Here is a 55719-nt window from a genome sequence, read left to right on the forward strand (position 1 = left end):
GGAGGCCGGTGACGACAAGCTCGCCGCCGCCGTCGCCGCCAACTCGTCGAACAAGGGCAAGGAGAGCGCCGTCGGCTCGCTCCTCAACGCGAGCGGCGCGTCCAACCAGGACGGCGCCTCGGCGACCGCCACCGCCACGCAGGTGCGCAACATCGTCTTCGCCTGCGACGCCGGGATGGGATCGTCCGCCATGGGCGCCTCCGTCCTGCGCAACAAGATGAAGAAGGCGGGCTTCGAGGACGTCACGGTCACCAACAAGGCGATCGCGGCTCTCGAGGACGACGTCGACCTGGTCATCACCCAGGCCGAGCTGACCGAGCGGGCGCGTCAGCGCACGCCGGGCGCGATCCACGTCTCCGTCGACAACTTCATGAACAGCCCCAAGTACGACGAGGTCGTCTCGCTCGTCGCGGAGCAGCACGGCAAGTAGTCGGGAACACCCCTGAGGGAGCCCGTAGGGTGCGACGTGGCGGAGACGCTCCGCTCGCCCCTGCGGGTTCCCTCATTCGTTCACCACCCACGGAAAGGACGCACGCCATGAGCGATGTGCTCACCATCGGACAGATCAACGCCTCCGGCACCGCCACGTCGAAGGAGACCGCCATCAAGGAGGCCGCCGACATGCTGGTCGGCGTCGGCGCCGTCACGCCCGCCTACCACGAGGCGATGCTCGCCCGCGAGGCGACCGTCTCCACCTACATGGGCAACCTGCTCGCCATCCCGCACGGCACGAACGACGCGAAGGACGAGATCCGCTCCTCGGCGCTGTCCTTCGTCCGCTACGCGCAGCCGATCGACTGGGACGGCAACGAGGTCCGCTTCGTCGTCGGCATCGCCGGCGTCAACAACGAGCACCTCGAGATCCTCTCGAAGATCGCGATCATCTTCTCCGAGGAGGACGAGGTGCAGAAGCTCCTCGACGCCCCGGACGCGCAGTCGCTCTACGCGCTGCTGGGCGAGGTCAACTCCTGATGCCCACCGCCGTCCACTTCGGCGCCGGCAACATCGGCCGCGGCTTCGTCGGGCTGATCCTGCACGGTGCCGGCTACGAGCTCGTCTTCGCCGACGTCAACGCGGCACTGATCGATCAGCTCGCCGCCGCCGACAGCTACGAGGTGCACGAGGTGGGGGAGTCGTCCGCGACGCACGTCGTCGACGGCTTCCGCGCGATCAACTCGGCGAGCGACGAGGAGGCCCTCGTCCGCGAGATCGCCGCCGCCGACCTCGTCACCACCGCGGTGGGTCCGAACATCCTGCGCTTCGTCGCCCCGGTGATCGCGAAGGGCCTCGCCGCCCGCGCGGACTCCGCGCCCCGCCTCGCCGTGATGGCCTGCGAGAACGCGATCAACGCGACCCGGCTGCTGCAGACCGAGGTCGCCGCGAGCCTCGGTGCGGACGAGTGGGAGCGCCTGCGCTCCCGCGCGGTCTTCGCGGACACCGCGGTCGACCGCATCGTGCCGAACCAGGCGGCCGGCCAGGGTCTCGACGTCACGGTCGAGAGCTTCTTCGAGTGGGTCGTCGACCGCACGCCGTTCGAGGGCTCCGAGCCCGAGATCCCCGGCGCCACCTGGGTGGACGATCTCGAGCCGTTCATCGAGCGCAAGCTCTTCACGGTGAACACCGGGCACGCCACCGCGGCGTACGTCGGCTTCGCGGCCGGCGCGCACAAGCTGTCGGACGCGCTCGCGCTGCCCGAGGTGCACGACGCGGTGAAGGCCGCGCTCGAGGACACCAAGACGCTGATCGTCGAGAAGCACGGCTTCAGCGACGAGGAGCAGGAGGCCTACCTCCAGAAGACGCTGAAGCGCTTCGCGAACCCGGGTCTCACCGACACGGTGGACCGGGTCGGGCGCCAGCCGCTGCGCAAGCTCTCGCGGCACGAGCGCTTCATCGGCCCGGCGGCCGAGCTCGCCGAGCGCGGGCACGTGCCGACCGGACTGCTGACGGCGATCGGCGCGGCCCTCCGCTTCGACGTGCCGGAGGACCCGCAGAGCGTCGAGCTGAAGGAGAAGCTGGCGGCGCTGTCGCCGGAGGAGTTCGTCGCCGAGGTGACCGGCCTCGGCGCGGACCACCCGCTGTTCGCGCGGGTCGTCGCGGTCGTCCGCGGCTGATCTCGCGAGGCGGCGTCCGGAGGGGCGGGATCGGGTGCTCCGGCATCCGGCCCCGCCCCTTCGCGGTTCCGGGGGCGACCCGGGCTAGAAGAGGCGCCAGCGGGTCAGCGGCCAGGCCACGGCGAAGACGCGCCCGACCACGCGCTCGATCGGCACCGTCTTCACGCAGGAGTCGATCGGGCCCGGCGCCCCGCGGCAGTCGCCGAGCGAGTCGTTGGAGTTCGAGCGGTGGTCACCGAGGACGAAGAGCGTGTCCTCCGGCACCGTGTACTCCTGGAAGCAGCGGGTGGAGGCGGGCTGCGAGTCGCAGTCCTGGGTGCCGGGGGTGAACGGGAAGTCCTCGAAGACGTAGTCGCCCGCGAGCGGCTGCCCGTCCACGAGCACGTGCCCCTCGGCGTCGCAGCAGGAGACCGTCTGGCCGGCGGTCGCGATCACGCGCTTCACGAGGAACTCCTCGTGCGACGGGCCGATGCTCGTGACGTCGCCGAAGTACTTGACCGCCTCGGAGAGCGGGTTCCCGACCGCGTCGGTCGCACCCCAGCGCGCGTCGCGCGAGAAGACGACGATCTGCTCCGACTCCGGCTCGCCGTGGAGCGCCGCGGTGCGGTCGACCAGGATGCGGTCGCCGAAGAAGCCGCCGCCCTGCAGCGTGTTCTCCATCGAGCCGGTCGGCACGGTGTACACCTTCACGAAGAACGTCTGCACGAGGGCGATGACGACGATCGCGACGAGCACGGTCACCAGGGGGTGCGAGTACCAGCTCCGCCGGCTCCTCGCCGTGCCGTCCGTCGTCTTCTCCGTGCGCGCCATCCGCGGTCCCTTCGACGAGGGAGAGCCTAGGCGGCGGCCGTCGTGCTCGCGCTCCGCGGCGCGCACACCGCCGTCCGCGGTGAGTGCCCGCCCCCGCCCTGAGGCGACACGCCCGGGCTGGCGGAGAAGCGGGGATTCGCGTAGTATCGACCCTTGGTGTTTGCGCGTGCTCCGGCACGCCCGCGCACCGCTTCCCGGGCTCCGCCCGGGGGGAGGATCGTCGCGGAAGCATTCGCACGACCAGTACACACACTACTTCCGAACGACAGTGAGGCTATGGCCAAAAAAGACGGTGTCATCGAAATCGAAGGTGCGGTTGTCGAGGCGCTCCCCAACGCGATGTTCCGCGTGGAGCTCACCAACGGACACAAGGTTCTCGCCCACATCTCGGGCAAGATGCGTCAGCACTACATCCGCATCCTCCCCGAGGACCGCGTGATCGTGGAGCTCAGCCCCTACGACCTGACCCGCGGCCGGATCGTCTACCGCTACAAGTAGACGTTCGCTCCGCTCAGTTCGCGACGTGCGTGTCCTGTAAGGAACGGCCCCGGCATCCGCCGGGAGCACGACGCCAGCGAAAACAAGGAACAGAACAATGAAGGTCAACCCCAGCGTCAAGCGCATCTGCGACCACTGCAAGATCATCCGCCGCCACGGCAACGTGATGGTCATCTGCAGCAGCAACCCCCGCCACAAGCAGCGCCAGGGCTAGTCCTCCGGGACTCCCGGCGCTCCTGCGAGGAGCGCGGGCGGGAAACCGCCCAGCAGCACGGCAACACACCACCCCGCAACGTCAGAAATCGCGCAGCACCCCGGGTCTCCCGGAGTGAACGGCGAGGACACCTTCGGTCGGAGGCCGAGGCACCGACGTTGCTTCACACCTCCACTCACTCACAGGAGAAGCCACCATGGCACGTCTGGCAGGAGTAGACATCCCGCGCGAGAAGCGCGTGGAGGTCGCACTGACCTACATCTACGGAGTCGGCCGCACGAGCGCGCTGAAGACGCTGAGCGACACGGGGATCGACGGCAACATCCGCGTCAAGGACCTCACCGACGACCAGCTCGTCGCGCTCCGCGACTACATCGAGGGCAACTACAAGGTGGAGGGAGACCTCCGCCGCGAGGTCGCCGCCGACATCCGCCGCAAGGTCGAGATCGGGTCCTACGAGGGCATCCGCCACCGTCGCGGCCTCCCGGTCCGTGGACAGCGCACCAAGACGAACGCTCGCACCCGCAAGGGCCCGAAGCGCACCGTCGCCGGCAAGAAGAAGGCCGGCCGCAAGTAACGCGGGCGACACGGACCTAGAGGAGATAACAAGTGGCTACCCCCAAGTCGGCCGCGCGCAAGCCGCGCCGCAAGGAGAAGAAGAACATCGCTGTGGGCCAGGCCCACATCAAGTCGACGTTCAACAACACCATCGTGTCGATCACCGACCCCGCCGGGGCCGTCATCAGCTGGGCCTCGTCCGGTGGAGTCGGCTTCAAGGGCTCGCGCAAGTCGACGCCGTTCGCCGCCCAGCTCGCTGCCGAGTCGGCCGCGCGTCAGGCGCAGGAGCACGGCATGAAGAAGGTCGACGTCTTCGTGAAGGGCCCGGGCTCGGGTCGCGAGACCGCGATCCGCTCGCTCCAGGCCGCAGGCCTCGAGGTCGGCTCGATCAACGACGTCACCCCGCAGGCGCACAACGGCTGCCGCCCGCCGAAGCGCCGTCGCGTCTAACGCAGCACTCGCAGCCGTCGGCCGGCCGAACGAAGCGCTCTCCAGCGCGACGTGAGGCCGGCCGGCGGATCGCGCATTTCTTTCACAACTTCAGACTCGCAAACGCACGTGTCATATAGCGGACACGTGATCGAAAGGAATCAACAGTGCTTATCGCACAGCGTCCGACGCTCACCGAGGAGAACATCTCGGAGTTCCGTTCCCGCTTCGTCATCGAGCCCCTCGAGCCCGGCTTCGGCTACACGCTCGGCAACTCGCTGCGTCGCACCCTGCTGTCCTCCATCCCCGGCGCCGCTGTCACCAGCATCCGGATCGACGGAGTCCTGCACGAGTTCACGACCGTCCCGGGCGTCCGCGAGGACGTCACCGAGATCATCCTGAACATCAAGGGACTCGTCGTCTCCTCCGAGCACGACGAGCCGATCACCGCCTACCTGCGCAAGCAGGGCGCCGGCCAGGTCACCGCCGCCGACATCTCGGCTCCGGCCGGTGTCGAGATCCACAACCCGGACCTCGTCATCGCGACCCTGAACGACAAGGCGAAGTTCGAGCTCGAGCTCACCATCGAGCGCGGCCGCGGCTACGTGTCGGCGACCCAGAACCGCAGCGAGTTCTCCGAGGCCGGCCAGATCCCGGTCGACTCGATCTACTCGCCCGTGCTCAAGGTCACCTACCGCGTCGAGGCCACCCGTGCCGGCGAGCGCACCGACTTCGACCGCCTCGTCGTCGACGTCGAGTCGAAGCCGGCGATCACGCCGCGCGACGCCATCGCGTCGGCCGGTCGCACGCTGACCGAGCTGTTCGGACTCGCCCGCGAGCTGAACAACGCGGCCGAGGGCATCGAGATCGGCCCCGCGCCGGTCGACGCCGTCCTCTCGACCGAGCTGTCCATGCCCATCGAGGACCTCGACCTCTCGGTGCGCAGCTACAACTGCCTCAAGCGCGAGGGCATCAACAACGTCAATGAGCTCGTCGCCCTCTCGGAGACGCAGCTCATGAACATCCGCAACTTCGGTCAGAAGTCGGTGGATGAGGTCAAGGAGAAGCTGACTGAGCTGGGCCTGTCGCTGAAGGACTCGGTCCCCGGGTTCGACGGCGCCCACTTCTACAGCTACGACGACGAGAGCATCTAGGTCTCCGCTCCGGCGTTCGACCTTCTGACACCCCTTTAGTACTGGAGTAAAGCCATGCCCAAGCCCACGAAGGGCCCCCGCCTCGGAGGCGGTCCCGCACACGAGCGTCTGCTGCTCGCGAACCTGGCCGCGGCCCTGTTCACGCACAAGAGCATCAAGACGACCGAGACCAAGGCCAAGCGCCTGCGTCCCCTCGCCGAGCGTCTGGTGACGTTCGCGAAGCGCGGCGACCTGCACGCCCGCCGCCGCGTCCTCGCGACCATCGGCGACAAGAGCGTCGTGCACGAGCTCTTCACCGAGATCGCGCCGCTCGTCGCCGAGCGTGAGGGCGGCTACACCCGCATCACGAAGATCGGTCCCCGCAAGGGCGACAACGCCCCGATGGCGGTCATCGAGCTCGTCCTCGAGCCCGTGACGCCGAAGGTCAAGAAGTCGCGCACCGGCGCCGCTCCCGTCTCGGCTCCGGTCGAGGACGAGACCGTCGTCGCGGACGCCCCCGCCGAGGACGCCACTGTCGAGGAGGCGCCCGTCGCCGACGCGACCGAGGCCGACGCGACCGTCCAGGACGCGCCCGTCGAGGACGCCCCGGTCGAGACGACCGCCGAGACCAAGTAGTCCCGAGCACGTCTCGAGAGCCCTCCGCCCCCTCGGGGACGGGGGGCTCTCGTCGTTCCCGGCCGTGGCACTCCTGAGTGCTCGGTGGCGCGGAACGTCGCTTACGATGGCGGGATCGTCCCGACAGAGGGTCGGGATGCGTCCGGTACCCGGACCCCCGTCCTCGTCGGCCAGCAGGAGGAGTTCCGTGCGCGCGCACCATGCGGTCCTGCTCCTCGCCGCTACGGCCCTGCTGGCGGGCTGCTCCTCCACCGGGGTCGTCGACGTGCCGGAGTCGGCGCGCACGACGGCGCCGAGCGCGATCGCCGCCCCCGAGTCCGTGCCCAGCGCGACCGCTGCGACCGTCGCGCCGTCGGCTCCCGCCCTCGACTGCTCCGCGGCACTGCCCGCCTCGGCGGTCGAGACGGCGGTCGGACTGCCCGCCGGAACGGCCGTGCTCGTCCAGGCGGAGGACTCCTGCTCCTACGGCATCGCCGGAAATCCGTCCGCGGTCCTCGTCAGCGTCGGGTCCGCGCGGCTCGCGGAGACGTTCGCCGGTGCGGGGGAGGCCGTCGGCGCCGTGCCGGCTCCGCTGGGGGAGGCGGCCTACCGGCTCGAGGGCTCGGCGGCGACGCCGTCCCAGCTGGCCGTCCTGGCGGGCGGCTACGAGCTGCACGTCGAGTCCTTCGTCGGGGACCAGGACGTCCTCGCCGACTGGGCGGTGGCCGTCTTCGACTCGCTCGGCGTCCGGCTCTCGGCCGGCTGATCCGGCGACCCGGAACGGCCCGGCGGACGACCTAGACTCGTCGGGTGCTCCACCGCGTCCGCCTCGATCTGGCCTACGACGGCACCCACTTCGCGGGCTGGGCGCTCCAGCCCGGCCTCCGCACGGTGCAGGGCGTCCTCGAGGACGCGCTCGGCGTGCTGCTGCGCTCGGAGGAGCGGACGGTGGTCACCGTCGCGGGCCGCACCGACGCCGGCGTGCACGCGAGCGCGCAGGTGGCGCACCTGGACCTCACGCCCCAGCAGTGGTCGCGCCTGAACGGCAGCCCGCGGGCCGGCACCGAGAAGGTCGCGCCCGAGGTCGTGCTCCAGCGCAAGCTCCAGGGCATCCTCGGTCAGTACTCGGACCTGTCCGTGCACCGGGTGACCCGGGCGCCCGAGGGCTTCGACGCGCGCTTCTCCGCGCGCTGGCGGCGCTACGAGTACCGGCTCGCCGATCGCACCTCGCTGCGGCGGCCGCTCGAGCGCGGCTTCACGACCTGGATCAACGAGGCGGTCGACGAGGGCGTGATGGCGCAGGCGGCCGAGTCGCTGCTCGGCCTGCACGACTACGCCTCGTTCTGCCGCGCGCGCGTCGGAGCCACCACCATCCGCAGCCTCCTCGACTTCACCTGGGAGCGGGACGAGGACGGCGTGCTGCACGCCCACCTGCGCGCCGACGCCTTCTGCCACAGCATGGTGCGCGCCCTCGTCGGCTCCTGCGTGGCCGTGGGGATCGGCAAGCTGGAGGCGGGCGAGCTCCCGCTGCTGCGCGACGCCGCCCGCCGCACGAACGCCTTCGCGGTCATGCCGGCGCGCGGCCTCATCCTGCGCGAGGTCGATTACCCTGAGGACTCGGAACTGGCCGAGCGGGCGGTGCTCACCCGGGTGAAGCGCACCCTGCCCGGCGGGGACGCCCAGGGGGAGGACGACGAGTGATCCGCAGGAACCACCGCGGGAGCGCGCTCGTCGCCGCGCTCGTCCTGCCGGCGGCGCTGCTGCTGGCCGGCTGCTCGTCGTCGGCGATCGACGTGCCGGACCGGGCGCCCGCCGCCGCGGTGGACACCACCGCGCCGACCGCCGTGCCCACCGCGGTGCCGACCACTCCCGCGGCCGAGCCGACCGCCGGTGCGACGGTCGAGGTCCTCGACTGCGCCGCGGTGCTGCCGGTGACGGCGATCGAGGCGGCCCTCGAGCTGCCCGAGGGCTTCGTCACCGCCTCGGACCAGGGCTCGGGCTGCGCCTGGGCGATGGCAGGCAACCCCGCCGCGCTCGTCCTGCAGACGGCCACCGGCGCCACCACGGCCGACGTCACCGCGCAGGAGTCCGAGGCCCCCGTCGAGCCGAGCGGGCTGGGCGACGCCGCCTTCTTCCGCGCCGGCGACCCGGCGGTCGACCCGGCCGCCACGGTCGTCGTGCTGGCCGGGGACCGGCTGCTCTCGCTCCGCTCCTACGTCGGCGGCCAGGCCCCGCTCGAGGAGCTGGCGACCGAGGTCCTGGCCGCGCTGGGACAGGACGACTCCTGACCCGGACCGCGCGGGGGAGCGCGGCGGCGAGCCCGTGAGCTTCCGCTCCGATGCGGATTGCTGTACTGTCGACCCTTGGTGTTCTCGGCCGCGTGCCGGCACCCGAAGTTGAGCCCTCCACCGGATCGGTTCGGCCCCCTCGCGGGTCGAACGGCCACGGAGCGGGATTCACGAACTCCTCACTCCGATCAGAAAGCAGCACTCACGTGACTCGCACTTTTTCTCCGAAGCCGGCTGACGTCCAGCACGACTGGATCGTCATCGACGCGTCCGACGTCGTGCTCGGCCGTCTGGCCACCCACGCCGCTGCGCTCCTGCGCGGCAAGCACAAGCCGACGTTCGCGCCGCACATGGACATGGGCGACTTCGTCATCATCGTCAACGCCGAGAAGGTGGCCCTCACCGGCCAGAAGCTCCTCCAGAAGAAGGCGTACCGCCACTCCGGCTACCCGGGCGGCCTCACGGCCACCACGTACGCCGAGCTCCTCGAGAAGAACCCGATCCACGCCGTCGAGAAGGCCATCCGCGGAATGCTCCCCAAGAACTCCCTCGGTCGTGCGCAGCTGCGCAAGCTGAAGGTCTACACGGGCACCGAGCACCCTCACGCGGCTCAGCAGCCCAAGGCGTACGCCTTCACCCAGGTCGCCCAGTAGGCTCCGGCCCTCCCCGACACCCCAGACTTCGAAGACAAAGGATCACCTACACCGTGGCGAAGATCGCAGACCAGATCGACGTGGCTCCCGAGAGCTACTCCACCGAAAGCCCGGCCACCGAGGCGTCCTCGACGCCCCGCGCCGTCCTCAACGTCTCCGGCGCAGCCGTGGGCCGTCGCAAGCAGGCCATCGCCCGCGTGCGCCTGGTCCCGGGCTCCGGCAGCCTGACCGTGAACGCCCGCGAGTTCGCGGAGTACTTCCCCAACAAGCTGCACCAGCAGCTGATCAACGACCCGTTCAAGGTCCTCGACCTCCTCGGCTCGTACGACGTGGTCGCGAAGATCACCGGCGGCGGCCCCTCCGGCCAGGCCGGCGCGCTCCGCCTCGCGATCGCGCGTGCGCTGAACGAGATCGACCGCGAGAACAACCGCGCCATTCTGAAGAAGGCCGGCTTCCTCACCCGCGACGCTCGCGTCATCGAGCGCAAGAAGGCCGGTCTCAAGAAGGCCCGCAAGGCGTCCCAGTTCTCGAAGCGCTAGTCGCTGCGGCCCCCGTGGCCGCCGATCAGCAGCTTCAGAAGGGGACTGGCATCATGCCGCGCCTGTTCGGAACAGATGGCGTCCGTGGCCTCGCGAATCGCGACGTCACGGCCGACCTGGCCCTCGGCCTCGCCCAGGCGGCCGCCCGTGTACTCGGTGCGGCCGCCCGGGCGGAGGGCCGTCGGCCCCTCGCCGTCCTGGCCCGCGATCCTCGGATCTCGGGCCAGTTCATCGGTGCCGCCGTCGCGGCCGGCCTCGCGAGCGCCGGCGTCGACGTGCTGGACGCGGGAGTGATCCCCACGCCCGCCGCCGCCTACCTCATCGCCGACGAGAGCGCCGACTTCGGCGTGATGATCTCGGCGTCGCACAACCCCGCCGCCGACAACGGCATCAAGTTCTTCGCGGCCGGCGGCCGCAAGCTCCCGGACGAGCTCGAGAACCGCATCGAGGCGGCTCTCGGCGTCCCGCCGCTCACGCCGCTCGGCCCCGACGTGGGCCGCATCCGCCGCTTCGCCGACGCCGAGGACCGCTACGTCCTCCACCTGCTCGGCTCGCTCGGCAGCACCCGCCTGGACGGACTGCACGTGGTCATCGACTGCGCGCACGGCGCCGCCGCGGGCATCTCGCCGGAGGTCTTCACCGACGCCGGCGCGACCGTCACCGTGATCGGCAACGATCCGGACGGCATCAACATCAACGACGGGGTGGGCTCGACCCACCTCGACCACGTCGCCGAGGCGGTCCGCGAGGCGGGCGCCGATCTCGGCATCGCGCACGACGGCGATGCGGACCGCTGCCTCGCGGTCGACGCCGAGGGGCGCGTCGTCGACGGCGACCAGATCATGGCGATCCTCGCGACCTCGATGGCCCGTCGCGGCGTCCTCCGCGACAACGTGCTCGTCGCCACGGTGATGAGCAATCTCGGCCTCAAGACCGCGATGGCCGACGCCGGCATCCGCGTGATCGAGACCGGCGTGGGCGACCGCTACGTGCTCGAGGCGATGAACGACGGCGGCTACTCGCTCGGTGGCGAGCAGTCCGGTCACGTCATCATGAGCCGCTTCGCGACGACCGGCGACGGCGTCCTCACCGGGCTGCAGATCGCGGCCGAGGTGGCGCGGACCGGCAAGTCGCTCGCCGAGCTCGCCTCGGTGATGCGGGTGTTCCCGCAGACGCTCGTCAACGTCCGCGGCGTCGACCGCGAGGGCGTGCACGACGACGCCGTCATCGCGGCCGCCATCGCCGAGGCGGAGCGCGAGCTCGGCACCGGCGGGCGCGTGCTGCTCCGACCCTCGGGCACCGAGCCGATGGTGCGGGTCATGGTCGAGGCCTCCACCAAGGAGACCGCCGACCGGCTGGCCGAGTCCCTCGCGGCCGTCGTGCTCGAGCAGCTGCGCGTCGCGGTCTAGCGTCCTCGCCCGCCGCTGGCCCGGGGATCTCGAGACGCCCCTGCGGGGCTGCTCGATCAGCATGATTCCGCCTGCTCGCCGGGCGAGGCACGGCATGACTCGGCCTGCTCGCCGCGTGCTGGTCGAGCAGCGCCGGAGGCGCGCATCGAGACCTGCCGCCTCCCATGCTGGTCGAGTAGCGCCGGAGGCGCGTATCGAGACCTGCCGTCGTCGGCGCGTCAGCGGCCGGGACTCCGCGTCAGATCTTGCGGAGGAGCACCGAGGAGACGGTGTGGTCGGCCTGCTTGCGCAGGACGAGGCTCGCGCGCGAGCGCGTGGGCCGCACGTTCTGCAGCAGGTTCGGCTCGTTGATCGAGGACCAGATACTGCGGGCCCGCTCGCGCGCCTCGTCGGGCGTCAGCGAGGCGTAGCGGTGGAAGTAGGAGTTCGGGCTCGCGAAGGCGCCCTGCTGCAGCGCGAGGAACCGCTCCTCGTACCAGCGCGCGATGTCGCTCGTCCGCGCGTCGACGTAGACCGTGAAGTCGAAGAGATCGCTGACCGCGAGGCCGTGCCCGGGCGCGGGCGGCTGCAGGACGTTCAGTCCCTCGACGATCAGCACGTCGGGCCGCCGCACCACGATCTCGGCGTCGCGGACGATGTCGTAGGAGAGGTGCGAGTAGAACGGAGCGCGCACCTCGGCCGCCCCGCCCTTCACCTCCGAGACGAAGCGCAGTAGCGCGCGGCGGTCGTACGACTCCGGGAAGCCCTTGCGGCTCATCAGCCCGCGCCGCTCCAGCTCGCTGTTGGGCAGGAGGAAGCCGTCGGTCGTCACGAGCTCGACGCGCGGGGTGTCGTCCCAGCGGGCGAGCAGCTCGCGGAGCAGGCGGGCGATGGTCGACTTGCCGACCGCGACCGAGCCGGCCACGCCGATCACGAACGGGGTGGGCTGCGCGCGCTCGCCGAGGAAGGTGCTCGTCGCCCGGTGCAGCTGGCGCGCGCCGCCGGCGTAGAGGGTGAGCAGCCGGGACAGCGGGAGGTACACCTCGGCGACCTCGGTGAGGCTCAGCCGGTCGCCCAGCCCGCGCAGCTGCACGACCTCGGTCTCGCTCAGCGGCAGCTCGGTGCTGCGGGCGAGCTCGGCCCAGTCGGAGCGGACGATCTCGACGAACGGGGAGGGGTGCGCCTCGCGCCCGGGTTCGCGAGCTGACGAGGACATCTGCACGATCCTAGCGGCCGTCGCGGCTCGGCCCCGTCGCCGCAGGAGCGCCCCCGCGCGCGATTAGGATCGAGCGCATGTGTGGAATCGTTGGATACGTCGGCGCGCGCGACAGCCTGGCCGTGCTGCTCGGGGGACTGAAGCGACTGGAGTACCGCGGGTACGACTCCGCCGGTGTGGCCGTGATCGACGCCGACGGCCGGATCGACAGCCGCAAGCGCTCCGGCAAGCTCAGCGTCCTCGTCGACGACCTCGAGGCGCACCCGATCGCGCAGGGCACCACCGGCATCGGGCACACCCGCTGGGCGACCCACGGCGGCCCGACCGACCGCAACGCGCACCCGCACCTCGCGGACGACGGGCGCCTCGCGGTCATCCACAACGGCATCATCGAGAACTTCCAGCCCCTCAAGGAGGAGTTGCTCGCCGAGGGCGCGGTCTTCGAGAGCGAGACCGACACCGAGGTCGCCGCGCACCTGATCGCCCGCGAGCACCGCCGCACCGGCGATCTCGTGCTCGCGTTCCAGGCCGTCGTCGCGCGCCTCGAGGGCGCCTTCACGCTGCTCGCGCTGCACCAGGACCAGCCCGGCGTCGTCGTCGGCGCGCGCCGCAACTCGCCGCTCGTGATCGGCCTCGGCGACGGCGAGAACTTCCTCGGCTCCGACGTCGCCGCGTTCGTCGAGTTCACCCGCCGCGCGGTCGCGATCGGGCAGGACCAGATCGTCACCATCACGCCGGACGAGGTGACCGTCACCGACTTCTTCGGAAACCCCGTCGAGACCGAGCCGTTCGAGATCGCCTGGGACGCCTCCGCCTCCGAGAAGGGCGGCTGGTCGAGCTTCATGGCCAAGGAGATCAGCGAGGGCCCGGAGGCCGTCGCCAAGACGCTGCTCGGCCGCATCCAGGACGGCGCGATCGTGCTGCCGGAGCTCGCGTCGCTCGACGCGACCCTCACCGACATCGACCGCATCACCGTGATCGCCTGCGGCACCGCCGCCTACTCCGGCATGGTCGCCAAGTACGCGATCGAGAAGTGGGCGCGCGTGCCCGTCGAGGTCGAGCTGAGCCACGAGTTCCGCTACCGCGACCCGGTGCTGACCCCGCGCACCCTGGTCGTCTCGATCAGCCAGTCCGGCGAGACCATGGACACGCTGATGGCCGTCAAGTACGCCCGCGAGAAGGGCGCGAAGACGCTCTCCGTCTGCAACACGCAGGGGGCGACGATCCCGCGCGAGTCCGACGCCGTGCTCTACACCCACGCCGGCCCGGAGGTCGCGGTCGCCTCGACCAAGGCGTTCGTCGCGCAGATCGCGGCGCTCTACCTCTTCGGCCTGCACCTGGCCGCGGTGCGCGGGGCGGCCACGCCCGAGCTGATCGCCTCGCAGGCCGCGCAGCTCGCCGCGATCCCGGAGAAGCTCTCGCGGGTGCTCGACGCCTCCGAGGCGATCGCGCAGCTCGCGGGCTGGATGGCGGACACCCGCGCGGTGCTCTTCCTCGGCCGCCACGTCGGCTACCCGGTGGCGCTCGAGGGCGCGCTCAAGCTCAAGGAGCTCGCCTACATCCACGCCGAGGGCTTCGCTGCGGGCGAGCTCAAGCACGGGCCGATCGCGCTGATCGAGCCGGGTCAGGTCGTCTTCGTGATCGTGCCGAGCCCGAGCGAGTCCTACGAGCTGCAGCGCAAGGTGATCTCGAACATCCAGGAGATCAAGGCGCGCGGGGCACGGGTGATCGCGATCGCCGAGCAGGGCGACGCGGCCGCGATCCAGATCGCCGACGAGGTCGTGCCGATCCCGCTGGCCGACCCGCTGTTCGAGCCGCTGCTCGCCGTGACGCCGCTGCAGATGTTCGCGATGGAGCTCGCCTCGGCCAAGGGCCTCGACGTCGACCAGCCGCGCAACCTCGCCAAGTCGGTCACGGTCGAGTGACCCTGCCGTGATCGTCGGGATCGGCGTGGACGTGGTGGATCTCGCGCGCTTCGAGCGGGCGATCTCCCGCACGCCCCGGCTCCGCGAGCGGCTGTTCGCCGAGAGCGAACGCGACCTGCCGACGCCCTCGCTGGCGGGACGGTTCGCGGCGAAGGAGGCGCTGATCAAGGCGCTGGGCGACTCCGCCGGCGCGCGCTGGCACGACATGGTGGTCGAGCGGGACGAGCACGGGAATCCGTCCTTCGTCCTGCACGGCGCGGCGCGCGCGGCGGCGGAGTCGCGCGGGATCGCGCGGGTGCACCTCTCGATGAGCCACGACGCCGGGGTCGCCTGCGCGTTCGTGGTGGCCGAGTCGTGATCGCGCCGCTGGCCTTCCGCGAGGCGCTGATCGATCTGGACGCCGTCGCGGCGAACACGGCGCGGCTCCGGGAGCTGACGTCCGCGCCCCGGCTGATGGCGGTCGTCAAGGCGAACGCCTACGGGCACGGCGCGCTCGCCGTCGCGCAGGCGGCGCTCGCCGGCGGCGCGGACGCGCTCGGCACGGCCGATCTCGACGAGGCGGTCGCGCTCCGCGAGGCCGGGATCCTGGCGCCGGTGCTCTGCTGGCTGCACGACCCCGAGCAGGACTTCGACACCGCCCTCGAGCACGGGATCGAGGTCGCCGTCTCCTCGGTCGGTCAGCTCGACCGGCTCGCGCAGGCCGCCGAGGACCGCGGCGTGCGCGGGGCGGTGCAGCTCAAGGTCGACACCGGACTCAGCCGCAACGGGGCGGCGGAGGCGGAGTGGGTGCCGCTCGCGCAGTCCCTCGTGCAGCACGCGGCGCGCGGCTCGCTGCAGCTCACCGGGCTGTTCTCGCACCTCTCCAACACCTCGCGCGAGGAGGACCTCGCGCAGCTCGCGCTGCTGCGCCGCGCGGAGGAGGTGCTGCGCGCGCACGGCACGCCGGCGCCGCTGGTGCACCTGGCCGCGACGGCCGCGGCGCTCCGCCTGCCGGAGGCGCGGCTCGACCAGGTGCGCACCGGGATCGGCGTGTACGGGCTCTCGCCGTTCGACGACGAGACGTCCCTCGGGCTCGGCCTGGTGCCGGCGATGACCCTGCAGGGGCGGGTGGCCGGAGTGCGGCGAGTGCCCGCGGGGACGGGCGTCAGCTACGACTACGCCTACCGCGCGTCCGGCGAGACGACGCTCGCGCTGGTGCCGTTCGGCTACGCCGACGGGATCCCGCGCGCCGCCTCCGGTGTCGCCGAGGTGTCGATCGGTGGGCGCCGGCACCGCATCGCCGGGCGGGTGGCGATGGACCAGTTCGTCGTCGACGTCGGGGATGCTCCCGTCGTGGTCGGCGACCCGGTGACGCTCTGGGGCGACCCGACCACCGGGGTCCCGTCGGTCGACGAGTGGGCGCGCTGGTGCGGCACCATCAACTACGAGCTCGTCACCCGGGTCGGGCACCGCGTTCCACGGAGGACGGTCGGCGGCTCTGCGGGAGGCGTCCGTGCCTGAGCGGGACTGGTTCGCCGACCGCACCGTCGAGATCGCGGATCCGGAGGCGATGGAGGAGCTCGGCCGCTCCCTCGGCCGGGTGCTGCGCGCCGGCGACCTGCTGGTGCTGACCGGGCCGCTCGGGGCGGGCAAGACGACCTTCACCCGCGGGCTCGGCGAGGGGCTCGGGGTGCGCGGGCCGGTGACCAGCCCGACCTTCGTGATCGCGCGGACGCACCCGCCGCTGCACGGCGGCCCGCCGCTCGTGCACGTGGACGCCTACCGCGTCGGCTCCGCGGTGGAGCTGGACGACCTCGACCTCGACCTCGAGCACTCGGTCGTCGTGGTCGAGTGGGGCGCCGGTCTGCTCGACGGCGTGGCGGACTCGTGGCTCGACGTCGTCCTGGAGCGCCCGACCGGCGGCTCCGACGCGGAGGACGGCGAGGAGCCGATCGAGCCGCGCACGGTGCGCTTCCGCGGCACCGGCTGGCGCTGACCGCTCTGCTGACGGCGGGTCTCGAGACGCCGCTGCGCGGCTGCTCGACCAGCATGGTCCGCCTGCTGACCGGACAGCCGTCGGAGAGGTCCGCCGGCCGTGCTGATCGAGCAGCCCTCGGAGAGGGCGTATCGAGATCCACCGAGCAGCTGCGGAGCGCCGCGGGCTCCTCGGCCGGTGCCCCGTCGCCCGCGGGTACCCTGTCAGGGTGCTGCTCGCGATCGACACCTCCTCCGGAACCTCCGTCGCCGTCGTCGGCGCCGACGGGGCGGTCCGGGCCGAGCGCACCGAGACCGACACCATGCGGCACGCCGAGGTCGTCGGCCGGCTGATCGAGGAGGCCCTCGAGGCGGCCGGCATCGGCCCGGACGCGATCGAGGCCGTCGCCGTCGGCATGGGCCCCGGCCCCTTCACCGGACTCCGGGTCGGCATCGCCGCCGCCCGCGCCTTCGCGTTCGGCCGCGGCGTGCCCACCCTCCCGGTCGTCTCGCACGACGCGGTCGCACTCGGCGCGCTGCGCCACGGCCGTGCGGACGGTTTCCTCGTCGTCACCGACGCGCGCCGCCGCGAGCTCTACTGGAGCGCCTACGCCGGCCTCGACGAGCAGGGCCTGCCCGTCCGCACCGCCGGACCCGGCCTCGACAAGCCGCCCGCGCTGCCCTTCCCCGAGCTGCCCCGCCTCGAGGCGGAGACGGTGTCCGCCGCCGAGCTGGGCGTGGTGGCCGCGCTCACCCGCGCGGCCGGTCGCGCCCCCGCGGCGGACGAGCCGCTCTACCTCCGCTCGCCCGACGTCACGCTCTCCGCCGGTCCCAAGCGGGTCACCGCGTGAGCGCGGAGCTGCGCGACGCCACCGTCCACGACCTCGACGCGATCATGGCGATCGAGGAGTCCGAGTTCACCAGCGACGCCTGGTCCCGCACCATGATGCGCGAGGAGATCCGCAGCCGGCACACCCGCTACCTGGTCGCCGAGGACGCGGGCGAGCTGGTCGGCTACGCCGGGCTGCTCTGCCCGGTCGGCGCGCACGAGGGCGACGTGCAGACCATCGCGGTGCTCGCCTCCGCGCGCCGCACCGGACTCGGCAGGCGCCTCCTGCGCGCCCTCGTCGCCATCGCCGCCGAGCGCGGTGCCCGCGAGGTCTTCCTCGAGGTCCGTGCCGACAACCCGGCCGCCCAGTCGCTCTACCGCTCGGAGGGCTTCGAGGAGATCGGGGTCCGCCCCGCCTACTACCAGCCCGACAACGTCGACGCGCTCGTGATGCGCGCGCCGATCGCCGCCCCTCGACAGGAGTCGCCATGACCGCCGGTCCGATCGTCCTCGGCATCGAGACCAGCTGCGACGAGACCGGGATCGGCATCGTCCGCGGCACGACGCTCCTCGCCAACACCATCGCCTCGTCGATGGAGGAGCACGCCCGCTACGGCGGCGTCGTGCCCGAGGTCGCCGCCCGCGCGCACCTCGAGGCGCTCGAGCCGACGCTGCGGACGGCGCTCGCCGAGGCCGGCGTCACGCTGCAGGAGCTGGACGCGATCGCGGTCACCAGCGGCCCCGGGCTCTCCGGGGCGCTGATGGTCGGCGTCGGCGCGGCCAAGGCGCTGGCGGTCTCGCTCGGGAAGCCGCTCTACGCGGTCAACCACCTCGTCGGGCACGTCGGCGCCGACGTCCTGCGCGCCGACGGCGGCGAGGGCGGCCCGGTCGAGGTGCCGACCATCGCGCTGCTCGTCTCGGGCGGGCACACCTCGCTCCTGCACGTGCGCGATCTCGTCTCCGACGTCGAGCTGCTCGGCGAGACGATCGACGACGCGGCCGGTGAGGCGTTCGACAAGGTCGCCCGCGTGCTCGGCCTGCCCTACCCCGGCGGCCCGCAGATCGACCGCGTCGCCGCCGACGGCGATCCGCGGGCCATCCGCTTCCCCCGCGGCCTCACCCTCCCGAAGGACAGGGAGAAGCACCGCTACGACTTCTCCTTCTCGGGGCTGAAGACCGCCGTCGCGCGCTGGGTGGAGAAGCGCCAGGACGCGGGCGAGGAGGTGCCGGTCGCCGACGTCGCCGCGAGCTTCCGCGAGGCGGTCGCGGACGTGCTGCTGACCAAGGCGATCGCGGCCTGCGTCGACCGGGAGGTGCCCCGGCTGCTGCTGGGCGGGGGAGTGGTCGCCAACGCGCGGGTCCGCGAGCTCGCCGAGGAGCGCTGCGCGGCGGCGGGCATCGCGCTGCGGATCCCCCCGCTCTCGCTCTGCACCGACAACGGCGCGATGATCGCGGCGCTCGGCGCGCAGCTGATCGAGGCGGGGCACGCGCCCTCGAGCCTCTCCTTCGGCGCCGATTCCACGCTGCCCGTCACCGAGATCCAGGTGCGCTAGGCGCTCTACCGCAGTGCCGTCTCGCGTCACAAGCGCCGTCCAGGGTTTTGACAGCCCTCCGGGGACGCTGCCACTCTGAGCGCATCCACTCGTTCCTGATCAAGGGGGATCTTCCATGACCGCTCCGTACACGCCCGCGTCCGACCGCTACAACATCCTGGCGATCATCGGCTTCATCGCCTCGTTCTTCATCGCGATCGTGGGAATCGTCCTGGGCTTCATCGCTCTCTCGCAGATCAAGCGGACCGGAGAGAAGGGCCGCGGACTCGCGATCGCCGCCGTCGTGATCGGCTTCGTCGCGATCATCGTCTACATCGTCCTGTTCGTCACCCTGTTCTCCCTCGCAGGCATCGCGGGCACGACGAACTACTGATCCACTCCGCCCCGCCCTGCACGGCGGGGACGGCGGAGCGCTCGAGGAGGGCGACGTGAACGACGAGTCCACCGGCGATCCGGCACCGGGGTCGGTGCCGCCCCCGCCGCCGCGGTACGCGCCGCCCTCCGGAGCACCGTCCCCCGCCTCCGCTCCGCCGCCGGCGGCCGGCGGTGCCGCGTCCGGCTGGACCGGGGAGGCCGTTCCCTCCGGAGCCCCTGGCGGCCCGGAGGCCTTCGACGGCGCCGCGCATCCCGGCGCTCCCGCACCGCGCCCGCCGCTGAACGGCCTCGCCGTCGCCGCCCTGATCTGCGGCATCCTCGGGCTCGCGCCCGCCGCGATCGTCCTCGGGCACGTCGGCTTCGCGCAGGCGCGCCGCTCGGGGCAGCGCGGCCGCGGACTCGCGATCGCCGGCTTCCTCCTCGGCTACCTCGCGCTCGTGCTGCTGCTGGTCGGCGCTCTCGCCTACTCGGCCTTCGTCGGCGGACTCCGGACGGACGGCTACCTCCCGGCCTGAGCCGGTCGGCGGCCTCGTTCTAGACTTCGAGGCATGAGCGACAGCAGCCGGCCCGGGTCCGACGACCGACAGGGCCCTCCCGTCCCCCCTGCTCCCCCCGTGCCGCCGGCGCCCCCGGCCCCGCCCGTGCACTCCGGTGGCACTCCGGCGCCCCCGGCCCCGCCCGCGTACTCGGGCGGCACCCCGACGGCACCGGGACAGGGTGCCCAGGACACCCCGCCGCCCGCGTACGGGACGCCGCTCCCGCCGGCCCCGAGCGCCGCGCCGCCGCAGTACGCCTACGTCCCGGCACCCACGACGGTGCCCAAGACCCTGAGCCTCACCGGCATGATCCTCGGCATCGTCGGCCTGGTCATCTCGATCTTCGGCTGGGGCTTCGGCTTCATCCTGTCCGCGCCCGCGATCGTGCTCGGCTTCCTCGGCCGCCGTCGCGAGCCGGGAGCACGCGGCTTCGCGCTGACCGCGATCATCACCGGCATCGCCGGCGTCGTGGTCTCGCTGATCTACCTCGCCGTCACGATCGTGATCTTCGTGGTCGCCCTCGACGCTGCGACCTCCTCCTCCGGCTACTGAGCGCCGGCGCCCGGTCTCAGGAGACGCGCTCGGCGAGCAGGGCGCGGTGGCGCCCCTGGATCCTGGTGAGGATCAGGACGGCGCTGCCCCGCCCGGCCAGGCCGAGCTTCCTGCGGAAGCGCGCGGGGTCGACGTCGACGCCGCGCTTCTTGATCTCCAGGACGCCGATGCCGCGGGCGCGCAGCTCGCGCGCGAGGGTGCGCTCGTCCAGGGGCAGCTCCGCGAGCACGCGGAAGCTCCGCAGGAACGGCGACGCGGACGGCTCGTCGCCCGTGAGGTAGGCGATGCCGGGCGAGAGCATCCGCGAGCCGCTGGTGCGGGCCAGCTCGCCGAGCAGGCGCGCGCGGATGGCGGACCCGTCCGGCTCGTGCACGAACGCGCCGAGGTCGCCCACCTCCTCGTCGTCGCTGTCGGCCGGTGCGGTGAGCTCCACGGCGCCGGTCGCCGAGAGCAGGAGCGCGGACCGGCGGACGCCCGGCCGCGCCAGCGGACCGAACCACAGGCCCGTCTCGACGAGCTCGCCGTCCACCGACACCCACTGCGCCTCCGCGTCAGCGGGGATCCGCTCGCGGTCGAAGCCCGGCCCGAGCTTCACGCCCACGGGCCGCGCCTCGGCGAGGCCGAAGGCGAAGTCGAGCGAGGGGGAGTAGTCGTCCGGATCGTCGAGGCGCCGGGTCTCGCGGTGGCCGGCGGTGCGGCGGGCCGGATCGAGGTAGACGGCGTCGAAGCCGTCCAGGTCGAACGCCTCGGCGTCGGCGTGCACGGCCTGTGCGGAGGGGAACGGGGCGAGGTTGAAGCTGGCCAGGGTCGCGGTGATCTCGTCCGCGTCCACCGCGGTCACCTCGAGGTCGATGGCCGCCATCGCGAGGGCGTCGCCGCCGATGCCGCTGCCGAGGTCGGCGATGCGGGTGAGCCCGGCGGAGGAGAAGCGGCCGGCGTGCAGCGCGGCGACCCGGAGGCGGGTCGCCTGCTCGAGTCCGGCGTCCGTGAAGAGCATCGACCGGGCGAACTCGCCGAACTTCCCGGTCGCCTTCGCCCGCAGCCGCGCCTGGGTCAGCACGGCCGACACCAGGCCGGGGGAGTGGCCGGCGGAGCGGAGCGCCGCGACGGCGCGCACCAGGTCGTCCGCGCGGTAGCCGTCGAGCGAGTCGAGGAGCCGGAGGCCCTCGGGGGAGAGGAGCTCGACCAGCTCGGCGCGTTGCATCCGGCCATGCTAGGCCACGCCCTCCGCCCGACGCGGCGCGCCTGCCTGGCACTCTGATTGCACGAGTGCCAGCGGAGCCTCTACAGTGGAGCTAGCACTCTCGGAGCGTGTCTGCCAACGGCGGCGCTCCGCCCCCGTCGTCGTCAAGAAAGAGGTCAACCGTGTCGGTGTCCATCAAGCCGCTCGAAGATCGCATCGTCATCAAGCAGGTCGAGGCCGAGCAGGTCACTGCTTCCGGTCTCGTCATCCCCGACACCGCCAAGGAGAAGCCCCAGGAGGGCGAAGTCGTCGCCGTCGGCCCCGGCCGCATCGACGACAACGGCAACCGCGTCCCGCTCGACGTGGCCGTCGGTGACAAGGTCATCTACTCCAAGTACGGCGGAACCGAGGTCAAGTTCGGTGGGGACGACCTGCTGGTCCTCTCCGCCCGCGACGTCCTCGCGGTCGTGGTCCGCTAGAGACGGATCCCCGAAGGGCCCGGCGACGACAGTCGCCGGGCCCTTCGTCTTTCAGCGCAGTGGGCCCGGCGACGCGAGTCGCCGGGCCCTTCGTCGTGCGCCCGGTCCTCTTCGCGACCGGTGGCCTGATCCTGACGTCCGGTGACCGTTCCGGGCGGTCCGCGGGCGCCGGCCCTGCGTAGCATCGGACGGGTGCCCGCCTCCCGCCTCCCCGCCGAACCCGCCTCGCCGACGACGGGCGACGCCGCGGCCGGCGAGGGCGTCGAGGCCCTGCCCGTGAAGGGCGCCGGCGGCGCGCTGTCGTCGACCGGCCTCTGGTTCGGCTTCGCCGCCTACCTGCTCTGGGGCGCGATGCCGCTCTACTTCATCGCGATGGCCCCCGCCTCGCCGTTCGAGATCGTCGCGCTGCGCGTGCTCTTCTCGCTGGTCTTCTGCCTGCTCCTGCTGACGGTGACGCGCAGCTGGCGCGGCTTCGCGGCGCTCTTCCGCGAGCCGCGGCTGCTCGGCGTGATGGCGATCGCCGGCGTGCTGATCTACATCAACTGGCAGGTCTACGTCATCGCGACGACCACCGGCCACGTGATCGAGGCGGCGCTCGGCTACTTCATGAACCCGCTCGTCACGGTGCTGCTCGGCGTGATCGTGCTGCGCGAGCGGCTGCGGCGGGCGCAGTGGATCGCGATGGCGATCAGCGCCGTCGCCGTCCTCGTGATCGCCGTCGGCTACGGCTCCTTCCCCTGGGTCTCGCTGGCGCTCGCCTTCTCCTTCGGCCTCTACGGCCTGGTGAAGAGCCGGGTCGGCGGCCGGATGGACGCGGTCAGCGGTCTCACGCTCGAGACGCTCTGGCTCACGCCGCTCGCGATCGTGCAGCTGCTGGTCGTCGGCTCGACCGTCGGGCTGACGCTGGCGACGGAGGGCACGGGGCACGCGCTCATCCTCGCCTCGGCCGGCATCGTCACCGCGGTGCCGCTGCTGCTCTTCGCGGGCGCCGCCCGGCGGCTGCCGCTCTCGATCGTCGGCTTCATCCAGTACCTGACGCCGGTGCTGCAGTTCGTCGTCGGCGCCTTCCTCCTGCACGAGGAGATGCCGCCGGAGCGCTGGATCGGCTTCGCGCTCGTCTGGGCGGCCCTGGCGATCTTCTCAGTGGACCTCGTCTCGGCCGAGCGCCGGAGGCGACGCGTGACGGCCGGACCTGCGGATCGCGTCGCGGGAGAGCGCTCCGACGACGAAAAGTAACGATCAGGTCGCGAAACGCATCTGAAACACCCCCGTATTGTTCACGGCTTCTCCGAAGGTTAGGTTGGCCGAGCGGTTGCCTCCGGCACCGCTCCCACGACAGAACCTCTCAAGGAGAAACATGCGCGTTCACGCGAAGGCCGGGACGGCCCGTACGCGATCCCTCCGGGCGACCCTGAGCGGGGTCGCCTTCCTGGGCGCCAGCGCTCTCGTCCTCGCCGGTTGCGCCAGCGGCGGCGGCGGAGACGCGGGCACCGACGGCGGCGAGTCCGGCGACCTGTCCCTGAAGATCGGCACGATCCTCCCGCAGACCGGCACCCTGGCCGTCCTCGGCCCGCCCGAGATCGCGGGCGTCGACCTCGCCGTCAAGGACATCAACGACGCCGCTGCCGGCCTCACCATCGATGTCGAGCAGAAGGACTCCGGCGACACCACGACGGACATCGCGACGCAGTCCGCGACCTCGCTGATCGCCGACGGCGCGAGCGTCATCATCGGTGCGGCCTCCTCGGGCGTCTCGAAGACGTTCATCGACCAGGTGACCCAGGCGGGCGTCGTCCAGATCTCGCCGGCCAACACCTCGCCGGACTTCACCACCTACGACGACGACGGCTACTACTGGCGCACCGCCCCCTCGGACGTGCTCCAGGGCCGCATCCTCGGCAACAAGATCCTCGGCGACGGCAAGACCAACGTCTCGATCCTGTACCTGAACGACGCGTACGGCACCGGCCTCGAGTCGAACATCAAGGAGACCCTCGAGGCGGGCGGCGCGACCGTCGCGGCCGAGGAGATCTTCGAGCCGGCCTCGACCGACTTCAACTCGGCGCTGACCTCGCTGCTCGCCCCGAACCCGGACGCGCTCGTCGTCATCTCGTTCGACGAGATCACCACGATCGCCGAGCAGCTCGCGGCCAAGGGCTTCGACTTCGCGAACCTCTACGGCACGGACGGCAACTACGGCGTCATCACCGATGCGGACACCAACGTCGACATCGACGGCGCCCAGTTCACCAACCCCGGTGTGCAGGCGTCCGACGAGTTCCAGTCGAACCTCCAGGCTCTCGTCGAGGAGCAGGGGAACGACGCGCTGACGGTGTTCAGCTACGCCCCCGAGTCGTACGACGCCACGGTGCTCGCCGCGCTCGCCGCGCTCAAGGGCGGCGCGACCGACGGAGCGACGATCCGCGACAACCTGCAGGACGTCTCGACCGAGGGCACGAAGTGCACCACGTTCGCCGACTGCGCCGCGCTGCTCGCCGACGGTGAGGACATCGACTACGACGGCCTCTCCGGCCCGATCTCGTGGGACGAGAACGGCGACCCGACCGAGGCGTCCGTCTCGATCTACAAGTACGGCCCCGGCAACGTCACCTCGTTCGAGGAGACCGTCGACGGCTCGCTGAACTAGCACCCCGCCTGCGGCTCCGGCCGCGACGCGCGAAGGGGCCCGGTCATCCGACCGGGCCCCTTCGTCGTCCCCGGGAGTCGTTGCTCGGCTGCTGACCGGCAGGGACGCGGCGCTCGGTGCTGGGGGACCGGTGGGCGGGTCTCGATACGCCGCTGCGCGGCTGCTCGACCAGCATGGTCTCGCTGCGCGGCTACTCGACCAGCATGGCCGGAGGGGCGTCGATCGCCGGCGGGCTGGCCGCACAACGCGTCGAGCGCGCGCCCCCGGGGGGACGCGCGCTCGACGGCGAGGCGGTGCGGCCTCAGGAGGCGCGGAGGAGCTCCGCCTCCTGAGCCAGGCGGTAGGTCACGAACGAGCGGCTGTAGTTGCGGCGCTTGCCGCCGGTGGTCTCGGCGATGACGACCTGAGCGTAGACGCCGACGACGGACCAGCGCTCGTAGTCGCCGATCGCACCGGTGCCGAAGGTCGCGCCGAGGGCGACGGGTGCGGGGGTGTAGCTCTTCATGGGTCGGCTCCTTCGAAGACGGGGACCGCGGCGCCGGGAGGGGACGCGGAAGGGGAAGGAATCGGTGCCGGGGAGAGCGGGAATCCGGCCCTGATCAGGGGGAGAGGAGTCCGGTCGAGGTGTCGGCGCCGATGTTTCTTGTCCCCAAAATTACGGCACGGCGGCCGCTGTCCTGGCCCTCGGGCGGGGGGTGCCAGCGCAGAGAGAGACTCGATGTCCGTGGTGCGCCGGCGCTCACTGCCAGCGGCAGGAGTCCTCGGCGATGAAGCGGTAGAGCGCCCCGCGCACGGCGTCGGAGACACCGACGGCGACGACGCCCGAGGTGCCGTCGTCGAGCGTGACGGCGACCGGGAAGAACGTGCCGCGCTTGTCCTCGGAGACGGTGTGCGTGTTGCAGTTGTTCGGCACGATCGCGAGGTCGACGCGGGTCGTGGCGGCGCCGGCGTCCATCGGCACCCCGACGGGCCAGCTGTCCTGTCCCGAGGCGGGTCGGAGCAGGATCGTGCGTCCGACCGAGGCGATCGAGACGCCCCCGTCGGCCCCCGTCGGCGTCAGGGTGAGCGGCAGGTGCGCGACGGGCTGTCCGCCCTCCTGCGCCACCGTGACGGCGTCTCCGGGCACGATCGACACCACCTCCGCCACGCGCTGTGCGAGGCAGTCCTCGCCGTGGATGCGCGGCAGGCTGCCGAGCGGATCGTCCGGCGCGACCACGGCCGTCCCCGAGACCCCGCCCTGCGTGAAGGCGAGCCTCACACGGGCGTCCGCGCCGGGGTCCGCGCAGTCCGGGGGAGCGAGCTGCAGCCGGAGCGCGGTCGTCGTCCCCGGGCGCACCGTGGTCGGGCCGTCGGTGGCGGCCGGGTCGGTGAAGGCGGGGGAGTCGAGCCGCGCCTCCCAGACGTCCAGGGGCTCGTCGGCGGTGTTGGTCACCAGGACCTCGAGCCGGCGGGGACCGTAGTCGTCGCGGTTCTGCTGCACGCCGACGGAGACGCCCGCCGGCAGGTCCGAGACCGGCCCGGGTGCGCAGCCGGAGAGGAGCCCTGCCGCGAGCGCGACGACGACCAGAGCGGCGCTGCGGCGCATCCGGTCCTCCTCCTCGACGACGACGGGCCCGCCCCCGCCTCTCGGCGGGTGACGGGCCCGGGGGTGCGGCGGCCTCAGCCGCCGACGGTGGGCGTGCTCGTGGTGACCTCGTTGGTCGTCGCGAGCGTGCCGAGGTAGAGCTCGATCACCTTCGGATCGTTCATCAGCTCGCGGCCGGGACCCTCGTAGGCGTCGCGGCCCTGGTCGAGCACGTAGCCGCGGTCGCAGATCTGCAGCGCGCGGCGGGCGTTCTGCTCGACGATCATGATCGAGACGCCGGCGCGGTTGATCCGCTGGACGTTGACGAAGGTCTCGTCCTGGCGCATCGGCGAGAGACCGGCGCTCGGCTCGTCGAGCAGCAGCATCGACGGGTCCATCATCAGGGCCCGCGACATCGCGACCATCTGGCGCTCGCCGCCCGAGAGCGAGCCGGAGCGCTGCTTGAGGCGCTTGGTCAGCTCGGGGAAGAGCTCCGTCACGAACTCGAGGCGGTCCTTGAACATCTTCGGCTTCTGGTACATGCCCATCTCGAGGTTCTCCTCGATGGTGAGCGACGGGAAGACGTTGTTGTTCTGCGGCACGAAGCCGACGCCCTTGGAGACCAGCTTGTCGGCCTTGAAGCCGGTGATGTCCTCGCCGTTGAGCAGGACCGTGCCCTGGCGGATGTTCACCAGCCCGAACATCGCCTTGAGCAGCGTCGACTTGCCGGCTCCGTTGGGGCCGATGATGCCGACGAGCTCGCCCTTCTTCACGTAGACGTTCGACCCGTTCAGGATGTTGACTCCCGGCACGTACCCCGCGTGGAGGTCGTGCGTCTCGAGCGTGTTCTGGGTCACTTCTCGTCCTTTCCGAAGTCGACGGCGGGCGCGTCGGTGGTCGGCGCGATGCTCGTCGGTGCGCCGTCCGCGGGGACGGCCGTCGCGGGGGCGGCGTCCACGGCGTGCGCGACGGCGGGGGACGGCGCAGCGGTGGCCGCGTCGTCGCGGTGCGGGTGCACGTCGACGCCGGCCGCCTCGGCCCGCTTCTCGACGTCCTCGCGGACGAGGTCCGAGTCCATCTCCTCCGCCACCTCGAGCTGGCCCTCGATCGTGCCGAGGTCGGTGTCGTGGTGCGCGCCGAGATAGGCGTCGATGACCGCGGGGTCGTTCATCACCGTCGAGGGCGGTCCCTCGGCGACGACCTTGCCCTCGGCCATCACGATCACCCAGTCGGCGATCGTGTTGACCATGTGCATGTCGTGCTCGACGAAGAGCACGGTCATGCCCTCGTCCTTGAGGTTCACGATGTGGCCCAGCAGCGACTGCGTCAGCGCCGGGTTCACGCCGGCCATCGGCTCGTCGAGCATGACCAGCTCGGGCTCCGACATCAGGGCGCGCGCCATCTCCAGCAGCTTCTTCTGGCCGCCCGAGAGGCTGGACGCGTAGTCGTCCTTCTTTGTGTCGAGCTTGAACTTCTCCAGCAGCCGGATCGCGCGGTTCTCGATCGACTCCTCCTCCTTCGACCACAGCGGCCGGATGAGCGAGGTGAGGATGTTCTCGCCCTTCTGCCCCTTGGCGCCGAGGAGCATGTTCTCGAGCACCGTCATGCCGCCGAGGGCCTTGGTGAGCTGGAAGGTGCGCACCATGCCCATCCGGGACACCTTGTAGGCGGGGACGTTCGCGAGGTTCTTGCCCTTGAAGTTCCAGCGCCCGGTGTTGGGCTTGTCGAAGCCCGTCAGCAGGTTGAAGAACGTGGTCTTGCCGGCGCCGTTCGGGCCGATCAGCGCGGTGATCGAGCCGCGCGGGATCTCGACGTGGGCGACGTCGACCGCGGTGAGGCCGCCGAAGCGGCGGCTGACGCCGTCGGCGACGAGGATGGGGTCCTTCTTGACGACCCCGGGGACGATTTCCTGCTCGGTGATGTCCGAGACCGGCGTTTTAGGCAAAGTGCAGATCCTTCTTCTTGCCGAAGATGCCCTGGGGTCTGAAGATCACCAGGAGCATGAGGGCCACACCCACCACGATGAACCGGATCGGTCCGGTCTGCACGGTGGTGAGCTTGATGAGGTCGTTGTTGAGGACCCCGGTGTCGATCCCGAGCGTGAGCAGTCCGTCGGTCAGACCGAGGACGACCCAGAAGATGATCGAGCCGACGACCGGCCCGAAGACCGTCGCGGCACCGCCCAGCAGCATGATCGTGTAGAGGAAGAACGTCAGCTGGGTGCCGTAGTTGTCGGGCTGCAGGGAGCGCGGCAGGATGAACAGCGCTCCGGCCAGGCCGCCCAGCACGCCGCCGAGGATCAGCGCCTGGATCTTGTAGGAGAAGACGTTCTTGCCGAGCGAGCGCACGGCGTCCTCGTCCTCGCGGATGCCCTTGATGACGCGGCCCCAGGGGCTGCGCATCAGGAGGAAGACCAGCAGGCAGGCCAGGAGCACGAGGCCCCAGCCGACGATGCGGACCCACCACTGGTCCTGGTTGTAGGTGAGGATCCCGATCCCGAAGCGCCCCTCCGGCAGCGGGTTGAGGTCGTTGAACGCCTTCGCCGCGCCGTTGATGCCCTCCGAGCCGCCGGTCACCGCCGAGAACTCGGGTGTCTTGACCGAGAGCCGGACGATCTCGGCCGCCGCGATCGTGACGATCGAGAGGTAGTCCGCCCGCAGTCTCAGCGTCGGGATGCCGAGGATGAGGGCGAAGAGGGTCGCCGCGACGATCGTCGCGAGCAGGGAGCCCCAGACGGGCCATTCGAACTTGACCGAGGTGATGGCGAAGGCGTAGCCGCCCACCGCCATGAAGCCGGCCTGGCCGAAGTTGAGGAGGCCGGTGAATCCGAAGTGGATGACCAGGCCGATGGTCGCGAGCGCGTAGGCGGCGACGGTGGGATCGACGATCTGCCCGATCGCCAGCCAGATGAAGTTGAGGTTCATGGTGTCAGCCGATCCGTTCCTTGCGACCGAGGATGCCCTGCGGTCTGACCAGCAGGATGATGATCATGAGGACGAGCGGAGCCACGTACTTGAGGTTCTCCGGGATCCAGATCGTCGAGATGTTCATCATCAGGCCGATGATGAGCGAGCCGACCAGCGCTCCGTAGGCGGAGCCGAGTCCGCCGAGCGTGATCGCCGCGAAGATCAGCAGCAGGATCGACGCTCCGGTGTCCCAGCGCAGCGACTGGTAGTAGCCGATGTAGACGCCGGCCAGTGCGGCGAGGGCTCCGGAGAGCACCCAGACCACGCGGATGACGCGCTCGACGTTGATGCCGGAGGCGGAGGCGAGGGCCCGGTTGTCGGACACCGCGCGCATCGCCTTGCCGATCTTGGTCTTCGTGAGCAGCAGGGCGACACCGACGATGCAGACGATGCCGACGGCTGCGCCGACGAGGTCGGTGAACTTGAGGCTGATGCCGAGCGCCGGGACCGTGAAGAACGGCGCCGTGCTGTTCGGCAGCGAGAGGCGGTCCGCGCCGAAGAAGAAGACGAAGGTGTAGCGCAGCGCGAGCGACAGGCCGATGGTCACGATCATCAGCGGGATCAGCTGGATGTTCCTCTTGCGCAGCGGCTTCCAGAGCAGTCCGTCCTGCGCGAAGCCGAACACCCCGCCGAGGATCACCGCGATCGGGATCGCCAGCAGCGCCGGCAGCCCGAAGACGCCGGAGAAGAGGTACGCCATCAGCGCGCCGAAGGTGACCAGCTCGCCGTGGGCGAAGTTGTTCAGCCCGGTGACGCCGTAGATCAGCGAGGCGCCGATCGCCGCGAGGGCGATCAGGAGTCCGAAGATCAGGCCGGTGACGACCTTGGGCCAGAAGATGATCCAGAAGGTGTTCGCCGTGACCGGCTGGTTCGCCGCGGTCGAGGTCCCGTCGGGGTTCGTCGCGTCGTTGCCCGTGGTGCCCTCGGTGGCGGGGTTCGTGGGGGCGGCGGAGTCGGTCGGGACCGGAGCGCTCGCGCCCGTGCCGATCGGGTTGGCCGTCGAGACGATGAAGTTCACGATCTGGTTCTGCGAGGAGACGATCGTCACCTGCTTCGGGTTCTGCCCCGCTGCCGGGTAGCCCTTGTCGGCGGGGAGCGTCTCCTCGTCGACCGTCACGCTGAAGGTGCCGGCCTCTTCGAGCGGGAAGACGGCGCGGCCGTCGTCGCCCGTGGTGAGGGTCGCGGTGGCGTCGCCGCCGAGCTCGACGGTCACCCCCACCAGGTTCTCGTTCGTGCCCTGCACGCGGACCCAGGCGATGATCGACTGGTCGGCCGTGGTCTCGGCGGTCGCAGCGGGCGCCGCGGCGGCGACGCCGGTCAGGGTCGCGGCGAGCAGGCCGAGTGCGACCAGGCCGTCGCGGAGCGTGCGGAGTGTGGGGAGCCGCCTAGGCACGGGGAGCCTCCCGGTCCGTCGGATGCAGGGTCGTCGCGCGCTTGTGGCGCGTCGAACGGCTGGCTGTGAGCAAGACGTCTACCTCTCGTCAGGGTGCACAGACGGATGGGGTCCTCGGGCGCGCCCGGATCGCCGTCGTCAAACAACGTTGGTTGACCATACGTTCCGCATGTGTCGGCGGTGTTTCCCCACCTGCACTACTGCGTGACGACATTATGCGGGGCGGAGAGCGCTCCCGTGTCCCCCGCACGGGTCGCGAGCGCGCCCGGAGCACATCCGAGGGACGTCCGGGCAGGAATACCGGGCGCGTCGCCGCGCTTAAGATTGAGCATCCGGGACACCCGTGACCGGATGCGCGACCTCCACCACCGGGCCACCCGCACGACCTGCTAAGGGGCATTGATGGACCAGCCGGATCCCTTCGGATTCCTCGGACTCACCTACGACGACGTCATGCTGCTCCCCGGGCACACCGACGTCATCCCGAGCGAGGCCGACACGGCCTCCCGGCTCACCAAGCGCATCACGGTCGCGACCCCGCTGCTCTCCGCGGCGATGGACACCGTCACCGAGTCGCGGATGGCGATCGCCATGGCCCGTCAGGGCGGGCTCGGCATCCTGCACCGCAACCTCTCGATCGCCGATCAGGCCGACCAGGTCGACCGCGTCAAGCGCAGCGAGTCGGGCATGGTGTCGAATCCCGTCACCACCACCCCCGACGCGACGGTCGCGCAGGTCGACGACCTCTGCGGGCAGTACCGGATCAGCGGCCTCCCCGTCGTCGACGCGAGCGGCGTCCTCGTCGGCATCATCACCAACCGCGACATGCGCTTCGTCTCGCCGTTCGAGAAGGCGTCCACCCTCGTCCGCGACGTGATGACGAGCGCCGGCCTGATCACCGGCCGCGTCGGCATCCCCGACAGCGAGGTGATCGCGCTCTTCGCGCAGCACAAGATCGAGAAGCTGCCCCTCGTCGACGCTCAGGGCAAGCTCGCCGGGCTCATCACGGTGAAGGACTTCGACAAGTCCGAGCAGTACCCGAACGCGACGAAGGACGAGGAGGGTCGCCTGCGCGTCGGCGCCGCCATCGGCTTCTTCGGCGACGCCTGGCAGCGCGCCACCGCGCTCCTCGACGCCGGGGTCGACGTCCTCGTCGTGGACACCGCGAACGGGGACTCCGCCGGGGTCCTCGAGATCATCCGCCGCCTCAAGGCCGACTCGGCCTTCGCCGGCGTCGACGTCATCGGCGGCAACGTGGCCACCCGCTCCGGCGCCCAGGCGCTCGTCGACGCGGGCGCCGACGCCATCAAGGTCGGAGTCGGCCCCGGCTCCATCTGCACCACCCGCGTCGTCGCCGGCGTCGGCGTGCCGCAGGTGACCGCCGTCTACGAGGCGTCGCTCGCCGCCCGCGAGTCGGGCGTCCCGGTGATCGCCGACGGCGGGCTGCAGTACTCCGGCGACATCGCGAAGGCGCTCGTCGCCGGCGCCGACACCGTCATGCTCGGCTCGCTCCTCGCGGGCTGCGAGGAGAGCCCCGGCGACCTCGTCTTCCAGAACGGCAAGCAGTTCAAGACCTACCGCGGCATGGGCTCGCTCGGCGCGCTGCAGACCCGCGGCGAGCGGACCTCCTACTCGAAGGACCGCTACTTCCAGTCCGACGTCCCCACCGACGACAAGCTGATCGCGGAGGGCATCGAGGGCCAGGTGCCGTACCGCGGGCCGCTCGCGAACGTGGCGTACCAGCTGGCGGGCGGGCTGCGGCAGTCGATGTTCTACGTGGGGGCGCGGACGATCTCGGAGCTCAAGGAGCGCGGGAAGTTCGTGCGGATCACGGCGGCGGGGCTCAAGGAGTCGCACCCGCATGATGTGCAGATGGTGGTGGAGGCGCCGAACTACCGGCGCTGATCCTGCTGCTGGGGCTCTGGGTGGGGGTCGGCGTCGGGTCGTGAGGGCGGCCCCTCTGCCCGATGGGCCTTCGGCCCATACGCCCACCACGCCGGAGGGGCCGCCCTCACGACCCGACGCCTCCCACTCGGGGCACGCGGACCTGGGGGAGACCGAGGGACTCAGCGCGAGCGGCGCTGACGCGCCGCCGCGACTGCCCCGCCAGACACGCGCGGCAGCAGGGTGGGAGCGCTATCCGCCGATCCGCGTGCCAGCGGATAGGCGTGCGCGGACGCGAGACGCTCTACGGGACGCGACCCGTTGCTCGAGCCGACTGCGGGCGACAGACGAGCGGAGTGCTGAGCGGAGCGAGGCGCGGAGCGAGGATGGAGCCACAGGTAAACTGCCGCTCATGGAGATCGAGATCGGGCGCGCCAAGCGCGCCCGCCGCGCGTACGCCTTCGACGACATCGCGGTGGTCCCGAGCCGCCGGACCCGCGACCCGGAGGTGGTCTCGGTGAAGTGGGCGATCGACGCGTACCAGTTCAGCACTCCGATCCTCGCGGCGCCGATGGACTCGGTGGTCTCGCCGGCGACGGCGATCACGCTGGGCCGGCTGGGGGCGCTGGGCGTCCTCGACCTCGAGGGGCTGTGGACGCGCTACGAGGACCCGGAGCCGCTGCTGGCGGAGATCCGGGAGCTGCCGGCGGAGCGGGCGACGCAGCGCATGCAGGAGATCTACTCGGAGCCGGTGAAGCCGGAGCTGGTGACGGCGCGGCTCGCGGAGATCCGCGCGGCCGGCGTGACGGTCGCGGGTGCGCTGTCGCCGCAGCGCACCGCCGAGCTGTACCAGACGGTGGTCGACGCGGGGGTCGACGTGTTCGTCATCCGCGGAACGACCGTGTCGGCCGAGCACGTCTCGCGGGACACCGAGCCGCTCAACCTCAAGAAGTTCATCTACGAGCTCGACGTGCCGGTCATCGTCGGCGGGGCCTCGACGTACACGGCCGCCCTGCACCTGATGCGCACGGGCGCCGCGGGCGTCCTCGTCGGCTTCGGCGGCGGCGCCGCCTCGACGACCCGCGCGACGCTCGGCATCCAGGCGCCGATGGCCACCGCGGTCGCCGACGTCGCCGGCGCTCGCCGCGACTACCTCGACGAGTCCGGCGGACGCTACGTGCACGTCATCGCGGACGGCGGCCTCGGCACCTCCGGCGACATCGTCAAGGCCGTCGCGGTCGGCGCCGACGCCGTGATGCTCGGCTCCGCGCTCGCCCGCGCCACCGACGCGCCCGGCGGCGGCTGGCACTGGGGTGCCGAGGCGCACCACCAGCAGCTCCCGCGCGGACGCCGCGTCCAGGTCGGCACCGTCGGCACGCTCGAGCAGGTGCTCTACGGCCCCGCGACCGACGCGAACGGCACCGCGAACCTGATCGGCGCCCTGCGCCGCTCGATGGCGACCACCGGCTACTCCGACCTCAAGGAGTTCCAGCGCGTCGAGGTCGTCGTCGCCCCCTACCAGCCCAGCTAGCCCGCCGGCCGGCCGAGGTGACCGCTCGCCGTCTTCGCCGGATGGCTCGCGCTCATGGGCCCTTGTTTGCTGGTCGAGTAGCGCCGGAGGGGCGTATCGAGACCCACCGTCCTCAGCAGGGGGGTCTGCAGACTCGTCGTCTGACGCGGGTGGATCTCGATACGCCCGCTGCGCGGGCTACTCGATCAGCATGGGTCAGGTGTGCTGCGATCAGGGAGCGGAGTCCGAGGTCCGGTCGCCCGTCCTTGCTCGTTCGTGCGCCCTTCTTCGCTGGTCGAGTAGCCCCGGAGGGGCGTATCGAGACCCACCGTGATCAGCACGGCGGATCTGCAGACTCATGTCTTCATGCGCGTGCATCTCGATGCGCCCGCTGCGCGGGCTGCTCGATCAGCAGAGGGGACGCACCTCGACCGAGCGAGGAGGCCGACGTGACCGGGTCCTCCGTGGGCGAACGGGGGCCGGGGGCGGGCGGTGGCCGCCTAAACTGGGAGGAATCCCGAGGTCGGAGCGCTGTCAGGCGCGGATGGAGCACGCATGGTCGAGGTCCGCAGGGTCAAGCTGCCCGGTGTCGGTGTCCTGCACACCTTCCTCACCGCCGACGGCGGCAAGGTCGGCGTCATCGCGCACCGCTCGGGTCACAGCGACCTGATCACCTTCGCCGAGGGCGATCAGGACGGCGCGAAGGTCTCGCTCCGCCTCAGCGACGACGAGGCGCACACCCTCGCCGAGCTGCTCGGCGGCACCCAGATCACCGAGTCGCTCACCGCGCTCGACCAGATCCCCGGGCTCTCCATCGACTGGTTCACCGTCGACTACGACGACCACATCGCGGGCCAGCAGCTGGGCAAGCCCGCCGACCGCGGCATCGTCGGCCTCACCGTCGTCGCCGTCGTGCGCGGTGACGCCGCGAACCCCGCTCCCGCCCCCGACTTCCGGGTGTTCCCGGGCGACACGCTCGTCGTCGCCGGCAGCCCGGAGAAGGTCGCCAAGGCCTTCGCCTTCTTCCGCTCCGGCGTCTTCGCCAAGGCTACCGAGACGCCGCCCGGAGCCTGAGGATGCACCACGGCGAAGACCTCATCGTCCTCGGTGTCCTGTTCGTCGTCGCCTACGTCCTCGGGCGGCTGGGGCGCACGATCGGCCTTCCGGCCATCCCGATCTACATGGTCGTCGGCCTGCTCGCGAGCCCGAACTTCCACCTCTTCCCGCTCGACTTCGAGTCGTCCTACATCGAGCTGACGGCGGTCTTCGGGCTGATCCTGCTGCTGTTCAACCTCGGCCTGGAGTTCGATCAGGACGAGTTCTACGGCAATGCGGCGCGGCTGATCCTCTCCGGCGGCTCCTACATCGCCGTCAACATGGCGGCCGGCCTGGCCTTCGGGTTCGTGCTGGGCTGGGGCAGCCGCGAGGCGCTGATCATCGCGGGCATCACGGCGACGAGCTCGAGCGCGATCGTGACGAAGCTGCTGATCGAGCTCAAGCGCCTCGCCAACCCGGAGACGCCGATGATCCTCGGCGTGACCGTCGTGGAGGACATCTTCATCGCGGTCTACCTGGCGATCGTGTCGGTCGTGCTCTCGGGCGAGACGGAGCCGTGGCCGGTGGTCCTGAAGCTGGTCATCGCGTTCGCGTTCCTCGTGGTGATGTTCGCGATCGCGCGCTGGGGCGGCCGGGTGGTCTCGCGGTTCTTCCGCACCCGCGACGACGAGCTGTTCACGATCCTGTTCTTCGGTCTCGCGATCCTCTTCGGCGGGATCGGTGAGGTGCTCGGCGTGACCGACGCGATCGGCGCGTTCCTGATCGGCCTGGTGATCGGCGCCACCCGGTTCCGCGCGCGGGTCGAGCGGATCGCGATCCCGCTGCGCGACGTGTTCGGCGCCTTCTTCTTCGTCAACTTCGGCCTCGGCCTCGACCCCGGGGCGTTCCCCGAGGTGGTGCTGCCGGTGATCGCCGCCGCGGTGATGACGATCGTGCTCAACCTCGGCGCCGGCCAGTTCGTCGCCTGGCTGAACAAGCTCGGGCCCCGGGCCGGGCTCAACGCGGCCTTCATCCTGCACAACCGGGGCGAGTTCGCGCTGATCCTCGCGACGCTCTCGCTCTCGGCGGGGCTCGACGAGCGGATCCAGCCGTTCGCGGGACTCTACGTGCTGATCATGGCGATCGTCGGCCCGATCCTCGCGTCGCGCTCGGAGAGCATCGGGCAGTTCCTCTCGCGGCGGCGGCACCGGCCGAAGCCGGCCACCCGCAGCGCGATGGCGGAGGAGGACTTCGCTCTGGTCGAGGCGGCGATGGCGGACGGGGCGGCGGACGAGCGTCCGGCGGCCGACCCCGCCGAGGCGCCGGTCGCCGAGCCTGCTCCCCGCCCGCGCCGACCCGTCGAGCCCGACGAGCTGGACGACGAGTTCCCGGACCCGATGCGGCAGGCCCTCATCGACCAGGCGATGCAGCAGTCCGACGGCATCGACTCCGACCGGCCGCGGCGCCCGCGCGAGCCCGACTACTGAGCCGCCCGGCGCGGTCGCTCGGCGGACGCCCTCTGCTGATCGAGTAGCCCGCGGAGCGGGCGTATCGAGATCCACCTCGATCAGCAGGAGGGATCTGCAGACCCGCCCTGTCGGTGACGGTGGGTCTCGATACGCCCCTGCGGGGCTGCTCGAGCAGCAGGAGGGGCAGCGATCCGAGGGTCCTCCCACCCTGGTTGGCTAGGCTTCAGCGGTCCGCCGCCGCCGAGCGGATCCGCCCCGAACGAGGAACGCATGACGCAGAGCGCCCCGCCGCAGAGCACGGTCTGGCAGGTCGCCCGGCGACCGCGCTGGCTCGCGGCCCTGGCCCTTGCGCTGGTGATCGCGGGGCTCTTCGCGGCCCTCGGCCAGTGGCAGGTGGGACGCGCGGTCGAGGCCGCCGCGCCCGACTCCGGCGTCTCCGAGACGGTGCTGCCGCTCGACGAGGTCGCCGCCCCGTCGCGCCCGATCACCGCGACCGCCGACGGCCAGCGCGTGGCGGGCAGCTCCGAGTTCGTCCCGGGCGGCGCCGAGATCCTCGGCGGGCGCCTGAACGGCGAGCAGCCGGGCTGGTGGGTCATCGCGCGCACCCGCACCGCTGACGCCGACCTCGTCGTCGCCTACGGCTGGACCGCGGACCAGGAGCAGGCGCGGAGCGTCGCCGAGCGTCTGAACGACGGCGCGGAGGCGGCGCCGACCGGCTTCACCGGCCGCCTCGTCGCGAACGAGGCCGCCGAGGTGCCCGCCGAGGGCACCGATCCGATGACCCTCACCGCGCTCTCGATCCCGGCGCTGATCAACCGCTGGCCGGACCCGCCGCTGGACGTCTACCAGGGCTACGTCGTCGTCGACCAGCCGGTCTCCGGCCTCGAGGCGATCGACTCGCCCGCCCGCGTCACCGACGTCTCGCTGAACTGGCTCAACGTCTTCTACGCGATCGAGTGGGTCGTCTTCGCCGGCTTCGCGCTCTACCTGTGGTTCCGCCTCGTCCGCGACGCCTGGGAGCGCGAGACCGAGGAGGCCCTCGAGGCCGCCGAGCTCGCGCAGAGCCCGGTCACCGCCTCCGCCCCGTAAACTGGACCCCATGCCCCTCGAGCCCAAGCCCGCGCAGTTCCCTGCGATCCGGAGCGCGCTGCGCTTCTACCGGGTGACCTCGATCATCACCGGCGTGATGCTCCTGCTGCTCTGCGCGGAGATGCTGCTGAAGTACGTGTTCCACCTCGAGCTGTTCGTCTTCGGGCAGCAGGGGATCGCGCACTTCGCCCCGATGTACGAGGTGCCGGGCGGCGAGTGGAAGTCGAGCGGGACGGGCGCGAACCTGTCCACCGGCATCCTGATCGCGCACGGCTGGTTCTACGTCGTCTACCTCTTCGCCGACTTCCGCCTCTGGAGCCTGATGCGCTGGCCGTTCTCGCGGTTCGTCCTCATCGCGCTCGGCGGCGTCGTGCCGACCCTGTCCTTCTTCGTCGAGACCCGCATCGCCCGCGAGGTGGAGCAGTACCTCGAGCGGCGTACCGCCGCCCTCGAGCCGACGACCCCGACCGACTCCGTGGAGGCCCCCCATCAGTGAGCAGTCCGGCGCCAGCGCGCCGCAGTCCGCCCCGCAGCCGCACCTCGCCGCCCAGCCCGTGCTCGTCGTCGACTTCGGCGCCCAGTACGCGCAGCTGATCGCGCGGCGCGTCCGCGAGGCGAACGTGTACTCCGAGATCGTTCCGTCCGGCACGACGGCCGCGGAGATCGCCGCCAAGTCGCCGGTCGGGATCATCCTGTCCGGCGGTCCCTCGAGCGTCTACGAGGAGGGGGCGCCGCAGCTCGACCCCGCCATCTTCGACCTCGGCATCCCCGTGCTGGGCATCTGCTACGGCTTCCAGGTGATGGCCAAGACGCTCGGCGGCGAGGTCGCGAACACGGGCCTGCGCGAGTACGGCGCGACCGACGCGTCCGTCACGGCCGACGGCGGCGTGCTCCTCGGCGACCAGCCCGTCGACCAGACGGTGTGGATGAGCCACGGCGACCAGGTCTCGAAGGCGCCTGCCGGCTTCGACGTGCTCGCCTCGACCGGCTCGACCGCCGTCGCCGCGTTCGGCAGCGACGAGCGCCGCCTCTACGGCGTGCAGTGGCACCCCGAGGTCAAGCACTCCGCGCACGGCCAGGCCGTCATCGAGAACTTCCTGCACCGCGCCGCCGGCATCCCCGCCGACTGGAACTCCTCCAACGTCATCGACGACCAGGTCGCGCTGATCCGCGAGCAGGTCGGCACCGGCCGCGTCATCTGCGGCCTGTCCGGTGGCGTCGACTCCGCCGTCGCCGCCGCGATCGTCCACCGTGCGGTCGGCGACCAGCTGGTCTGCGTCTTCGTCGACCACGGCCTGCTGCGCAAGGACGAGCGCCGCCAGGTCGAGGAGGACTACGTCGCCGCCACGGGTGTGCGCCTGGTGACGGTCGACGCGCGCGAGCAGTTCCTCGACGCGCTCGCCGGCGTCAGCGATCCCGAGCAGAAGCGCAAGATCATCGGCCGCGAGTTCATCCGCACCTTCGAGGGCGCCGCCGAGGCGCTCGTGCTCGAGGCGCAGGGCGAGGGCACCTCGATCGACTTCCTCGTGCAGGGCACGCTCTACCCCGACGTCGTCGAGTCGGGCGGCGGCACGGGCACCGCGAACATCAAGTCCCACCACAACGTCGGCGGCCTCCCCGAGGACCTGCAGTTCGCGCTCGTCGAGCCGCTGCGGACCCTCTTCAAGGACGAGGTCCGCGCCATCGGCCGCGAGCTCGGGCTGCCCGAGGCGATCGTCGGCCGCCAGCCGTTCCCCGGCCCCGGCCTCGGCATCCGCATCGTCGGCGAGGTCACCCAGGAGCGGCTCGACCTGCTCCAGGAGGCCGACGCGATCGTCCGCGCCGAGCTCACCGCCGCCGGGCTCGACGGCGAGATCTGGCAGTGCCCGGTCGTGCTGCTCGCCGACGTCCGCTCCGTCGGCGTCCAGGGCGACGGTCGCACCTACGGCCACCCGATCGTGCTGCGCCCCGTCTCCTCCGAGGACGCGATGACGGCCGACTGGACGCGCCTGCCCTACGACCTGCTCGCCCGCATCTCCAACCGCATCACCAACGAGGTGAGCGGCGTGAACCGCGTGGTCCTCGACGTGACCTCGAAGCCGCCAGGCACCATCGAATGGGAGTAGCCGCGACCGCGGTCTGAGAACGGGCCTCCTGCGGGGGGCCCGTTCCTCGTCGTGCTCGGGTGGTCCGATGAGCAGGTGATCCCGGCGCGAGAGCGCGCTCACCCGCGTCGGACGTGAGCGGGCGGCCGGATCGCCTGCGAATCGGACGGGGGCAGGCGGGGCGGGCGGGTCAGACGGGGGTGTCGAGGACGCCGACGAAGCGGGTGCCGATGCCGTCGTACTCGTCGCGGCGGTGACCCTCGGGGTGGTGCGGCCACGCGTCGGGGGAGTGGTCCTCGCAGACGAGGAAGCTGAAGTCGGGCCACCACTTCTTCGGGCGGGCCGACTCGGAGCAACCGCAGACGGCGCAGTCCAGGGTCACCCAGACCGGGCGCTTCCCGGTGCGGTTCTCGCGCGACTGGGCGAGCCAGGCGGGCGGATCCTGCTCCAGGGCGACGAGCTCCTCCTCGGAGAGGCGCGTGGGCAGCCCGTGCCGCGTCGCCATCTCGACGGGGATGTCGAGGCGCTGAGCGGCTTCGCGTCGCGTGATCATCGGATCACCCTAGCCGAGCGCCGGGCGGGCGGCCCGGGTGCGCGGCCGGAGCGAGGCCCGCGCGACCAGCCACTCCAGCGGCCCCTGGCCGACGAAGCGGCGCCAGAGCAGGGCGCCGAACACCGCGACGACCGTGAAGGACGCGAGCAGCGTCCAGCTCTGCCAGGCGGCGAAGTCGAAGGGCTCGTAGGGGATCAGGTAGACCGCCAGCGCGACGAGCTGCACGGAGTAGACCGTGAGCGGCATGGACCCCACCGCGGCGAGCGGCGCGGTGACCGCACGGACGACGGCGAGGCGCGCGGCGAGCGCGGTGAGCGCTCCGATCGCGACGGCCGCGACACCGCCGGCGCCGACGATCTCGGCGGTGGTGCTCGAGTGCGCCTCGACGCTCTCCGGCCCGCCGAGGGCGAGGCCGACACCGTAGCCGAGGACCGCGGCGATCGCGCCGCCGATCACGAGCCAGCGCTGCGTCGTGGCCGAGCGGATGTCGCAGCGCGCGATCAGCAGCCCGAGCATCACGTAGGCGAGCCAGGAGGGCACGGGATAGTACTGCGTCAGCCAGGTGAGCGGCATCCGCGCGAGCAGGGCGTCCTCGGGGGACAGCGTCGTGATCCAGTCGTTCCCGGCGGTGACGATCCGGTCGACGAGCAGGGGGCCGCCGACGGCGGAGACGGCGGCGAGGGCCGCGAGCACCGCCCGCGGCAGGAACATCAGCAGCGCCGCGACGACGAACATCAGGCCGTAGTGCGGCAGGATCACCGCGATCGGCGTGCCGAGCAGAGTCAGACCGACCCCGATGACGAGGAGGTAGAGGCCGCGCAGGAGGATCGACGCGGTGTCCAGGAACGGCCGGGTCGACCGCGTCGCCCCGCCGGACATCAGGCCGATCGAGACGCCCGCGAGGACGGCGAAGAGGACGGCGCTGCGGCCGTCCCAGATCATCTCGCGCTCGGTGGGGGCGAGGTGCGCCGCGAACATCCCGAGCACGGCGAGACCGCGGGCCACGTCGAGGCCGACGATGCGGGTCGAAGCGGCGGCCATCATTCCTCCATCGTCTCAAAAGCGGCGGGCGGGGCTGCGCGGCCCGGCCGCAGAACGACGAACGGGCGCCCGACCGTGAGGTCGAGCGCCCGTCGGGCCGGTCCGGATCGCTCCGGAGAGGACGTGACTACTGGCGGAAGATCGAGATCAGGCGCAGCAGCTCGAGGTACATCCAGACGACGGTGACGAGGATGCCGTAGGCGCCCGTCCAGCCGTAGATGCGAGGGGCGCCGTTGCGGACGCCCTGCTGGATGAACTCGAAGTCCATCACGAGGGAGTAGGTGGCGAGCGCGATGGCGATGAGGCCGATCACGATGCCGATGAAGCCGGTGCGGAGACCGAAGCCGCCGCCGACGCCGAACAGGCCGAGGCCGAGGTTGACCAGCGAGAAGACCGCGTAGCTGATCATCCCGATGAAGAAGATCTTGTTCAGCTTCGGCGAGGTGCGGATCTTGCCGTTCATGAACAGCGCCAGGGTGACGCCGATCACGACGACGGTCGCGAGCAGGGCCTGGACGACCGCGCCCTCGTAGGCGCTCTCGAAGAAGCGCGAGATCGCGCCGACTCCGATGCCCTGGGTCGCCGCGTAGCCGAGGATCAGGGCCGGCGACGGCACCTTCTTGAAGGCGTTGACGATGCCGAGGACCAGCGCGATGAGCACGGCCGGCAGCATCAGCCCGGGGACGAACCAGCCCACCGCGGCACCCGCGAGGAGCACGACGAAGGCGAGTGCCGTCTTCGCGAGGGTGTCCTCGACGGTCATCCGGTTGGTGTCGGCCGAGCCCGCGGCCGGACGGTTGTACATCTGGTCGAGCGTGCCGGGCGACACGTCCGGGACGTCCTGCACGCGGCCGGCGTAGCCCCGGTTGCTGAACTCCGGACGACCGAACGCCGGGTTGTTGCTTGCCATGGTTCCTCTTCTCTCAGGTGCGCTCGACGGTGACGGACGGATCCGTCGGGACTCGCGGAGCTGAGTCGCTGTGACTGCGGGATCCACCGGCTGCCCTCTCGGGCCGCAGGCGGTAGGTCCACAGTATCTGAGAACATCTCTCAGAGTCTGGCTATTCCCTTCGCGGGAGCCCCGGTTCCGCCCGGAGTCACCTGCCGCCGCCCGTAGGATCGCCGCATGCCGACCCGTCCCGTCCCGCTCGTCATCGGCCACCGCGGGGCCAGCGGCTACCGCCCGGAGCACACCAGATCGGCCTACGAGCTGGCGATCGCGCTCGGCGCCGACGCCGTCGAGCCGGATCTCGTCGCCTCGCGCGACGGGGTGCTGGTGCTCCGGCACGAGAACGAGATCTCCGGCACGACTGACGTGGAACGTCGCCCCGAGTTCGCGCAGCGCCGCACGACGAAGCGCGTCGACGGCAAGGAGATCACGGGCTGGTTCACCGAGGACTTCACCTGGGCCGAGCTGTCGACGCTCCGCGCGCGGGAGCGGCTGCCGGCCGTCCGCGCCTCGAGCGCCACCTTCGACGGGCAGTTCCCGATCCTGCGCTTCCGCGATCTCCTCGCCCTGCTCGACCGGGCGGGGGAGGAGTCGCCCCCGTCGCCGCCGGGGCTCGTCGCCGAGATCAAGCACGCCACGTACTTCGATGCGCTGGGTCTGCCGCTGGACGTCCTCCTCGAGCAGGAGCTGGCCGCGGCGGGCTGGGCGCGCACCGATCCGCGGCTGACGATCGAGAGCTTCGAGAAGACCGTCCTCGAGCGCCTCGCGGTCCGCGGGGTGGGCACTCGGCGCGTCTACCTGATCGAGTCCCGCGGCACCCCGCCCGATCTCGTCGCCGCCCACGGCTCCCGGGCGACGCCCTACGCCGACTTCGTCACCCCCGCGGGCCTGCGCGGTCTCGCCGGAACGGTGGACGGCGTCAGCGTGGACAAGAGCATGCTCTTCGGGCGGGACGGCGCCGGGCGGGCCGTGGGGACGAACTCGCTGGTCGCCGACGCGCACGCGGTCGGGCTGCAGGTCTACACGTGGACGCTGCGCGCCGAGAACCGCTTCCTGGAGAAGGTGCACCGGATCGGCAAGGAGCCGGAGGCGTACGGCGCCTGGCAGGACGAGTTCCGCGCGATTCTGCGCACCGGGATCGACGGCGTGTTCGCGGACCAGCCGGACCTGGCGATCGAGGCGCGCGCCGCCGAGGACGACGCCTGGGCGGGGTCCGCCGGCTGATCCCGAGCGCGCGGCCCGGCGAGTGCGCAGGCGACCGGGAGCCTCCGCTGGCATCATCGGGCCGACGACCCCGCCGCCCGGCGCCCCCGCCGGTGCCGACCGACCCCGCCCCGCGCATCCCGAGAGGAGCCCGACCGTGAAGACCCGCGCCCGCATCACCCGCCGCTGGATCGTGTTCGCCGTGCTCGCCGCGCTCGGGGTCGCCGTGGTCTACGGGCTCGCCGTGCTCACCCCGCAGGGGCAGGCGGCCGAGAACTCCGGGCTGCGTGGCGCGGACCTGGTCTTCGGCCGGGCCACCGGCACCGCGGCGGGTGCGCTCGCCGACGTCACCCCGGTGTCGATGATCGGCGGTGCGCTGCTGGTCGCGGCGATCGCGCTGATCCGCCGGCGTCCGGCGCTGGCGCTCGCCTCCGTCGGCTCGATCGTGGTCACGGCCGGGCTGACGCAGCTGCTGAAGAACGTGGTGCTCGAGCGGCCGCTGCTCGTGGAGACCGACTCCTGGTACACCGGCGGCAGCTTCCCGAGCGGGCACACCGCGGCGGCGGTGTCGGTGGTCTTCGCGCTGGCGATGGTCGTCCCGGGGCGCGGGCGCACGGTCGTGCTGGCGATCGGCGGCGCCGTGGTGGTGCTGGTCGGGAATCTGACGATGGCCGCCTCCTGGCACCGCGCGAGCGATGTGCTGGGCGCCGATCTGGTCGGTCTCGCCTCCGCTTCCCTGGCCTGCGCCTGGCTGTCGACGCGGGCGCAGGTGGGGCGGGCGCCGCGGAAGCCGCCGCGCCGGGCGGTGCTGCGGGTACTGCTGGTCTGCTCGATCGTGCTCGTGCTGACGCTCGGGGCGCTCGCCGTGCAGGGCATCCAGTACTACCCGGACGACACGAAGGACCTCACGGCGTTCGTGCTGCTGCAGGTGCTCGCGGTGGCGACCTCCACCGTCGCGGTGGTCGGCTTCGCGCTGGCCTGGCGCGGACTCGACATCGGTGGGCCGCTCACCACGCCCGCGCGGCGGTCGCGCGCCGCCTGATCGGAGCCCGACCGTGCGGCGTCCCGCGGCGGGGTGTCGGAGGCGCGATCTACACTCGGAGGGACATGAGCCTCCTCTTCGATCCGAGCGATTCCCGCGCCACCCCGGTCATCGTCGGCGCGCCCGGCGGGCCCTCCGGCGACTCCGCGCGCACCGACCCCGAGCACGAGCGCCTCGTCGCGGGACTCAACCCGCAGCAGCGCGAGGCGGTCGAGTACCGCGGCGACGCGCTGCTCATCGTCGCGGGCGCCGGGTCCGGCAAGACCAGCGTGCTGACGCGGCGCATCGCGAGCCTGCTCGGCAGTGGCGAGGCCTGGCCCAGCCAGATCCTCGCGATCACCTTCACCAACAAGGCGGCCGCCGAGATGCGCGAGCGCGTCGAGAAGATCGTCGGCCAGGCGGCCGAGGGGATGTGGATCTCGACGTTCCACTCCGCCTGCGTGCGGATCCTGCGGCGCGAGGCCGAGAACTTCGGGATGACCTCGTCGTTCACGATCTACGACTCGGGTGACCAGCGGGCGCTGCTCAAGCGGATCGTGAAGGACCTCGAGGCGGACTCGCTCGGCATCACGGTCGCGAGCGCCTCGTCGAAGATCTCCAAGCTCAAGAACGAGCTCGCCGACGTCGACTCCTACGCGCGGACGGCGAACATGAGCGACCCGAACGAGGAGATGTTCCTCCAGGTCTTCCGCGCCTACTCGCGCGCGCTCGAGAGTGCGAACGCCTTCGACTTCGACGACCTGATCGCGCAGACGGTCTACCTCTTCCGCGCGTTCCCGCACGTCGCGGCGAAGTACCAGCGCCGCTTCCGGCACGTGATGGTCGACGAGTACCAGGACACGAACCACGCGCAGTACTCGCTGATCCACGAGCTGACCCGGGCCGTGCCGCCGGCCACGATCGCGGCGGCCGCCTTCGACCGGCCCTACCGCGGCCCGGTGACGGCCGACGGCTCGATCCCCGGCGCCTCGCTCACCGTGGTCGGCGACTCGGACCAGTCGATCTACGCGTTCCGCGGGGCGGACATCCGCAACATCGTCGAGTTCGAGCGCGACTTCCCCGGCTGCCGGGTGATCCTGCTCGAGCAGAACTACCGCTCCACCCAGAACATCCTCTCGGCCGCGAACGCCGTCATCTCGAACAACTTCGACCGCCGTGCGAAGAACCTCTGGTCGGCCAGCGGCGAGGGCGAGAAGATCATCGGCTACACCGGGTACTCCGGCCACGACGAGGCGCAGTTCGTCGTCGACGAGATCGCCCGGATCCACGCGGCCGGCACCGGCTACGACGAGATCGCGGTGTTCTACCGCACCAACGCGCAGACCCGCGCGCTGGAGGAGATCTTCATCCGCTCCGCCCTGCCCTACCGGATCCTCGGCGGCACCAAGTTCTACGAGCGCGCCGAGATCAAGGACGCGCTCGCGTACCTGATCACGGTCGCGAACCCGGCCGACGTGCTGGCGCTGCGGCGGATCATGAACACGCCCAAGCGCGGCATCGGCCCGGCGACGGAGGCGCAGCTGCAGTCCTTCGCGGACACCAACGCGGTGACCCTGCGCGAGGCGATGCGCAACGCCGGGTCGCTGGGCATGGGGCCGAAGGTGACGAAGGCGATCGTCGACCTCGCGACGCTGCTCGACGAGTGCGCCCTGATGCTCGACCCGGGGCGGCCCGAGGGCGAGGCGAAGGTGCACGAGGTGCTGTCGGCGCTGCTCTCCCGCAGCGGGTACATCGACATGCTCCGCGCCAGCCGCGACCCGCAGGACGAGGCGCGCGCCGAGAACGTCGACGAGCTGATCGCCGTGACGAAGGAGTTCGCGCGGAACAACCCCGACGGCGGCCTGGTCGACTTCCTGACCGAGGTGTCGCTGGTCGCCGCGGCGGACGACCTGGACGACGACTCCGGGACCGTGTCGCTGATGACCCTGCACACCGCGAAGGGGCTCGAGTACGACGCGGTGTTCCTCACCGGCATCGAGGAGGACCTGCTCCCGCACCGCATCTCGGCGAACGAGCCGGGCGGCCCGGCGGAGGAGCGGCGGCTGTTCTACGTGGGCATCACCCGCGCGCGCAAGCGGCTCTACCTCTCGCTCGCGATGACCCGCGCGCAGTACGGCGAGACCTCGGTCGCGATGCCCAGCCGGTTCCTCCAGGAGATCCCGGCCGAGCTGATCGAGTGGCGCCAGTCGCCGGGGGCGGCGACCTCTCGCGGCGGCACCCAGCCGCGGGCGCTGAACGCGCAGCGGCCCGGGTTCGGCCGCTCGAAGTCGAACACCGAGTTCCGCCAGGCGCTCGCCGCGGCGCCGAAGGCGAAGGGCGAGTTCCCCAACCGGATCACCGGGATGGTGCGCGACAACGGCGACCTCGAGCTGATCGCGGGCGACCGCATCCGGCACACCGACTTCGGCGAGGGCCGCGTGAACGCGGTCACCGGCGAGGGCAGCAAGCGGGTCGCGCACGTGCTCTTCGACCAGGTCGGCGCCAAGAAGCTGCTGATCAAGGTCGCGCCCATCGAGAAGATCTGAGCCGGTCGGAATGCCCCGTGCCGGTCGACGAGTCGTGAGCCGCTTCAGGGGCCCTGCGGCCGACACCGCGACGAGCGGACGCGGGCCGCTCGCGGCGCGGGTGGCGACGGAGGCGTTCGCGCCGCCGGTGCTGGCGATGGTCGTCCCGCTCATCGTGGGCGCGCGGGTCGCGGACCCGCCGCTGCTCGGCGTGGCCTGGGGAGCACTCGCGGCGCTGTTCGTGGGCGTGCTGCCGTACCTCGTGGTGCGGCTGCTGATGCGCGCGGGGCGGATCCGCGGCGATCACCACGTGCCGGACCGCCGCGAGCGGGCCCTGCCGATCGGGCTCGCGCTGGTCTCGATCGTGGTCGGGCTCGTGCTGCTCGCCGTGCTCGGCGCGCCGGCCGAGGTGACGACGTTCGGGGTGGTGACGGTGGCGGTGCTCACGGTGATCGGGATCGTCAACCTCGGCTGGAAGCTGTCGGGCCATGCGGCGGTCGTCGCGACCTGCGCGGTGGTGGTGCTGATCGCCTACGGCCCGTGGTCGCTGCTGATCACCGTGCCGATCGCGCTCTGGACCGGCTGGTCGCGCGTACGCCTCGGCGCGCACACTCCCGCTCAGGTGATCGCGGGCGCCCTGGTCGGCGCCGTGCTCGCCTCGCTGGTCTGGTCGCTCCTGAGCTGACCCCCGCCGCGAGATGCCACTTGTGCACGCTCGACACGGCGTGTCGCCTGCACAAGTGGCATCTCGCGGCGGGGGAGGGGGTTACTTGTCGCAGGCGATGCCGTCGCCGTCGCGGTCGAGGTCGTACTCGTCGGGGCCGACGACCGTGACCGGGCCCTGGATGTAGACCGGGCCGTTGCCGGAGCCCGCGGCGCAGTCGCCGTCGGAGGCGATGGGGACGCACTCGCCGGCGTAGCTGGGGTGGCAGCCGGCGTCGGCTGCCGCGGCGACCGGGGCGGGGGCCGGGGTTAGCGTGCCGACGCGGGTGACGTCGTCGACAGCGGCTGTGGTGACCGCCTCCGACAGCTGCGCGCGGGAGACCTCGACGCCGTCGTGCTTGACGACCTCGAAGGTGCGGGTGAGCACGCCGTCGACGCCCGCCACGACGGTGCTCGTGCCCTGCGCGGCGCTCGGGTCGTCCTCGGTGCGCGAGGAGCGGGCGATAGGAGCGGTCTCGGTGACCGTCTCGGTCGTGACCACGACGATCGGGGTGGGCGTCGGGGTCGGAGTGGGAGCCGGGGTCGCGGTGCGGGTCGGAGCGGCGGCGGGCGACGCCGAGCTCTCGGGTCCGGAGGCGACGGCCGGGTCGTCCGTGGGCGCCGGGGCCGCTGTCGACCCGAACGCCGACAGGCCGACGATCAGGGCGAGCATCGCCGCCGTTCCGGCGTACGCCGACGAACGACGACGGCGGGGGAGCCCGAGCCAGGTCGGCCGGCGCAGGAGCACACCGTAGGCGGCCGTGACGAGAACGACGAGGGCGATCACGACGAGGGCCGCCCCGGGGCCGCCCGTCAGCCAGCCGACCAGTGCGAAGAAGAGGGTGACGCCGCCGACGACCCACTGCAGCGGAGTGAGGCGGAGGCGGGTGAGCCGCAGCGATCCCGCCCGCAGCGGCCGGCGCCCGGACGGGCTGCGGTCCGGGGAGGCGGGGGCGGCGGGAACGCTGTCCTGCGGCCGGCCCCCGGACCGGAGGAGGGCGGGCAGGGCGGCCGCCCGTCGGCGGACGGCGGACTGCGGATCGGCGGAGCGGGCGTTCCGGCGGGCGCGACCCGGCAGATCGGGCGGGAGGTGCGGGTGGCGGGGGCTCATCGTCGTTTCTTCCTGGTGGCGCGGCGGGACGCCTCAGCATGCCCCACGCGCGCCCCTCCCCGTGTCCCCCTTACAGGGCAGACTCTGCACAGCGCTCCCAAGCTCACCTCTTCGCGAGATGCCACTTATGAGCGCGACACGCCGTGAGAGGTGTGCACTAGTGGCATCTCGCGGAGGGGACGCAGGGGTCAGGAGTACTGGGCGACGAGCTCGCGCTTCAGGATCTTGCCGCTCGGGCCGAGGGGGAGAGCGTCGACGAGCTCGATGCGGCGGGGGAACTTGAAGGCCGCGAGGTGCTCGTTCGCGTAGGCGATCAGCTCCTCCGCGGTCGCCGTCGCCGAGGGCAGCAGCACGACGGCCGCCATGATCTCCTGGCCGTGCTTCTCGTCGGGGACGCCGAAGACAGCGGCGTTGGCCACGGCGGAGTGCCCGATCAGGACCTCCTCGACCTCGCGCGGGTACACGTTGTAGCCGTTGCGGATGATCATGTCCTTGGTCCGGTCGAGGATGCGGATGTAGTCCTCGTCGTCCTTGGTGCCGAGGTCGCCGGTGCGGAACCAGCCGTCGACGACCGCGGCGGCCGAGGCCTCGGGGTTGCCGAGGTAGCCCTTCATCAGGTTGTGGCCGCGGACCACGATCTCGCCCAGCTCGCCGCGGGGGAGCAGCTCGATCCGGTCGGCGACCTCGGCGCGGGCGACCTCGACGTCCACGCCCCAGATCGGCGTGCCGACGGTGCCTGCGCGCGGCGGGACGCCGACGTGGTTGAAGGTCGCGACAGGGGAGGTCTCGGTCAGGCCGTATCCCTCGTAGATCTCGACGCCGAACACCTCGCGGAACCGCTCGATCACCGCGACGGGCAGGGCTGCTCCGCCGGAGACCGCGTAGCGCAGCGGCGGGCGGTCCTCACGGCGGGTCGCGGCGTCGAGCAGTGCGACGTACATCGTCGGCACGCCCTCGAACACGGTGCACTCGTGCGCGATCATCGCCTCGAGCGCGGCGTCGCCGTCGAACTTGGGCACGAGCACGACGGTCGCGGCGGTGCGGAACGCGGTGTTCATCGCGCAGACCTGGCCGAAGGTGTGGAAGAGCGGCAACGCGCCCAGCACGACGTCGCCCTGATGCAGGTCGAAGGTGTTCATCAGGAGCACGTCGGACTGCGAGACGATCGCGAAGTGCGTGCCCTCGGCTCCCTTGGGCCGGCCGGTGGTGCCGCTGGTGTAGAGGATCGTCGCGGTGTCGAACGGCGAGCGCGGCACGTAGGTGTCGACCGGCGTCGCGTCGGCGGCGAGGTCCTCGAGGCGGGGGAAGGGGCTCTCGGTGCCGTCGGGCACCAGCACGCTCAGCACGGGGACGTCGGCCAGGGCCGCTCCGGCGGCGCCCTCGGCCAGCAGCGGAGCCGCGCAGATCAGCGCGGTCGCTCCGGAGTCGCGCAGCACGTAGGCGATCTCGTCGTGCTTGAGCAGCGCGTGCACGGGCACCACGACGGCGCCCAGGGCGAGCACGGCGAAGTAGCCGCGCGGGAAGTCGGGGACGTTGGGGATCAGCAGGGCGACCCGGTCGCCGGGGCCGATGCCCCGCGCGCGGAGAGCTCCGGCGTAGGCGCGGGTCTGCTCCCAGAGGCTCCCGTAGTCGATCGCCTGCGGGCCGACCCGGACCGCGATCGTCGCCGGCGTCCGTCGGGCCGCCTCCGCCAGGATCGCCGCGACCGAGACGCTGCCGAACCCGGCCGTGGGCGGGGGTGCGGCGGGTGCCTCGGTGGTGCGCGGTTCGGTGATGCTCATCGGGGCTCCAGTCGTCGTTGACCGCCGCGGCGCGTTCGCCGGGTGCTTCACGGTAGATCCGCCGGGGGCGCCGTTCAAGCGCTGCGCATCGGATGCTCAGCGTGCCCTCCCTCTGCGGCAGCGCGGCGGCAGGCTGGTGGTGGTCGTCGGCGAGGGAGCGGATCCCGCCGGAGACAAGGGCCTGCAGCCGAGCACGGCCGCCCGTACAGTCGAGGCGACGACGGAGGAGGCGCTCATGCGCGGCGAGGCGACGCTCTACACCGAGACGATCGCGACGGCGCCGTTCGCGCTGGCCGTGATCGCGGAGGCGACCGGCTCGCGGGTGGTCGGCGCGCGCACGGCGGATGCGCACGTCCCGCTCTACAGCGGCCCGACCAGCGCGCGGGTCTCGGTCGCGGGCTTCGGCGACAGCGTGCCGATCAGCGTCGACGTCCGCGACGAGCGCGGGCAGGACGAGGCGCGGGCCGCCGCGCAGGCGCTCGGGCTGGAGCTCGCCGCCTACGCGGGCTGGACGATCACGGCCGGCTTCTGAGGCTCCGGTCGGACTCCGCGCGCACCCGGGCCAGGAAGAACCGGCTCGGCGCCGTGCGCACCGCGGTCGGCAGGACGCGGTAGACGGCGAAGGTGCGGGCGAGCGCCCGGTCGAACCGCGCCTGCTGCCGCGCGCTCCAGCGGAAGCCGAACGGCGCGCGGAGCTCCGGTGGCAGGAGGCCCGCCGTCATCAGCCGCAGGTAGGGGCCGACCGGTCGCAGCCACCAGGCGGCGATCCCGCCGTCGAGCAGGTCGTGCGCGACCCGGCGCGCGGCGGGCGTGACCTCGAGCCGGGCGAGCTCCCGCTCCCAGTAGGCGTCGAAGGCCGCCCGGGAGTCGGGCCAGAGCTCCTCGGGCATCTGCAGCGCCGTGCCGACGACGCGGGAGCGGTGCACGATCTCGTCCGCCTCCTCGCGGCCGAGCGGGCCGAAGGCGCCCTCGTGGAGCTGGAGCATCGACTGGGTGATCGTCGCGGCGACCCAGCGCTGGAGCTCCGGATCGAACGCGGTGTAGCCGGGGCCGCGGACCGGCGCATGCGCGCGGTTCACCCGGCGCTGGACGGAGCGGACGTCCTCGCGGCTGCCGAACTGCAGGGCGTAGAGGTAGGAGAGGGTGCCGAACAGCCGGCCGAGCGCGCGGTGGACGAAGTCGGAGTGCTCGGCGACGCCGGCGCCGACCGCGGGGTGCGCGATCTGCAGGAGGATGGCGCGCGCGCCCGCGACGAGGAAGACGCCCTCGCGGAAGACGTCGCGGTCGGCGGGTGCTCGCAGGGGCATCCCTCCACGGTACGCGGGGCAGGTCCCTCCACACGCGGCGATCCGGTGGTCCCTCCACAGTCCGCCGCTGCGCGCCCCGCGGCGCAGGAACGCCTCGCGGGGTCCGGAGTAGAGTTGGCGCGGCCCAGGAAGAGTGCCGACACAGAACCGTGCCGAGACTCCGGACAGCGCAGCGGACCACCAGCGCGGATCCGGACAGCACGGACCGCCGGCGCCGTGGGCCGACCTCGGACTCGGAACGCAAGCGCGCTCGGCGCGGAATGGGAATGCAGCGTGGATCTCTTCGAATACCAGGCCCGTGATCTGTTCGAGAAGTACGGCGTGCCCGTGCTCCCCGGCATCATCGCCGACACGCCGGAGGAGGTGCGCGCCGCGGCGGAGAAGCTGGGCGGCGTCACCGTCGTCAAGGCGCAGGTCAAGATCGGCGGCCGCGGCAAGGCGGGCGGCGTGAAGGTCGCGAAGACCGCGGACGACGCGTTCGAGGCGGCGAAGTCGATCCTCGGCCTGGACATCAAGGGCCACGTCGTCAAGCGCGTCATGGTCGCCGGTGGCGCCCGCATCGACCGCGAGTTCTACTTCTCGGTCCTGCTCGACCGGGCGAACCGCTCCTACCTCTCGCTCACCTCCTACGAGGGCGGCATGGAGATCGAGCAGCTCGCCGTCGAGCGCCCCGAGGCTCTCGCGCGCGTCGAGGTCGTCCCCGGCCAGGGCATCGACCAGGCCAAGGCCGAGGAGATCGCCCGCGCGGCGAAGTTCCCGGAGGAGCTGATCGCCAAGGTCGCCCCCGTGCTCGTCAAGCTCTACGACGTCTACACCGGCGAGGACGCGACGCTCGTCGAGGTCAACCCGCTCGTGCTCACCGAGGAGGGCGACATCGTCGCGCTCGACGGCAAGGTCTCGATCGACGAGAACGCCGGCTTCCGCCACCCCGAGCACGCCGCGCTGGAGGACAAGGACGCGGCCGACCCGCTCGAGGCCAAGGCCAAGGAGAACGACCTCAACTACGTGAAGCTCGACGGCGAGGTCGGCATCATCGGCAACGGCGCGGGCCTGGTCATGTCCACGCTCGACGTCGTCGCCTACGCCGGCGAGAAGCACAAGGGCGTGAAGCCCGCCAACTTCCTCGACATCGGCGGCGGAGCCTCCGCCCAGGTGATGGCGAACGGCCTCGACGTGATCCTCGGCGACGAGCAGGTCAAGAGCGTCTTCGTCAACGTCTTCGGCGGCATCACCGCCTGCGACGCGGTCGCCAACGGCATCCTGCAGGCCCTCGAGATCCTCGGCGACTCGGCGACCAAGCCGCTCGTCGTGCGCCTCGACGGCAACAAGGTGGAGGAGGGCCGCGCGATCCTCGAGGCCGCCGCCAACCCGCTCATCACCCTGGCCGCGACGATGGACGAGGGCGCCGACAAGGCCGCCGCACTCGCCGCCGCATAACGACCCCCTCGACTCAAGGAATCAGAGAACAAGCATGTCGATCTTCCTCAACAAGGACTCCAAGGTCATCGTCCAGGGCATCACCGGCGGCGAGGGCACCAAGCACACCGCGCTGATGCTCAAGGCCGGCACGAACGTCGTCGGCGGCGTCAACGCCCGCAAGGCCGGCACGACCGTCACCCACGGCGACGTCGAGCTCCCGGTCTTCGGCACCGTCAAGGAGGCCATCGAGGCCACCGGCGCCGACGTCTCGATCGCGTTCGTCCCGCCCGCCTTCTCGAAGGACGCCGTCATCGAGGCGATCGACGCCGAGATCGGCCTCCTCGTCGTCATCACCGAGGGCATCCCGGTGCAGGACTCGGCCGAGTTCTGGGCCTACGCGCAGGAGAAGGGCAACAAGACGCGGATCATCGGCCCGAACTGCCCCGGCATCATCACGCCGGGCGAGTCGCTCGTGGGCATCACCCCCGCGACGATTACCGGCAAGGGCCCGATCGGCCTCGTCTCCAAGTCGGGCACGCTGACCTATCAGATGATGTACGAGCTGCGCGATCTGGGCTTCTCGACCGCCATCGGCATCGGCGGCGACCCGATCATCGGCACCACGCACATCGACGCCCTCGCGGCGTTCGAGGCGGACCCCGAGACCAAGGCGATCGTGATGATCGGCGAGATCGGCGGCGACGCCGAGGAGCGCGCGGCCGACTTCATCAAGGCGAACGTCACCAAGCCGGTCGTCGGCTACGTCGCGGGCTTCACGGCTCCCGAGGGCAAGACCATGGGCCACGCCGGCGCCATCGTCTCCGGCTCCGCGGGCACCGCGCAGGCGAAGAAGGAGGCCCTCGAGGCCGCCGGAGTCCGCGTGGGCAAGACGCCCTCCGAGACGGCCGACCTGCTCCGCGAGGTCTACGCCGCGCTGTAGCGCACCACCGTCCCGCGCGCCGCGGGACGCGATCGGACGGGATCCTCTGCCTCGGCAGGGGGTCCCGTCGGTCGTTCGGGCCCCCGGCGGCGGTAGCGTGCAGGGGTGACCCGCCGCCTCGGACTCGACTTCCTGACCTTCGTCCCCTACCCGGAGGGCCCCGAGCAGCCGGGCGACGCGGCGCGCAGCCTCGAGGACGGCCTCGCGCTCTTCGAGCTCGCGGAGGAGCTCGGCTACGACACCGGCTGGGTGCGGGTGCGGCACTTCGAGCGCTTCCTCGCCTCGCCGATGACCTTCTTCGCCGCCGCCTCGCAGCGCACCCGGCGCCTGCGCCTCGGCACCGCCGTGATCGGCGCGCGCTACGAGTCGCCCGTCCGCCTCGCCGAGGACGCGGCCACGGTGGACCTGCTCTCCGGCGGCCGGCTCGACCTCGGCGTCAGCAGCGGCTTCGCGCACCTCGCCTCGGTCTTCGACGGCGTCTTCGGCCAGGCCGACCGCGAGTTCCGCGCCGAGGCGCAGGAGCGGATCGAGCGCCTGCGCGACGCGCTCTCGGGCTCGGTGCTCGGCATCGCGGAGTCCGCGCTGATGTCGGTGCCGGTCGGCGATCCGCTCGTGCAGCAGCCGCACGCGCCCGGTCTGGCCGACCGGCTCTGGTACGGCGCCGGCACCACCGCCTCCGCGGTCCGCGCAGGGGAGCAGGGCATGCACCTCCAGGTCTCCACGCTCAACACGGAGGAGACCGGGCTGTCGTTCGCGGAGCAGCAGGCCGCGCAGATCCGCGCCTACCGCGAGACGTTCGCCGCCGCCCACCCCGGACGCACCTCGCGGGTCACGGCGGGGCGCATCGTGCTGCCGCTGACCGGCCCCGCGGACGAGGAGGCGCACCGCCCCTTCATCGAGGGCTACCTCGCGCGGATGGACGACGACGGCCGGCCGCGCACCGCCGACCGCTCGATCATCGCGGCGCCGATGCGCTTCAGCCCGCTGCACCTCGGCACGGCCGACGAGATCGTCGCGTCGCTTTCAGCCGACCCCGCGCTGGCGGAGGCGGACTCGCTCACGATCACGCTGCCCGCGGTCGGCGGGGTCGAGTCGCACCGGCGGATCCTGCGGACGATCGCCGCGGAGATCGCGCCGCGGCTGGGCTGGACGCCCGCCGCCTAGCTGCGGCGCAGCAGGAGCAGCGAGAGCGGACGCTGGGCGATCAGCAGCAGCAGCCACCAGAGTCCGACCGAGGGCACGAGCAGTGCGAGCGCGAGGGCGAGCACGAGAAGGGCGAACGGGACGACGGCGGGGGCCAGCCGGACCGGCCCGGCGCCCTCCCGCAGCAGGTGCGGCCGGCGCCGCAGCCGCAGCTCGATCAGCAGCAGCGCCCCGCTGACCACGACCATCGTGCCGATGTAGAGGCCGATCGTCGCGCGCGAGTCGGGCAGCAGGGCGATGGCGCTCGTCGAGAACGGGAAGAACGCGATCGCGACCAGCCAGAGCAGATCGAGCCAGACCAGCCCCGCGTCGTAGTCGCCGGCCAGCTCGAAGACCCGGTGGTGCGGCATCCAGAACACCGCGATCAGCGTGAAGGAGAGCGCGAAGGCGAGCACCGAGTCGAGGTGCCGGCCGAGGACCTCGCCCACGCCGCCGCCGTCGCGGCCGATCTCGGGGGCGAGCTCGACCAGCGGGAGCACCAGGATC

At 71.8% G+C, this 55719-nt stretch carries 59 protein-coding genes (2 of these 59 running past the window's edge); 43 read left to right on the plus strand and 16 right to left on the minus strand.

Going from position 1 to position 55719, the window contains the following annotated elements:
* The 3 genes from MT355_RS17935 to MT355_RS17945 all read left to right on the plus strand — a co-directional run.
* Positions 1-430, plus strand: the 3' portion of a protein-coding gene (locus tag MT355_RS17935; protein ID WP_123735034.1) for a PTS mannitol transporter subunit IICB. It extends 1148 nt beyond the left edge of the window; 430 of the gene's 1578 nt are visible here — the last part of the coding sequence; its start codon lies off the left edge, out of view; it ends in the stop codon at positions 428-430.
* A gap of 107 nt (positions 431-537) precedes the next feature.
* Positions 538-972 (plus strand): PTS sugar transporter subunit IIA, encoded by a 435-nt coding sequence (locus MT355_RS17940; RefSeq protein WP_123445065.1) that lies wholly within the window; start codon positions 538-540, stop codon positions 970-972.
* Positions 972-2111 carry a mannitol-1-phosphate 5-dehydrogenase gene (locus tag MT355_RS17945; protein WP_243600558.1) on the plus strand — a complete coding sequence of 380 codons (1140 nt, stop codon included), beginning with the start codon at positions 972-974 and terminating at the stop codon, positions 2109-2111. Before MT355_RS17940 ends, MT355_RS17945 begins: the two co-directional genes overlap by 1 nt.
* A gap of 84 nt (positions 2112-2195) precedes the next feature.
* On the opposite strand, the gene lepB is transcribed toward MT355_RS17945, so the two are convergent.
* Entirely contained in the window at positions 2196-2921 is a 726-nt protein-coding gene (gene lepB / locus MT355_RS17950) for a signal peptidase I (protein ID WP_243582566.1), read from the minus strand.
* A 276-nt stretch (positions 2922-3197) separates the two neighbouring features.
* On the opposite strand from lepB, the gene infA reads away from it, so the two are divergent.
* From infA to glmM, 12 genes are all read left to right on the plus strand, one after another.
* Positions 3198-3419 carry a translation initiation factor IF-1 gene (infA, locus tag MT355_RS17955; protein WP_022883252.1) on the plus strand — a complete coding sequence of 74 codons (222 nt, stop codon included), beginning with the start codon at positions 3198-3200 and terminating at the stop codon, positions 3417-3419.
* Positions 3420-3516: 97 nt separating this feature from the next.
* Positions 3517-3633: a 50S ribosomal protein L36 gene (rpmJ, locus tag MT355_RS17960; protein ID WP_055787164.1), complete on the plus strand. Its 117-nt coding sequence runs from the start codon at positions 3517-3519 to the stop codon at positions 3631-3633.
* A gap of 196 nt (positions 3634-3829) precedes the next feature.
* On the plus strand, positions 3830-4210 hold the full coding sequence (rpsM, locus tag MT355_RS17965; RefSeq protein ID WP_056037260.1) for a 30S ribosomal protein S13: 381 nt from the start codon (positions 3830-3832) through the stop codon (positions 4208-4210).
* 32 nt (positions 4211-4242) lie between these two features.
* Positions 4243-4641, plus strand: coding sequence for a 30S ribosomal protein S11 (gene rpsK / locus MT355_RS17970; protein ID WP_056037257.1), 399 nt, complete (start codon positions 4243-4245; stop codon positions 4639-4641).
* 146 nt (positions 4642-4787) lie between these two features.
* On the plus strand, positions 4788-5774 hold the full coding sequence (locus tag MT355_RS17975; RefSeq protein WP_123445069.1) for a DNA-directed RNA polymerase subunit alpha: 987 nt from the start codon (positions 4788-4790) through the stop codon (positions 5772-5774).
* A 54-nt stretch (positions 5775-5828) separates the two neighbouring features.
* Positions 5829-6389, plus strand: coding sequence for a 50S ribosomal protein L17 (gene rplQ / locus MT355_RS17980; RefSeq protein WP_243600559.1), 561 nt, complete (start codon positions 5829-5831; stop codon positions 6387-6389).
* A 187-nt stretch (positions 6390-6576) separates the two neighbouring features.
* Complete coding sequence (locus tag MT355_RS17985; RefSeq protein WP_243600560.1) at positions 6577-7134, plus strand: hypothetical protein; 558 nt, start codon at positions 6577-6579, stop codon at positions 7132-7134.
* 44 nt (positions 7135-7178) lie between these two features.
* Entirely contained in the window at positions 7179-8069 is an 891-nt protein-coding gene (locus MT355_RS17990) for a tRNA pseudouridine(38-40) synthase TruA (RefSeq protein ID WP_243582569.1), read from the plus strand.
* Complete coding sequence (locus tag MT355_RS17995; RefSeq protein ID WP_243600561.1) at positions 8066-8656, plus strand: hypothetical protein; 591 nt, start codon at positions 8066-8068, stop codon at positions 8654-8656. Before MT355_RS17990 ends, MT355_RS17995 begins: the two co-directional genes overlap by 4 nt.
* Before the next feature lie 206 nt (positions 8657-8862).
* Positions 8863-9309: a 50S ribosomal protein L13 gene (gene rplM / locus MT355_RS18000; RefSeq protein ID WP_243600562.1), complete on the plus strand. Its 447-nt coding sequence runs from the start codon at positions 8863-8865 to the stop codon at positions 9307-9309.
* A gap of 53 nt (positions 9310-9362) precedes the next feature.
* Positions 9363-9848: a 30S ribosomal protein S9 gene (gene rpsI, locus MT355_RS18005; RefSeq protein ID WP_123445075.1), complete on the plus strand. Its 486-nt coding sequence runs from the start codon at positions 9363-9365 to the stop codon at positions 9846-9848.
* A 53-nt stretch (positions 9849-9901) separates the two neighbouring features.
* Positions 9902-11257: a phosphoglucosamine mutase gene (glmM, locus tag MT355_RS18010; protein ID WP_243600563.1), complete on the plus strand. Its 1356-nt coding sequence runs from the start codon at positions 9902-9904 to the stop codon at positions 11255-11257.
* Positions 11258-11495: 238 nt separating this feature from the next.
* On the opposite strand, the gene coaA is transcribed toward glmM, so the two are convergent.
* Positions 11496-12452 carry a type I pantothenate kinase gene (gene coaA, locus MT355_RS18015; RefSeq protein ID WP_123445076.1) on the minus strand — a complete coding sequence of 319 codons (957 nt, stop codon included), beginning with the start codon at positions 12450-12452 and terminating at the stop codon, positions 11496-11498.
* A 77-nt stretch (positions 12453-12529) separates the two neighbouring features.
* Between coaA and glmS the strand changes: the two genes are divergently transcribed.
* The 10 genes from glmS (at position 12530) to MT355_RS18065 (ending at position 20175) form a co-directional block, all read left to right on the plus strand.
* Positions 12530-14377 carry a glutamine--fructose-6-phosphate transaminase (isomerizing) gene (glmS, locus tag MT355_RS18020; protein WP_123702134.1) on the plus strand — a complete coding sequence of 616 codons (1848 nt, stop codon included), beginning with the start codon at positions 12530-12532 and terminating at the stop codon, positions 14375-14377.
* 7 nt (positions 14378-14384) lie between these two features.
* The gene (locus tag MT355_RS18025) at positions 14385-14735 is read left to right on the plus strand and encodes a holo-ACP synthase (RefSeq protein WP_243600564.1); all 351 of its coding nucleotides are present in this window, start codon (positions 14385-14387) and stop codon (positions 14733-14735) included.
* Positions 14732-15877, plus strand: coding sequence for an alanine racemase (gene alr, locus MT355_RS18030; RefSeq protein ID WP_243600565.1), 1146 nt, complete (start codon positions 14732-14734; stop codon positions 15875-15877). The genes MT355_RS18025 and alr overlap by 4 nt, the downstream gene beginning before the upstream one ends.
* 49 nt (positions 15878-15926) lie before the next feature.
* Positions 15927-16352, plus strand: coding sequence for a tRNA (adenosine(37)-N6)-threonylcarbamoyltransferase complex ATPase subunit type 1 TsaE (gene tsaE / locus MT355_RS18035; protein ID WP_243600611.1), 426 nt, complete (start codon positions 15927-15929; stop codon positions 16350-16352).
* A gap of 208 nt (positions 16353-16560) precedes the next feature.
* Complete coding sequence (tsaB, locus tag MT355_RS18040; RefSeq protein WP_243600566.1) at positions 16561-17181, plus strand: tRNA (adenosine(37)-N6)-threonylcarbamoyltransferase complex dimerization subunit type 1 TsaB; 621 nt, start codon at positions 16561-16563, stop codon at positions 17179-17181.
* Positions 17178-17651: a ribosomal protein S18-alanine N-acetyltransferase gene (gene rimI / locus MT355_RS18045; protein ID WP_132436025.1), complete on the plus strand. Its 474-nt coding sequence runs from the start codon at positions 17178-17180 to the stop codon at positions 17649-17651. Before tsaB ends, rimI begins: the two co-directional genes overlap by 4 nt.
* Positions 17648-18712, plus strand: coding sequence for a tRNA (adenosine(37)-N6)-threonylcarbamoyltransferase complex transferase subunit TsaD (tsaD, locus tag MT355_RS18050; protein WP_243600567.1), 1065 nt, complete (start codon positions 17648-17650; stop codon positions 18710-18712). The genes rimI and tsaD overlap by 4 nt, the downstream gene beginning before the upstream one ends.
* A 115-nt stretch (positions 18713-18827) precedes the next feature.
* Positions 18828-19085 (plus strand): DUF4190 domain-containing protein, encoded by a 258-nt coding sequence (locus tag MT355_RS18055; protein WP_123735045.1) that lies wholly within the window; start codon positions 18828-18830, stop codon positions 19083-19085.
* A gap of 55 nt (positions 19086-19140) precedes the next feature.
* Positions 19141-19602, plus strand: a complete 462-nt coding sequence (locus MT355_RS21685; RefSeq protein WP_243600568.1) for a DUF4190 domain-containing protein — start codon at positions 19141-19143, stop codon at positions 19600-19602.
* Between the two features lie 33 nt (positions 19603-19635).
* Positions 19636-20175: a DUF4190 domain-containing protein gene (locus MT355_RS18065; protein ID WP_185020489.1), complete on the plus strand. Its 540-nt coding sequence runs from the start codon at positions 19636-19638 to the stop codon at positions 20173-20175.
* Between the two features lie 16 nt (positions 20176-20191).
* On the opposite strand, the gene MT355_RS18070 is transcribed toward MT355_RS18065, so the two are convergent.
* Positions 20192-21379, minus strand: a complete 1188-nt coding sequence (locus MT355_RS18070; RefSeq protein WP_243600569.1) for a class I SAM-dependent methyltransferase — start codon at positions 21377-21379, stop codon at positions 20192-20194.
* 161 nt (positions 21380-21540) lie between these two features.
* Between MT355_RS18070 and groES the strand changes: the two genes are divergently transcribed.
* The 3 genes from groES to MT355_RS18085 all read left to right on the plus strand — a co-directional run bounded on the left by groES (position 21541) and on the right by MT355_RS18085 (position 24484).
* The gene (gene groES, locus MT355_RS18075) at positions 21541-21837 is read left to right on the plus strand and encodes a co-chaperone GroES (RefSeq protein ID WP_068251574.1); all 297 of its coding nucleotides are present in this window, start codon (positions 21541-21543) and stop codon (positions 21835-21837) included.
* Between the two features lie 270 nt (positions 21838-22107).
* Complete coding sequence (gene rarD, locus MT355_RS18080; RefSeq protein WP_132436095.1) at positions 22108-23073, plus strand: EamA family transporter RarD; 966 nt, start codon at positions 22108-22110, stop codon at positions 23071-23073.
* 121 nt (positions 23074-23194) lie between these two features.
* The gene (locus MT355_RS18085) at positions 23195-24484 is read left to right on the plus strand and encodes an ABC transporter substrate-binding protein (protein ID WP_243586270.1); all 1290 of its coding nucleotides are present in this window, start codon (positions 23195-23197) and stop codon (positions 24482-24484) included.
* A 301-nt stretch (positions 24485-24785) separates the two neighbouring features.
* Here the strand turns inward: MT355_RS18085 and MT355_RS18090 are convergent, their stop codons facing one another.
* The 6 genes from MT355_RS18090 to MT355_RS18115 form a co-directional block, all read right to left on the minus strand.
* Positions 24786-24989 (minus strand): hypothetical protein, encoded by a 204-nt coding sequence (locus tag MT355_RS18090; protein WP_123445088.1) that lies wholly within the window; start codon positions 24987-24989, stop codon positions 24786-24788.
* Positions 24990-25223: 234 nt separating this feature from the next.
* Positions 25224-26069: a hypothetical protein gene (locus MT355_RS18095; protein WP_243600570.1), complete on the minus strand. Its 846-nt coding sequence runs from the start codon at positions 26067-26069 to the stop codon at positions 25224-25226.
* A 74-nt stretch (positions 26070-26143) separates the two neighbouring features.
* Complete coding sequence (locus MT355_RS18100; RefSeq protein ID WP_123445090.1) at positions 26144-26905, minus strand: ABC transporter ATP-binding protein; 762 nt, start codon at positions 26903-26905, stop codon at positions 26144-26146.
* A complete protein-coding gene (locus tag MT355_RS18105) occupies positions 26902-28002 on the minus strand; it encodes an ATP-binding cassette domain-containing protein (protein ID WP_374204668.1) in 1101 nt (366 codons plus the stop codon). Before MT355_RS18105 ends, MT355_RS18100 begins: the two co-directional genes overlap by 4 nt.
* Entirely contained in the window at positions 27986-28972 is a 987-nt protein-coding gene (locus MT355_RS18110) for a branched-chain amino acid ABC transporter permease (protein WP_123445092.1), read from the minus strand. Before MT355_RS18110 ends, MT355_RS18105 begins: the two co-directional genes overlap by 17 nt.
* A 4-nt stretch (positions 28973-28976) precedes the next feature.
* Complete coding sequence (locus tag MT355_RS18115) at positions 28977-30407, minus strand: branched-chain amino acid ABC transporter permease (RefSeq protein ID WP_243600572.1); 1431 nt, start codon at positions 30405-30407, stop codon at positions 28977-28979.
* A 402-nt stretch (positions 30408-30809) separates the two neighbouring features.
* Here MT355_RS18115 and guaB point away from each other — a divergent pair, with 402 nt between their 5' ends.
* From guaB to guaA, 7 genes are all read left to right on the plus strand, one after another.
* On the plus strand, positions 30810-32312 hold the full coding sequence (guaB, locus tag MT355_RS18120) for an IMP dehydrogenase (protein ID WP_243600573.1): 1503 nt from the start codon (positions 30810-30812) through the stop codon (positions 32310-32312).
* A 391-nt stretch (positions 32313-32703) separates the two neighbouring features.
* Positions 32704-33822 carry a GuaB3 family IMP dehydrogenase-related protein gene (locus tag MT355_RS18125; RefSeq protein ID WP_123733534.1) on the plus strand — a complete coding sequence of 373 codons (1119 nt, stop codon included), beginning with the start codon at positions 32704-32706 and terminating at the stop codon, positions 33820-33822.
* Positions 33823-34356: 534 nt separating this feature from the next.
* Positions 34357-34875 carry a cation:proton antiporter regulatory subunit gene (locus tag MT355_RS18130; protein ID WP_243600574.1) on the plus strand — a complete coding sequence of 173 codons (519 nt, stop codon included), beginning with the start codon at positions 34357-34359 and terminating at the stop codon, positions 34873-34875.
* Positions 34876-34877: 2 nt separating this feature from the next.
* A complete protein-coding gene (locus tag MT355_RS18135) occupies positions 34878-36323 on the plus strand; it encodes a cation:proton antiporter (protein ID WP_243600575.1) in 1446 nt (481 codons plus the stop codon).
* Positions 36324-36575: 252 nt separating this feature from the next.
* Positions 36576-37394: an SURF1 family cytochrome oxidase biogenesis protein gene (locus MT355_RS18140; protein ID WP_243600576.1), complete on the plus strand. Its 819-nt coding sequence runs from the start codon at positions 36576-36578 to the stop codon at positions 37392-37394.
* Between the two features lie 10 nt (positions 37395-37404).
* Complete coding sequence (locus MT355_RS18145) at positions 37405-37890, plus strand: DUF3817 domain-containing protein (RefSeq protein WP_123445099.1); 486 nt, start codon at positions 37405-37407, stop codon at positions 37888-37890.
* 58 nt (positions 37891-37948) lie between these two features.
* Positions 37949-39499: a glutamine-hydrolyzing GMP synthase gene (gene guaA / locus MT355_RS18150; protein ID WP_208110562.1), complete on the plus strand. Its 1551-nt coding sequence runs from the start codon at positions 37949-37951 to the stop codon at positions 39497-39499.
* Positions 39500-39668: 169 nt separating this feature from the next.
* On the opposite strand, the gene MT355_RS18155 is transcribed toward guaA, so the two are convergent.
* From MT355_RS18155 to MT355_RS18165, 3 genes are all read right to left on the minus strand, one after another.
* Positions 39669-40031, minus strand: coding sequence for a hypothetical protein (locus MT355_RS18155; RefSeq protein ID WP_243600577.1), 363 nt, complete (start codon positions 40029-40031; stop codon positions 39669-39671).
* Between the two features lie 9 nt (positions 40032-40040).
* Positions 40041-41075, minus strand: a complete 1035-nt coding sequence (locus MT355_RS18160; RefSeq protein ID WP_243600578.1) for a DUF418 domain-containing protein — start codon at positions 41073-41075, stop codon at positions 40041-40043.
* Between the two features lie 124 nt (positions 41076-41199).
* Positions 41200-41982: a Bax inhibitor-1/YccA family protein gene (locus tag MT355_RS18165; protein ID WP_243600579.1), complete on the minus strand. Its 783-nt coding sequence runs from the start codon at positions 41980-41982 to the stop codon at positions 41200-41202.
* Between the two features lie 216 nt (positions 41983-42198).
* Here MT355_RS18165 and MT355_RS18170 point away from each other — a divergent pair, with 216 nt between their 5' ends.
* From MT355_RS18170 to MT355_RS21690, 4 genes are all read left to right on the plus strand, one after another.
* Complete coding sequence (locus MT355_RS18170) at positions 42199-43245, plus strand: glycerophosphodiester phosphodiesterase family protein (RefSeq protein WP_243600580.1); 1047 nt, start codon at positions 42199-42201, stop codon at positions 43243-43245.
* A gap of 136 nt (positions 43246-43381) precedes the next feature.
* On the plus strand, positions 43382-44266 hold the full coding sequence (locus tag MT355_RS18175) for a phosphatase PAP2 family protein (RefSeq protein WP_243600581.1): 885 nt from the start codon (positions 43382-43384) through the stop codon (positions 44264-44266).
* Positions 44267-44331: 65 nt separating this feature from the next.
* Positions 44332-46791 carry an ATP-dependent helicase gene (locus MT355_RS18180; RefSeq protein WP_123735062.1) on the plus strand — a complete coding sequence of 820 codons (2460 nt, stop codon included), beginning with the start codon at positions 44332-44334 and terminating at the stop codon, positions 46789-46791.
* A 34-nt stretch (positions 46792-46825) separates the two neighbouring features.
* Positions 46826-47455, plus strand: coding sequence for a phosphatase PAP2 family protein (locus tag MT355_RS21690; protein WP_243600582.1), 630 nt, complete (start codon positions 46826-46828; stop codon positions 47453-47455).
* A gap of 81 nt (positions 47456-47536) precedes the next feature.
* On the opposite strand, the gene MT355_RS18190 is transcribed toward MT355_RS21690, so the two are convergent.
* Positions 47537-48583 carry a G5 domain-containing protein gene (locus MT355_RS18190; protein WP_243600583.1) on the minus strand — a complete coding sequence of 349 codons (1047 nt, stop codon included), beginning with the start codon at positions 48581-48583 and terminating at the stop codon, positions 47537-47539.
* A gap of 188 nt (positions 48584-48771) precedes the next feature.
* Positions 48772-50364: a long-chain fatty acid--CoA ligase gene (locus MT355_RS18195; protein WP_243600584.1), complete on the minus strand. Its 1593-nt coding sequence runs from the start codon at positions 50362-50364 to the stop codon at positions 48772-48774.
* A 136-nt stretch (positions 50365-50500) separates the two neighbouring features.
* Between MT355_RS18195 and MT355_RS18200 the strand changes: the two genes are divergently transcribed.
* On the plus strand, positions 50501-50896 hold the full coding sequence (locus tag MT355_RS18200) for a hypothetical protein (RefSeq protein ID WP_243600585.1): 396 nt from the start codon (positions 50501-50503) through the stop codon (positions 50894-50896).
* On the opposite strand, the gene MT355_RS18205 is transcribed toward MT355_RS18200, so the two are convergent.
* Positions 50880-51671, minus strand: a complete 792-nt coding sequence (locus MT355_RS18205) for an oxygenase MpaB family protein (protein ID WP_243600586.1) — start codon at positions 51669-51671, stop codon at positions 50880-50882. The genes MT355_RS18200 and MT355_RS18205 overlap by 17 nt on opposite strands.
* Before the next feature lie 273 nt (positions 51672-51944).
* On the opposite strand from MT355_RS18205, the gene sucC reads away from it, so the two are divergent.
* The 3 genes from sucC to MT355_RS18220 all read left to right on the plus strand — a co-directional run bounded on the left by sucC (position 51945) and on the right by MT355_RS18220 (position 55194).
* Positions 51945-53108 (plus strand): ADP-forming succinate--CoA ligase subunit beta, encoded by a 1164-nt coding sequence (sucC, locus tag MT355_RS18210; protein WP_123702180.1) that lies wholly within the window; start codon positions 51945-51947, stop codon positions 53106-53108.
* Between the two features lie 34 nt (positions 53109-53142).
* Positions 53143-54030 carry a succinate--CoA ligase subunit alpha gene (sucD, locus tag MT355_RS18215; protein ID WP_123445113.1) on the plus strand — a complete coding sequence of 296 codons (888 nt, stop codon included), beginning with the start codon at positions 53143-53145 and terminating at the stop codon, positions 54028-54030.
* A 105-nt stretch (positions 54031-54135) separates the two neighbouring features.
* Positions 54136-55194 carry an LLM class flavin-dependent oxidoreductase gene (locus tag MT355_RS18220; RefSeq protein WP_243600587.1) on the plus strand — a complete coding sequence of 353 codons (1059 nt, stop codon included), beginning with the start codon at positions 54136-54138 and terminating at the stop codon, positions 55192-55194.
* Here the strand turns inward: MT355_RS18220 and MT355_RS18225 are convergent.
* Positions 55191-55719 carry the 3' portion of a TMEM175 family protein gene (locus MT355_RS18225; RefSeq protein WP_243600588.1) on the minus strand. 698 nt of this gene lie beyond the right edge of the window, so the window shows 529 of its 1227 coding nt (coding positions 699-1227); its start codon lies beyond the right edge, outside the window; the stop codon is at positions 55191-55193. The two genes, MT355_RS18220 and MT355_RS18225, sit on opposite strands and share 4 nt — an antisense overlap.

The sequence above is a fragment of the Rathayibacter sp. VKM Ac-2929 genome, from assembly GCF_022815495.1.
GTDB lineage: Bacteria > Actinomycetota > Actinomycetes > Actinomycetales > Microbacteriaceae > Rathayibacter > Rathayibacter festucae.

What these genes read in the sequence shown, in the direction of transcription:
- MT355_RS17940 (WP_123445065.1), top strand. Translation starts at nt 538, where the DNA reads ATGAGCGATGTGCTCACCATCGGACAGATCAACGCCTCCGGCACCGCC.
- MT355_RS17945 (WP_243600558.1), top strand. Translation starts at nt 972, where the DNA reads ATGCCCACCGCCGTCCACTTCGGCGCCGGCAACATCGGCCGCGGCTTC.
- lepB (WP_243582566.1), bottom strand. Translation starts at nt 2,921, where the DNA reads ATGGCGCGCACGGAGAAGACGACGGACGGCACGGCGAGGAGCCGGCGG.
- infA (WP_022883252.1), top strand. Translation starts at nt 3,198, where the DNA reads ATGGCCAAAAAAGACGGTGTCATCGAAATCGAAGGTGCGGTTGTCGAG.
- rpmJ (WP_055787164.1), top strand. Translation starts at nt 3,517, where the DNA reads ATGAAGGTCAACCCCAGCGTCAAGCGCATCTGCGACCACTGCAAGATC.
- rpsM (WP_056037260.1), top strand. Translation starts at nt 3,830, where the DNA reads ATGGCACGTCTGGCAGGAGTAGACATCCCGCGCGAGAAGCGCGTGGAG.
- rplQ (WP_243600559.1), top strand. Translation starts at nt 5,829, where the DNA reads ATGCCCAAGCCCACGAAGGGCCCCCGCCTCGGAGGCGGTCCCGCACAC.
- glmM (WP_243600563.1), top strand. Translation starts at nt 9,902, where the DNA reads ATGCCGCGCCTGTTCGGAACAGATGGCGTCCGTGGCCTCGCGAATCGC.
- coaA (WP_123445076.1), bottom strand. Translation starts at nt 12,452, where the DNA reads ATGTCCTCGTCAGCTCGCGAACCCGGGCGCGAGGCGCACCCCTCCCCG.
- glmS (WP_123702134.1), top strand. Translation starts at nt 12,530, where the DNA reads ATGTGTGGAATCGTTGGATACGTCGGCGCGCGCGACAGCCTGGCCGTG.
- tsaE (WP_243600611.1), top strand. Translation starts at nt 15,927, where the DNA reads ATGGAGGAGCTCGGCCGCTCCCTCGGCCGGGTGCTGCGCGCCGGCGAC.
- tsaD (WP_243600567.1), top strand. Translation starts at nt 17,648, where the DNA reads ATGACCGCCGGTCCGATCGTCCTCGGCATCGAGACCAGCTGCGACGAG.
- MT355_RS18055 (WP_123735045.1), top strand. Translation starts at nt 18,828, where the DNA reads ATGACCGCTCCGTACACGCCCGCGTCCGACCGCTACAACATCCTGGCG.
- MT355_RS18065 (WP_185020489.1), top strand. Translation starts at nt 19,636, where the DNA reads ATGAGCGACAGCAGCCGGCCCGGGTCCGACGACCGACAGGGCCCTCCC.
- MT355_RS18070 (WP_243600569.1), bottom strand. Translation starts at nt 21,379, where the DNA reads ATGCAACGCGCCGAGCTGGTCGAGCTCCTCTCCCCCGAGGGCCTCCGG.
- MT355_RS18085 (WP_243586270.1), top strand. Translation starts at nt 23,195, where the DNA reads ATGCGCGTTCACGCGAAGGCCGGGACGGCCCGTACGCGATCCCTCCGG.
- MT355_RS18090 (WP_123445088.1), bottom strand. Translation starts at nt 24,989, where the DNA reads ATGAAGAGCTACACCCCCGCACCCGTCGCCCTCGGCGCGACCTTCGGC.
- MT355_RS18095 (WP_243600570.1), bottom strand. Translation starts at nt 26,069, where the DNA reads ATGCGCCGCAGCGCCGCTCTGGTCGTCGTCGCGCTCGCGGCAGGGCTC.
- MT355_RS18110 (WP_123445092.1), bottom strand. Translation starts at nt 28,972, where the DNA reads ATGAACCTCAACTTCATCTGGCTGGCGATCGGGCAGATCGTCGATCCC.
- guaB (WP_243600573.1), top strand. Translation starts at nt 30,810, where the DNA reads ATGGACCAGCCGGATCCCTTCGGATTCCTCGGACTCACCTACGACGAC.
- MT355_RS18125 (WP_123733534.1), top strand. Translation starts at nt 32,704, where the DNA reads ATGGAGATCGAGATCGGGCGCGCCAAGCGCGCCCGCCGCGCGTACGCC.
- MT355_RS18130 (WP_243600574.1), top strand. Translation starts at nt 34,357, where the DNA reads ATGGTCGAGGTCCGCAGGGTCAAGCTGCCCGGTGTCGGTGTCCTGCAC.
- MT355_RS18135 (WP_243600575.1), top strand. Translation starts at nt 34,878, where the DNA reads ATGCACCACGGCGAAGACCTCATCGTCCTCGGTGTCCTGTTCGTCGTC.
- MT355_RS18140 (WP_243600576.1), top strand. Translation starts at nt 36,576, where the DNA reads ATGACGCAGAGCGCCCCGCCGCAGAGCACGGTCTGGCAGGTCGCCCGG.
- MT355_RS18145 (WP_123445099.1), top strand. Translation starts at nt 37,405, where the DNA reads ATGCCCCTCGAGCCCAAGCCCGCGCAGTTCCCTGCGATCCGGAGCGCG.
- MT355_RS18155 (WP_243600577.1), bottom strand. Translation starts at nt 40,031, where the DNA reads ATGATCACGCGACGCGAAGCCGCTCAGCGCCTCGACATCCCCGTCGAG.
- MT355_RS18160 (WP_243600578.1), bottom strand. Translation starts at nt 41,075, where the DNA reads ATGATGGCCGCCGCTTCGACCCGCATCGTCGGCCTCGACGTGGCCCGC.
- MT355_RS18165 (WP_243600579.1), bottom strand. Translation starts at nt 41,982, where the DNA reads ATGGCAAGCAACAACCCGGCGTTCGGTCGTCCGGAGTTCAGCAACCGG.
- MT355_RS18170 (WP_243600580.1), top strand. Translation starts at nt 42,199, where the DNA reads ATGCCGACCCGTCCCGTCCCGCTCGTCATCGGCCACCGCGGGGCCAGC.
- MT355_RS18180 (WP_123735062.1), top strand. Translation starts at nt 44,332, where the DNA reads ATGAGCCTCCTCTTCGATCCGAGCGATTCCCGCGCCACCCCGGTCATC.
- MT355_RS18190 (WP_243600583.1), bottom strand. Translation starts at nt 48,583, where the DNA reads ATGAGCCCCCGCCACCCGCACCTCCCGCCCGATCTGCCGGGTCGCGCC.
- MT355_RS18195 (WP_243600584.1), bottom strand. Translation starts at nt 50,364, where the DNA reads ATGAGCATCACCGAACCGCGCACCACCGAGGCACCCGCCGCACCCCCG.
- MT355_RS18205 (WP_243600586.1), bottom strand. Translation starts at nt 51,671, where the DNA reads ATGCCCCTGCGAGCACCCGCCGACCGCGACGTCTTCCGCGAGGGCGTC.
- sucD (WP_123445113.1), top strand. Translation starts at nt 53,143, where the DNA reads ATGTCGATCTTCCTCAACAAGGACTCCAAGGTCATCGTCCAGGGCATC.